We start from the raw sequence: 55558 nt of genomic DNA on the forward strand, positions 1-55558 counted from the left end.
CGGATCGCGGCCGATTCCGCCGGTCGTCGTGCGCAAGCCCGTCGGTGAGACCGAGGACACGGGCCCGGCCGAGGGCCCTCCCGCGCGGGAGGCCGTCGCCCCACCGTGGCCCCGATCACGTCGGGCCCCACCCCTGGACGCCATACCGACCGGTCGGCATCATGGTCTGGTCCTGTCAACGCGTCCCCAGGAGCGACGATGAGCCCCGACCACCCGCCTGGCCTCGACCCCGACCGGCTGCGCGGCCTGCTCGACCGTGAGCGGCCCGGCCTGGTGCGCGGCCCCCTGACCGGACGGCTGATCGAGGGCGGGCGGTCGAACCTCACCTACGACGTCACCGACGGCACCGGCCGCTGGGTCGTGCGGCGCCCGCCGCTCGGCCATGTGCTGGCCACCGCGCACGACATGAAGCGCGAGCACCGCGTGATCAGCGCCCTGCACCCCACCGACGTACCGGTGCCCCGCCCGGTGCTGCTCTGCGAGGACGAGGAGGTGCTCGGAGCGCCGTTCTACGTCATGGAGTTCGTCGCGGGCACCCCCTACCGCACCGCCGACCAGCTCGCCCCGCTGGGCCCGGAGCGCACCCGCGCGGTGGCGCTGTCGCTGGTGGACACCCTGGTCGACCTGCACGCCGTGGACCCCGCCGCGGTGGGCCTCGCGGACTTCGGCCGTCCGGAGGGCTTCCTGGACCGCCAGCTGCGCCGCTGGGGCAAGCAGCTCGACGCCTCCCGCAACCGCGACCTGCCCGGCATCGACGAACTGCACGCCACCCTCGGCCGCGAGCTGCCCGACTCCCCCGCGCCGACCGTCGTGCACGGCGACTACCGCCTCGACAACGTGCTCATCGACGGCGAGGACCGCATCACGGCGATCCTCGACTGGGAGATGTCCACCCTCGGCGACCCGCTGACCGACCTGGGCCTGCTGGTGATGTACAGCACGCTGCTCGGGCTGCCCCGCTCCCCCGTCTCCACCACCGCCGAGGCGCCCGGCCACCCCAGCCCCGCCGAGCTGGTCGAGCGGTACGCCGCGCGCTCGGGGCGCGACGTCTCCGCCGTCTCCTGGTACACGGCGTTCGCCTGGTTCAAGCTCGCCGTGATCCTGGAGGGCATCCACTACCGCTACACCCTGGGCCAGACCGTCGGCCGCGGCTTCGACCGCATCGGTGAGCTGGTCCCGGTCTTCATCGAGCACGGCCTGACGACTCTGACCCGCACCCAGGAAGGCTGACCGCCATGGACTTCGCGTTCGACGCGCGCACCGAGGAGCTGCGCACCAAGCTGCTCGCCTTCATGGACGAGTACGTCTACCCGGCCGAGCCGGTCGCACACGAGCAGCGCGCCCGGCTGGCGTCGCCGTGGGAGACCCCGCGGATCGTGGAGGACCTCAAGGCCGAGGCCCGCCGCCAGGGCCTGTGGAACCTCTTCCTGCCGGACACCGAGTACGGCGCCGGGCTGACCAACCTCCAGTACGCGCCGCTCGCCGAGATCACCGGCCGGTCCCCGCAGCTGGCGCCGACCGCGACCAACTGCGCGGCGCCGGACACCGGGAACATGGAGGTGCTCGCCCAGTTCGGCGACGACGAGCAGAAGAAGCGCTGGCTGGAGCCGCTGCTCGCCGGTGAGATCCGCTCGGCGTTCGCGATGACCGAGCCCGAGGTCGCCTCCTCCGACGCCACCAACATCACCACGCACATCCGGCGGGACGGCGACGACTACGTCATCACCGGCCGCAAGTGGTACATCTCCGGCGCGATGGACCCGCGCTGCGAGATCTTCATCGTGATGGGCAAGACGGAGCCCGACGGGCCCGACATCCGCCGTCAGCAGTCCATGGTGCTGGTCCCGCGCGACACCCCGGGCGTCCGGGTGGAGCGGGCCATGCAGGTGTTCGGCTACGAGGACCACTACCACGGCGGCCACGCCGAGGTGTTCTTCGACGAGGCGCGCGTGCCGGTGTCGAACCTCATCGGGGAGGAGGGCGGCGGCTTCGCCATCGCGCAGGCCCGGCTCGGCCCCGGCCGCATCCACCACTGCATGAGGCTCATCGGCATGGCCGAGCGGGCGATCGAGCTGATGTGCCGACGGGCGGTGTCACGGACCGCGTTCGGCAAGGCGCTGGCCCAGCAGGGCGTGGTGCAGAACTGGATCGCGGACGCCCGGGTGGCCGTGGAGCAGCTGCGGCTGCTGGTGCTGAAGACGGCGTGGATGATGGACACGGTCGGCAACCGCGGCGCCCACACCGAGATCCAGGCCATCAAGATCGCCACCCCGCGCACGGTCGTCGGGATCCTCGACCGCGCGATCCAGCTGCACGGCGCGGGCGGCGTCAGCCAGGACTTCCCGCTGGCCGAGCTGTACGCGGGCGCGCGCACCCTGATGCTGGCGGACGGCCCCGACGAGGTGCACCAGCGGTCGCTGGCGCGCCGGGAGCTGAAGAAGTACGTGTGACGCGGTAAGGGGCGGTCGCCCAGGACGACCGCCCCTTGCACAGATCCGTCGGCGCTACGGCCGCAGCGCCCGCAGCAGCAGGTCGGCCAGGTGGTCGGCGACCTGCTTCGGGGTGAGCGGGCCGTTGGGCCGGTACCAGGTCGACAGGTGGTGCACGGACCCGAAGTGGTAGTCCACCACCAGGTCGGCCGGGGTCTCCTTGCTGAAGACGCCCGCCTCCTGGCCCTCCTCGATCAGCGCCCGGAACCTCTCGTGGTAGCGCCGCCGCTCGGCGCGGACCTGCTTGTTCTTCTCCGGGCTGAGGTGGTGCATGGAGCGGAAGAAGATCGACGCGTCGTCGAGGTTGTCGATGGTGGTGACCACGACGTCGGCGGCGGCGTCCCGCACCCGCTTGTCGATCGGCTCGTCGGCGTCGGCGTAGGCGTCCAGGCGCTCCTGCTGGAGGCGCAGCACGCGCGCGTACACCTCGTGCAGCAGGTCGTCCTTGGACCCGAAGTAGTGGTAGAGCGCGCCCTTGGTGACGCCCGCCGCCTCGACGATCTCCTGCACCGAGGTGCGGTCGTAGCCCTGCTCGGCGAAGAGCCGGGTGGCGGCGGCCAGGAGCCGCTGCGGGACCGGGGCTCCCTCTCCGGTTGTCCTGGGCACTGCCGCCACCTGCCTTTCCATGAGGTCCTACTCGCTTTCGCGGGAACGCGAACGCAGCTCCCGACGGAGGATCTTCCCACTGGCCGTCTTCGGCAAGTCGGGCAGGATCTCCACCTGCCGCGGGTACTTGTAGGCGGCCAGCCTCTCCTCGCAGTACGCGGCCAGCTCGCCGGGGTCGGCGGTGGCCCCCGGGCGGAGGCTGACGTAGGCCTTCACGGTCTCGCCGCGGTAGCCGTCGGGCACCCCGACGACGGCCGCCTCACGCACCGCCGGGTGGGTGTAGAGCACGTCCTCGACCTCGCGCGGCCACACCTTGAAGCCGGAGGCGTTGATCATGTCCTTCTTGCGGTCGACGACGTAGAGCCAGCCCCGCGCGTCCATGAAGCCGATGTCGCCGGTGCGCAGCTCCCCCTCGGGGAAGGTCTCGGCGGTGGCGTCGGGGCGCCGCCAGTAGCCGGGCACGACCTGCGGCCCGCGCACCACGATCTCGCCCTGCTCCCCGAAGGGCACGTCGGCGCCCCGCTCGTCGACGATCCGGACGACGGTGTCCGGCCCCGGCACGCCCACCGCGAGCGTCCCCGACACCGGGTCGACGGGCGCCTCGCGCTGCGGCGGTACGGCGGCGCAGGGGGCGGTGCACTCGGTCAGGCCGTACCCGTTGCGGATGTACGGCCCGAACCCGGCGCGGAACTTCTCCACCAGGGCGGGCGGCAGCGGGGCGCCGCCGGAGGAGATGACCTCGAAGGAGGCGAAGTGGTCGCGGGTGACGCCGGGGTGCGCGGCCAGCGCCATGAAGGCGGTGGAGGGGCCGACGGTGTAGTGCGGCCGGTGCGCGGCGAACGCGTCGAGGACGACGCCCGCCTCGAACCGGTACGCCAGCACCAGCGTGCCCGCGCTGTTCAGGCAGGCGCCGAGCTGGCAGACCAGGCCGGTGATGTGGAACAGCGGCGCCATCGCGAAGTACACGGGCGGCGCGGGCAGGTCGAGCCCGGCCCGCTGCCGCTCGGCGTTGTGCATGATGTTGCCGTGCGTGTTGGTGGCGCCCTTGGGGGCGCCGCTGGTACCGGAGGTGTAGCTGATCAGCGCGATGTCGCCGGGCTCCAGGTCGCGCCCGGCCGGCGCCGGGTGCCCGGCCCGAGCGACCTCGGTGAGGTCGTCGGCGTCGGACGCCCGCGGCAGCCGCTCGAAGCCCAGCACGCGCGGGTCGTCGGTGCTCTGGAAGTCCAGCTCGCAGGCGGTGAGGACGGTCCGCACCGGGGAGTCGGCGGCCGTGTCGCGCAGATACGACTCCCAGGCCCGGTCGGAGCAGACCAGCGCGGCCACCTCGCCGTCCCGCAGGACGTGCGCGACCTCGCCCGCCTTGTACATCGGGTTGACCGGCACGACGATCGCGCCCGCCTTCCAGGCGCCGAGCACGGCGAGCACGAACTGCGGCGAGTTCTGCAGCAGTACGGCGACCCGGTCCCCGCGTGCCACCCCACGCCCGGCGAGGTACCCGGCGACGGAGTCGCTCAGGTCGTCCACCGCGCGGTAGTCGAGCCGCCCGTCGAAGTAGGCGAGGGCGGTCCGCTCGGGCGCCTCCCAGACGACCCGGCGCAGGGCGTGCACCAGGGAGTCGTCGGGGTGGACGGGGGCGCGCTGGGCGTCGCTGAGCAGGGCCAGCCAGGGCCGGTCGGCGTACCGCAGCCCGTCCGCCGGGACGGTCACCGGGTGGCCTCCCACTTCTGCTGGATGTGGTTCATGGTGGTCAGCCAGCGCTCGGGGTCGGCGGCCCGGTGCCGGTAGTACCCGGCGACCTCGGGGTGCGGCAGGATCAGGAAGCGGTCCTCCTCGATGCCCGCGAACAGCGCGTCCGCGACCGCCTCCGGCTCGATCGCCGTGGGCGTCAGCACGAGGTCGCCCGCGCTGCCGGTCCCGGCGAGCATGTCGGTGCGCACGCCCTGCGGGCAGATCGCGTGCACCTTGATCCCGCGGTGCCGGTAGGTCAGCGACAGCCACTCGGCGAAGGCGTGGGCGCCGTGCTTGGTGACGCTGTAGGGCGCGGCGCCGATCATGGTGAGCAGTCCGGCGGCGGACACGGTGGACACGAACCGTCCGGAGCCCCGCTCCAGCCACTCCGGCAGCAGCGCCTGCGCGGCCCTGACGTGCGCCATCACGTTCACGTCCCAGGCGAGCGCCCACACCGCCTCCTCGGCGGCCTCACTCCCCCCGGCGGCGACCCCGGCGTTGGCGCAGTACACGTCGACGACCCCGCCGAGCGCGTCGCGGGCCGCGTCGACGATGCCGGAGGCGTCCCCCGGCACGGCGGTCCCCCCGATCTCGTCGGCGACCGCCTTGGCCTTCCCCGCGTCCAGGTCGTTGACGACCACCCGGGCCCCGGCGGCGGCGAACCGCCGCGCGAGCGCGGCCCCGATCCCGCCTCCCGCCCCGGTGACGACGACCCCGGCGCCCTGCACGGCTTCCACCATTCGTTCTCCTCCAACGCATCCGATCCCGACCCGGAGACGGCCAGACTAACCAGTCGGTATGTTCCAGAGGAAGGGTTGGGCATCGCCGGAAAGAGGGGCGCGGGGCTGTGACACGTGCGGGTCGGCCGCGTGGGCGCGAGCAACCCCCACACCCCGCACCCTCCCCCCAGCCTGCGGAAGCGCCTACCGTGTCCCCCCATGCGCCTGTCCAGACGAACGCTGCTCGCAGCAGCCACAGCGACCGCGTCCCTGTCCGCCCCCACCGCAGCCGCCGCGCCCGACAGCCACCGCCCCCGGCGGACCGGCTTCGAGAACCTCGCCGCCCAGGACTACGCCCAGCTCAGCGGCGAACGCATCGGCATCGTCACCAACCCCACCGGCGTCACCCGAGACGTCCGCCACATCGTCGACGTCATGCACGACAACGAGCACGTGGATCTCAGGGCCGTCTTCGGCCCGGAGCACGGCTTCCGCGGCACCGCCCAGGCAGGCGGCTCCGAGGGCCGCTACGACGACCCCGCGACCGGCCTGCCGGTCTACGACACGTACCTGAAGAACGGCCAGGCCCTCGCCGACGTCTTCACCGCGTCCGGCGTGGACACCGTCGTGTTCGACATCCAGGACGTCGGCGCCCGCTTCTACACGTACATCTGGACCCTGTACGACTGCATGGAGGCCGCCGCCCTCGCGGGCAAGCGCTTCGTCGTCCTGGACCGGCCGAACCCGATCGGCGGCCGGTCCGCCGAGGGCCCGGTGCTGCACCCGGAGTTCGCCACCTTCGTCGGCCGCAAGCCGGTCGCGCAGGCGCACGGCATGACGGTGGCCGAGCTGGCGCTGCTGTTCAACGGGGAGTTCCTGGAGACCCCCGTACCGCTGGAGACGGTCCGGATGACCGGCTGGCGCCGCTCGGACCTCTACGACGCCTCGGGGCTGCCCTGGGTGCCGCCGAGCCCCAACATGCCCACGCCGGACACCGCCCTGGTCTACTCCGGCACCTGTCTGTTCGAGGGGACCAACCTCTCCGAGGGCCGCGGCACGACCAGGCCGTTCGAGCTGCTGGGCGCGGAGGGCGTCGACGGCCGCTGGGCCGCCGCCGCCAACGAACTGGGCCTTCCGGGGGTGCGTTTCAGGGAGGCGTACTTCGCGCCGACGTTCTCCAAGTTCCAGGGCAGGACGGTCGGCGGGGTGCAGCTCCACGTGCACGACCGCGCCGCGTTCGACCCGGTGCGCACCGGGATCGGTCTGCTGGTCACCGCCAAGCGGGCGTGGGGCGGCTTCGCCTGGCGGTCGGACAACTGGATCGACAAGCTCACCGGCTCCACGCTGGTGCGCACGATGATCGACGCGGGCGCGGACACCGACGAGGTGGTGGCGGGCTGGCAGGAGGAGCTGGCGGCGTTCCGGCGCACGCGCGTGAAGTACCTCCTCTACCGCTGATCCCGCACTGACCGCGCCCGCGCGTATGGCCAACGCCCTCCTCCCGCAGGACGATGCACCGCACCCGGCCTGTGGTACGAGGAGGTGCCGTCATGGCGGAACCGGCGATGAGCGTGACGCCGTACTGGGAGCTGACCTTCGACGCGGACGGGGACCCGGACGGCCGCCGCAGGGACCGGCTGCTGTCCGGGGTCACCGCGCGCGGGGTGCGGGACCTGGTGGTCTTCGCGCACGGCTGGAACAACGACCGCTCGACGGCCACCCGGCTCTACAGCGGCTTCTTCGCGCCGATGCCGTCCCTCGCGCCGACGGCCCGGCTCGGGTACGCCGGGGTGGTGTGGCCGTCGATGCGGTTCCCGGACGAGCCGATCCCCGACTTCCCGCGGTCCGTCGCCGCCGGGGAGCCGGGGCGCCCGACGCTCGACAAGGCGACCCGCAGGGCGCTGCTTGAGACGTTCCCCGGGCGGGCCACGGTGGTGGACCGGCTGGCGGAGCTGCTGGACCAGCGGCCCGGCGACGAGGCGGCGCTGACGGAGTTCGCGGGGCTGGCACGGCTGCTGGCGGACCCGGGCACGGGCGCGGTGTCCGCCCTCGACACCGAAGACGCTGAGGACGCCGAGGACGCCGAAAACACCGAGGACACCGAAGGCGCCGGGAACGCGGGGGACGCCGAGACGGCGGCGGAGCCGTCCCCGCCCGGCCTGTTCACCGCCCCGGCCGCCGAGGTGTGCGAGGAGTTCGCCGCGGCGCTCGCGCACCTCGAAGGGCGGCTCGGGCCGGGCCCCGCCTTCTCCCTGCCCAACCCCTGGGACGGCGCCCAGGAACTGCTCCGGCAGCTGACGTACCACGCGATGAAGCGGCGGGCGGGCACCGTCGGCGAGCGCGGCCTCGGACGGCTGCTCGGTCACCTGGCGCAAGCGGCGCCGCACGTGCGCGTGCACCTCGTCGGACACAGCTTCGGGGCGCGGCTGGTGTCGTTCGCGCTGCGCGGGCTGCCCCCCGGGGTGGCCACGGTGAAGTCGGTGACGCTGCTCCAGGGCGCCTTCTCGCACTACGCGTTCGCGGACCGGCTGCCGCACGACACGCGTGCGAAGGGCGCGCTCGCGGGCCGTCAGCGGCGGGTCGACGGTCCGGTGGTGTGCTGCCACTCCCGGCACGACTCGGCGCTCGGCACGTTCTACCCGCTGGCGTCCCGCACGGCGGGCGACGACCGCGGCCTCGCCCCGTTCGACCTCGGGCGGGTGCTCGGCGACCGGTGGGGCGCGCTCGGCTACGAGGGGATCAGGGCGGTGCCGGGCACGCGCGCGTGGTCGCTCGCCGAGGCGCTGGACCGGCGGCTGCCCGCGTCGGGCTGCGTGAACGTGGACGCGGCGGCCGTGGTGCGGCGGGGCGGGCCGCCCGCGGGCGCGCACAGTGACATCGTGCACCGGGACCTGGCCCGGCTGGTGCTGGCGGCGGGCCGCGTCGGATGACGGCCCGCCGCCAGGTTCACCTCAGGTCACCGTGGGTCTCAGCGGTGTGAGGTGAACTCCACGACCTGCTGGTAGGTCGGCCGGTTCTGCCAGCTGATCGGGGCCTGGGTGATGCCGCCGAGCGCCCGGTGGATGATCGCGTCGGCGCACCACTGGTCACCGGCCGAGCAGTGCTCGTCGCCCGGGTAGACCTGGGCGGCGGTACGGCCCGCCGCCTGTTTCAGGGTGCTGGTGAGGACGTCCCGGCAGCCGCCGAGGGTGCCGCCGCCGCAGTACGTCCGCGCGAGCGGGCCGCTCACCTGCTCGCCGAGGACGGCCCGGATGTCCTTGTCGACATAGCTCCACCAGCCGTACTGGAAGGAGCTTCCGGCGTGCGCGCCGGTCGGGCCGTGCGCGGCGGACGGGGACTCGTCGACGGGCAGGTTGGCGGTGACGGCGCCGAACAGGTCGCTGCCGAGGCCGGGTTCGAACTCGGCCTTCACCAGCAGCGGCCACCAGGCGTCCAGGACGCGGATGGCGTCCGCGTGGGCGTACTTCTTCGACCCGGCGGCCGTCTCGGTGCGCTTGGCGCCGGAGGAGACCCACGCGGTGAGCTTCTGCACGGCGTCCGCGACGGCCGGGTCGGTCACCGGGGCGCTGTCGAGCACCCGCAGCAGCTTCGGCAGCACGTCCTCGGCGCGCAGGTCGGTGAGCCCGGCCTCCGCCATCGCCTTCACCAGCGCGGGGCGGGTCACGCCGCCCTGGGCGACCAGCCGCTTCACCCGGTCGTCGAGGAGGTTGCCGCGGTGCACGGAGCCGTCGCCCCAGGGCGCGACCGCGTACTCCTTCGCCTGCGCGTTGTTCCAGGAGATGTAGTAGTCCTGGTCGGTGCTGCTGGGGTGGGCGGACGGCGGGGTGTAGGAGGCGGTGTTGGTCTCCGGGGTCCAGTCCCGCCACTCGTGGGCGGGCCGCGCCCACACCGGGAACTCGCCGTCGACCCCGGCCGCGCGCACCGGGTTGTCGCCGCTGTTGTAGTACGCGGTGTGCTCGGCGTCGGCGTAGAACCAGTTGAAGGTGTAGTTGATGTGCTGGGTGGCCCGCTGGAAGTCGGCGGGGCCCTTGACGTAGTCGGGGTCGTTCAGCATCTGGAAGCCGATGATCGAGTCGGCCTCGTGCAGGAACGACGAGCGCAGGGAGGTGTAGGCGACCTTCTTGCCGCCGACGGTGGCGCGGTACTCGACGGGGCCGTACTTGGTCCGCCAGACCCGCATGGTGTACGAACCGGCGGCCGTGGAGTCGGCGACGGTGGGCTTCCAGGCGTTCTTCCGCTCGACCTTCTCCATCGGCGTGCAGGCGCCGCGGTAGAGGTAGTGGTAGTCGTCCTGGCACAGTTCGACGGCGTAGGTGTCGATGATGTCCTGGCCCGACGTCGTCGCGCTCCACGCGTAGTCCTGGCCGCGGCCGAGTTCCACGTAGAAGCTCAGACCCGCGAAGGAGGCGCCGCGGGCGCTGATGCCGGGGCCCTGGATCTCCTGGAGCATCAGCAGCTGCGGCGCGAAGTAGCCGGTCTGCGGCCCGAACACGGCGACGGGGTGCCCGCTGGCGGTGTGCTTCCCGCTGACGACGAGGGCGTTGGACATGCCGCGCCGGGCGGAGCTGACGGCCTGCGCGGCGGCCGAGGCGGAGGTACTGGCGGCGGTGGCCGAAGCGGCGGCGCCGGTACGGTCGTACACCAGCGGTTCGCGCTGGAGCGAGCCCGGGTCGGGCAGGGCGGCGCCCTGCGGGTCGGCGGGCTTGGCGCCGTAGGGGAAGCTGCCGTCGTGGACGGTGAGGACGGCCTCCGGGTCGTTGCGCATCCGGAAGGACTCCCACACCCGGGTGCCCTCCTCGACGCCGTACCGGTTCTGGGCGGCGAGCAGGGAGAGCGCGTTGTTGACCTCGCCGCCGCCCCCGGAGCCGAACAGGGCGCCGATGACGGAGGCCAGCGCGACCAGGTCGCTGGTCTTGAAGTGCTCGATGGTCCCGGCGTTGGTGATGGAGTCCTTGTGGCCGGTGAGGACGTACTCGCCGGGGAAGTAGCGGCCGGAGTCGGAGGCGTCTATGTAGGCGTTGACGCCGTCGACGTACGCCTTGACGTCGGCGAGGGCCTGCTGTCCGCGCTCGCCGTTGCGGGCGGCGGCGCCCTCGATCTGCGCCTGGAGGTCCGCCTCCGTGTACGGGGCGTTGCGCCAGAACTCCTGCTCCAGGCCCTGGTTGGCGGGGGCGCCCCCGGCGAAGCCGGTGAGCTGGCCGCGGCCGACGTGGCGGAAGACGTCCATCAGCCAGAGCCGGTCCTGCGCGGCGGCGTACCCGGCGCCGAACTCGGTGCCGTACCGGGTGGTGCCCGTGATGTGCGGTATGCCGGTCTTCTTGTCCCGGACGATGGTCACGTCCGTGCGTCCGGCGGGGCGGACGGTGGAGCCGACCTGGTCGGCGGGGACGCCGAACGAGGCGTTGTTGAAGAAGGAGTTGATCGTGGCACCGGTCAGGTTGGGATAGCCGGTGGCCAGGTTGGCGTAGGGGCCGAGCTGGTCCGCCGCGTGCGCGGGCCGGCTGCCGAAGACCTGGTGGAGCAGGATCTGGGCGAGGGTGGCGTTGCCGTTCTGGCCGGGCGGCAGGATGTCGGAGCACTGGTTGCCGCAGTGGTCGGCGACGGCCGTGACCTGCGGGGCCGCGGGTTCGGCCGCCGCCGCTCGGGAGAGTGGCGACAAGAGACCGGTCATGAGGACGCATACGGATGCCGTCTTCAGGAACCCGTGGAATGCGCGGGGAGTTCTCAGTCTGTCGAGCGCGTTGCGTGGGGTGCGCCGAGGCATGGCACCTCCTGACGGACGTGGGTGGGGCCGGATGTTACCCGCGGTTATCCCCGCGTTGGAAGATGAACATGCGTCACGTTCCGGCGGTGACGGTCGCCGCTCACGGCGGCCGTCGGACATCGGAGGGATCGGAGGGGAGCCGAATCGGTTGTCGATACGTCTATTCGGCGACGTCCGTACGACGACGCCGAAGTAGCCGAAGTAGCCGGAGTAACCGAAGTGCAGGTGCAGGTGTGACGGAGGTGCAGGGCGATGGCCGGTTTCCGGAGTCTGGCAAGACAGGTACGCGACCCACGGTGTGATCTGGCGCTACGGCGCTACTCGCTGCGCAAGTGCCTTGAGCGGTTCGCCCCTTACGGCCACAGGGCGACCTGGGACCATCTCTGCTCGCGGGCCGGATTCGGCCCCGAGGACCGCTCTCCCGACCCGGTGCGGCTCGTGGCCGCGCTGGAGGAGTTGGAGGAGGCGCGCGCGGTGTGGCTGGCCTACGAGGTCGAGTTCGCCGAGCGTCGCAGGAAGGAGAAGCACGACGGGCTGCGCCGTCCGGGCAGCGTGGACGACTGGCACCGGATGACGTGGGGCGGCTTCGGTGTCGCCTGGTGCGACGACCCGCGGCTGCACCCCCGTGAGCCGCTGGCCGAGGTGCTGCGCCGGATCATCGCCGCGCTGGAGCGCGAGCCCGGCTGGTCCTGCCCGGTGTGCGGCGGGGCCCGTCTGGTGTGGAAGTACGACCTGGACCACGAACCGTCCTCGGGCCCCGTCTGCGCGGACTGCGGGATTCTCGTCCCACGCCCCGTGCTCACCCCGGAGGCCCTCGCCCACGCCCGGCGCGGACACCGCCTGCTGGTGTCTGCGTAGCGGCCGTGGCGGCCGACCCGTAGCGGGGGCGGGGGTGCGCGGGAGCACGCCGCACCCCCACGGGTGGGCCCGTGCCGAGGGCCGCGCGGGGGCCGCGGGGGTGAAAAGTCCAGCAGGGTGGGTGCATTCACGCCAGATTGCCGAGCAGCGGTCTCCGGCCGGAAACCGCTGAGTACGCCCCGTGAACCACTCCCCCAAGCCTCATGTGCCCTCGCCACCCCGACGGCCCGCCGGAGGCGCTGGCCAGGATCTCCCCGCCGACGGCGGGTGGGACCCCGTCCGTCCGGTTGCGGGGTGAGGTTCCGCAACTTTCGGCCGGAGTGGGTGTCTTCGCCGTTTTCCCACTGACCCGCCGCCGGTGCGCCGCCCGTCCGGGGCGGTCAGAACGGCGGATTGGCTGCGGTGGGCCCCCGGTGTGCGTGAGCCCGGTGTTCCGGATGGGCGGATGAGGGCACATGGCCGGTGGCGCGGGGAGCGTGAGCGGCTGTCTCCGGGTGACGGCCGCCGGACATGGTGGGGTGAGCATGGTTCGTGTTCTCGTGGTGCACGACGAGGGGTTACTGCGGTCCGCGCTCGTGCAACTGCTCGGATCCGACGAGGGTCTGGAGGTCATGTCGCTGTCTCCCCGCGCGGACGTACCCGATCACGACACCTCGTCGACGGATGTGTGTGTGGTCGACGGCGACTGTCTGGAGGGCTCGGAGGCGGCGCCCGGCGCGCCGTTCCGGGCCCGGTGGGGTGACCGGCTGGTCGTGTTGACCACGCCGGAACGGCCCGGGGTGCTGCGCCGGGCGTTCGACGGCGGCGCGCTCGGCCTCGTCGACAAGGACGCCTCCGCGGAGCGGCTGATCACGGCGGTGTACCGGGTCGCCAAGGGCGAGCGGTACCTCGACGAGCCGCTGACCGTGGCCCTGTTGGAGGGCGCTGAGATGCCGCTGACGACCCGTGAGCTGGGCGTCCTGTCCCTGGCCGCGCGGGGCGCCCCGGTCGCCGAGATAGCGGCCCGCCTCCACCTCTCCCGCGGTACCGTCCGCAACTACCTGGCCACCGCGATCCGCAAGGTGGGCGCCCGCAACCGGGTCGACGCGATCCGCATCGTCCAGGACGCGGGCTGGACCTGAGGGGGAGGACGGGGCGGACGCCGGGCGGGCCGGAGACAGCGGAGGTCCTCCCCCGGCGGCGCCCCGGGGTCACCGCCCCGCCGCCGTCCCCTCGTTCCAGTGGCCCGTCAGGTCGCGGTAGAGCGGGGAGCGGGTGAGGAGTTCGTGGTGGGGGCCGCAGTCGGCTCGTACGCCGTCCAGGACCAGGACGCGGTCGGCGCGGGCGGCGGTGGACAGCCGGTGGGCCACCAGGAGCAGCGTGCCCGGACGGCGGGCGAGGGCGGCCTCCGCGCGGGCCTCCGTCGCGGGGTCGAGGTGGCAGGTGGCCTCGTCGAGGAGGAGCAGCGGCGCGGGCGACAGGTACGCGCGGGCCAGCGCGACGAGCTGCCGCTCACCCGGTGAGAGGCCGTCCGGGCGCACCGTCGCGTCAAGGCCGCCCAGCCGCTCCACGAGCGGCTCCAGGCCGAGGGCGTGGACGGCGGCGGCCACGGCGGGCGGCGGCGCGTCCGGGCGGAGGTAGGTGAGGTTCTCCCGCACGGTGCCGGTGAAGACGTACGCCTCCTGCGGCACCAGTACCCGCGCCCCGGCCCGTTCGGCGCCGGACAGCCCGGCGACCGGCCGCCCCGCCACCCGCACCTCACCGGCGCTCGGCGCCAGTGTGCCCGCGACCAGCCGGGTCAGCGTCGACTTGCCGATGCCGCTCGGCCCGACCACGGCGAGCCGCTCCCCTGGCTCGACGCTCAGGTCCAGCGCGTCGAGGACGGGTTCCGCGCGGGCCCCGTACGCGAACGTCACGCCCCGCAGCTCCACGGCGGCGGAACCGACGGGGCGGGCGCGACGCGGTACCGGCGTGACCGGCGCGGCTGCCGTCGCCTCCTCGGGCGGCTCGGCCGCGATCCGGTCCAGGACCACCAGCAGCCGTGCCCCCGCCGTGCCGAGCGCCGTCATCAGCGTGTGCAGCGCGGGCAGCAGCGACTGGGCGAGGTAGGTGAACGCGCCGAGCAGCGCCCCCGTCGTCACCCCACGGGCGCGGAGCCAGGGCACGCACAACAGCAGGACGAGGACCGGAAGTTGCCCGGAGACGCCGAGCGCCGTCGTCCGTACGGCCGTCCAGCGCGCCAGGGCGCGGGCGGTCGCGGCGGCCACGGCGACCCGCTCCCCGCCCTCCCGGGCCGCCCGGGGCCCGGTGCCGCAGGCGGTGAGGTCCCGCAGGGCCGCGCGGGTGCGGGCGGCGTGGTCGCCGAGCGCCTCGTCGGCGGCCAGGGCACGCCGCTGGGCCGCCGCCATCGGCCGCAGGGTGGCGAGGAACAGCGCCAGACCGGCCACCAGCGGCGGCAGGACGACGACCAGCAGCGCCGGGTGCAGCGACAGCAGCCCCAGCAGCGCCCCGGCCGCGGTGAAGACGAACGACCGCAGCGTGAGCACCAGCCCGGCGAAGCTGTCGCGGGCGATCTCCACCTGGTTCGTCAGCCGGGACACCGCCGCCCGGTCGGTGCCGCCGGGGCCGGTCAGCGCGCGGGCCAGCGAGCGGTCGACGGCCCGCCGTACGAGGCCGTCCCGCAACGGTTCCGTCAGCCCCGCGAGCCCGGCGAACACGCCCCGCGCCACCGGCGCGCCGAGCAGCACGCCCACCGCCGCGAGGCCGAGCCAGAGCAGCCCCCCGCGGGTGTCCCCGGCGAGGAACCCCTCGTCGACGGCGCGCGCGACGCCGTACCCGACCACGAACGCCTGGGCCGCCTCCGCCAGCGACCAGACGGCGAGCCGCGCCAGCACCGCCTTGCGGCGGGCGAGGAAGCGGCGGGCGGGGGGCGCGATCCGGCGCAGCGCCCCGTCCCCGGCGGCGGCGTCCGGCCGCGGGGCGCGGCGCTGGCTCATGTCCGTGCCTCCGCCTGCGGGCCGTCCGCGTGGGGCGCGGCCTCCTCGTCCGCGAACACCGCCCGGTACGCCGCCCGCCGCCACAGCTCGTGGTGCGGCGCGACGGCCCGCACCCGGCCGTCCGCCAGCCAGACGACGAGGTCCGCGCGGGCGGCGGCGGAGGGGCGGTGCGCCACGACGAGGCGGGTCCCGGGCCGTACCGCGCGGCGCAGCGCGGTGTCGACGGCGTGTTCGGTGGCGGTGTCCAGGCTGGAGGTCGCGTCGTCCAGCACCAGCAGCCGTCCGGCGTGCGCGAACGCGCGCGCGAGCCCGAGGCGCTGGTACTCGCCCCCGGACAGCGGGGCGGACGGCAGCGGGGTGTCGTAGCCGTACGGCAGTCGGCGTACGAAGGTGTCGGCGCCCGCGGCGCGTACGGCGTCCCGGACCTGCCCGGCGGTGAGCGTCCGGGGCCCGGCGGCGACGACCCCGGCGACCGTGCCCTCGCCGAGCACGGGGCGTTCGAAGGCGTAGCCGACCTCGCGGCGCAGCGCCTCGCGCGTCAGCTCGGCGAGGGGCACGCCGTCGAGCAGCACCTGCCCGTCGTCGGGGTCGACGAGCCGCCCCGCGACGGCGGCGAGGACGGACTTGCCCGCGCCGCTGCGGCCGACCACGGCGACGGTGCTGCCGCCGGGGACCCGTAGGACGTCGGCGCGCAGGACGGTCCGTCCGTCGCGCCGTACCCGCACGCCGCGCAGTTCGAGGTCGCCGGGGCCGTCGGGGGGCAGGTCGCGGGTGCCGTACGGCAGGGCGGGCAGGTCCTCCAGCGCGCGGGTGCGGTCGCGGGCCCGGCGACCGCGGACGACGGCGCCGAGCGGGGTGGCCGCGCCGCCGATCCCGGCGGCGAGCTGGGCGTAGCGGCAGGCGGCGAGCAGCCCGCCGACGCTGAGGGCGCCCGCGGCGAGGCGCAGTCCGCCGACGGCGGTGGCGGCGGTGGTCAGCAGCGGCACCAGGACGCCGCCGCGGGCCAGCGCCCGCCCGTGCAGGGTCCACATCCGGGCGCCGAGGGCGGCGAGTTCGGGCAGCGGCGCGAGCACGCGCGCGCGTTCGCGCGGGGCGGTCCCCGCGGCGGCGATGGTGGCGGAGCCGTCGAGGGCCTCCAGGAGCCGGGCGGCGATCCGCGCCTGCACCCGCTGGTACGCGGCCACCGAGGCGCCGGTGTCCCGGGCGAAGGCGCGCAGCACCAGCGCCAGCGCGGGCAGCCCGGCGAGCACGCTCCCGGCCACCCACGGGTCGACGAGGGCGAGCGCGCCGAGCGCGCCCACCGGGGTGACGAGCGAGGCCGCCAGCGTGGCCCGGGCCGCCGGGGCGCCGCCCGCGTCGCCGGCGTTGAGGGTGAGCCGGGTGGCGACGTCACCGGGCGGGTGGGGCCGGGCCCGCTCCGGTACGGCGGCCAGCAGACCGGCGTACGCGCGCGAGCGCACGGTGGCGGTCCAGGCGGCGGTGCAGTGGCCGGTGCACAGCGCGGTGAGGCTGTCGAGGAGCAGTTCGCCGAGGAGCAGGGCGGCGCTGAGGACGAGCCAGGGTCCGGCGGCGCCGTCGCGGAGCAGCAGGTCCAGGGTGCGGCCGAGGACGAACGGCTGGGCCACGGTGGTGAGGGCCGCCGCCGTGGCGCAGAGCAGCACCAGCAGTTCGGGGGCGCGTCCCGGTCCCGGGTCGCGGGTGGTCACCTTGGGCGTCGTCCCTTCCTTCCCTCGCGGGCGCACACGGGACGGCGCCCCGGGCCGGAGCCCGGGACGCCGTGGGCCGAGTGGTACGGCCGGGTGCGGGTGGGCCGCTGGACGTCAGTTGCAGGTCGTGATGGACAGGCTGCTGTCGCCGCAGAGGAGCAGGCTCGCCCGGCTGCCGGACTCGACGTCGCCCATGGCCTCTTCCTTCGGGGTCTCCATCGACTGCAGTTCGAGCAGGTTCATGACATTTCCCTTCGTTGACCTACGGGTTCTTTCTCCTCACGGTCCCCGAGGGGACCGCGGCTCGTGGGGCCGCCGTCTTCGGACAGCGGCGGGAGGAACGGCAGGGCGGCGGGCGGGTCGCCGTACACGGAGGCGACAGCCAGCAGGCATCCGGCCGTACCGGTGGACAGGTCCATCGACAGACGCATCATCTGCTCGCCGGGGAAGGCGAGATGGCCCTGGTAGGACATGGCGTGCCAGGAGAGCGCGGCGAGCTGGCGGCGGACGTCGGCGGGTTCCGTGCCCGGTCCGGTGGCCCGGGTGCGGGCGAGGAACAGCACCATCCCGGCCACGCCCCGGTACAGGCCCGGCTGCGCGTAGAACATCGCCTGCGCGGCGGCCACGATCTCGTCGCGCGCCCGCGCGAGGTCGTCGTCGGCGCGGTGCGTGAGGTAGTCGTCGAGCACCATGCCGATGCCGACGCTGCCCGCGCCCAGGTAGGGCATCGTGCGCCAGCCCTCGTCGACCTGGAGCGCGCCGCCCGCGCCGCGTACGCAGCGGGCGAGGTCCTGGCGCAGCGCGTCGCCCGCGAGGTCCAGCAGACCGGTGTCGCCGGTGCGTTCGTACAGCCGCAGGAACAGCAGCGCGCGTCCGGCCGCGCCGTACAGCAGCCCCGCGCGGGGCGGCCGGGCCGGGGCCTTCCCCGACGTGGCGCGGGCGGTCAGCTCGGCGCAGCGCAGGGCGGCCGAGGCGAGCGCGGCGTCCCCGGTGGCGGCGCCCAGCGCGTCCAGGGCGAGGCCGAGGCCCGCGGTGCCGCCGTGCAGATCGGCGGCGAGGGTGTCGAAGGGCTGGTCGAGCAGGAGTCCCACGAGGTCCAGGGCCCGGTCGCGCTGGCCGAGGTACTCCAGCGTCCAGGCGATCCCGGCGAGCCCGTCGTGGAACCCGAGCGGGACGCCGGACGGCAGCCGCTCCGTGCGCTCCAGCAGCCAGCCCAGTTCGTCCTCCTCGTACCCGGCCCCGCTCGCGGCCAGCGCGTACAGCACACCCGCGGCGCCGTGGCCGAACGCCAGCCCGCCGCCCGCCGTGGCGAACTGCGCGATGTCGCCGGGGAAGAGCCGGTCCGTACGGTCCAGGTCCGCCGCGGCGTGCACGGCCGCCGCCATCGACGCCCGGCTGCGCGGCCAGTCCCCCGGCTCGACCGGCACCACCGGGGGTGCGGTCGCCGCCGCGCCGCCCGCCGTCCCGTCGGTGATCTCCTTCACCGCCGCGTCCAGCAGCGCCCGGTCCACCGGGAACTGCCGTGCCACCACGTCGGCGAGGTGCGCCGCCTTGCGCCGGTCCACGGCGAGCAGGCTGGTCAGTGGCAGGAACAGGGCGATCCGCAGACAGGCGAGCGCGTAGCGGTCGACGGCGGGCCCGCGACGGCCGGGCGGCGCCACGAACCCGGGGTTCGCGACGGTCTGGCGGCCCGGTTCACCGATCGCGTGGGCGGCCTCGAAGTCCAGCAGGGCGACGCTGTCGTCCTCGCGGACCATGATGTTGAACAGGTGCAGGTCGTTGAAGACGATCCCGCGCGCGTGCACCTGGGCGACGGCGCGCTCCACCCGCGCGTGGATGTCGAGCGCCCACTCGGTGTACTCGGCCAGCCGCTCCTTCCCCGGGTCCGCCTCGATGAGCGGGTGGCGGCGGGCGAAGAAGGTGTTGAGGGGCTTGCCGTCGAGGTGCTCCAGGACCAGGAAGTGGTGGTCGCCGACGCGGAAGTGGTCGAGCACCTCGGGCGTGCAGTCCAGACCCGACAGCCGCTCCAGCGCCCGGCGTTCCCGCTCCAGGCGGGTCACCGCGTCGGCCCCGTCGGCGGCCAGACCGGCGTGCGGGCGGGCCTCCTTGAGCACCACGCGCTCGCCGGTGCGGGTGTCGCGGCCGAGGTAGACGCCCCCGCCGTTGGAGAAGTGCAGCGCCGACTCGACGGTGTACGGCAGGTCGGCCAGGGTCGCCGCGGCGCGGGCTTCGAGGTGCGGGCGCAGGAAGGCGGGCGGGTCCACCCACTCCGGCGTGCGGAAGACGGGGCCGCGCAGGTCGGGCACGAGGGTGCCGTCGGGGGCGGCCACGGCGGGCCGCAGCTCGCCGGAGTCGTCGTAGCACTCGCGGCGGGTGAAGCCGCCGTAGCGGACGTGCACGGGGCCGTCGCCGATGCGCAGGTCGCTGAGGATCCGCGGGCCGGGCTCACCGGCCAGCAGCTCCGCGAGGTCGCCGACGACGCGTTCGAACCGTGCCTCGTCCGCCGGGTAGACGGTGAGGAACTTGCCGCTGCCCGCCCGGTCCGCGTACTTGGCGTTGCGCTGGTGCAGCAGGTAGCGGCTGGGCACGAACTTGAACGCCGTGCCGCTGTCCAGGCAGTACCGCCGCACCCGCTCCAGCACGGACTCGGCGTTGTCGAGGCAGGCCGAGACGTGGATCTTCCAGCCCTGGGCGGGGAGTTCGGCGTCCACCGGGCGCAGCGCGAGCCAGTCGCCGCTCTCGTGCCGCTGCCAGCCCTCGGGGACGGGCAGCGAGGCCGCGGCGTACCGGGCGCGCCCGGCGCCGGGAGCGGGTGCCGTGCGGTGCGGCGCGTCGTAGAAGTACGGGTCCGCGTCGCAGTACACGGCATAGCCCTTGTCCACGCCCGCTCCCTCCGTCCAGTGGGTGACGACGAAGACGCTGTCACGGGACGCGGGCCCCTCAACAGTCACCGCTGTCATCACTCCGGTGTGCGGAACGCACGGGTAACTTGGCGGCGCCCTACCGCCGCCGTCGCGGCGTCTGCTGCTCCCGGTGCTCCCGGCGCTCCACGAGGAGCCGGGAGCCCGCGCCCCGCTGTTCGCCGTAGACGTCGTCCGGGTTGGACAGCACACAGGTGTTCAGGGAGAGGCAGCCGCACCCGATGCAGTCGGTGAGGTGGTCGCGCAACCGGTTGAGCTGCTGGATCCGCTCGTCGAGTTCGGAGCGCCAGGCTTCGGAGAGCCGCGCCCAGTCCTCCCGGGTGGGCGTGCGGCCCTCGGGGAGTTCGGCGAGCGCCTCGCCGATGGTGGCGAGCGGGATGCCGACGCGTTGCGCGGCCCGGATGAACGCGACGCGGCGCAGCGCGTCCCTGCTGTAGCGGCGCTGGTTGCCCGCGGTGCGGCGGCTGCTGATCAGGCCCTTGGACTCGTAGAAGTGCAGGGCGGAGACGGCGGCGCCGCTGCGCGCGGCGAGCTGTCCGACGGTCAGCTCATGGACCTTCTCTGGGATCTGGGGCACTCATCCGACCCTACCGGTCCGTTGACAGGCGCTCCGATCCCGACCATGCTAAGCAGTCGCTTAGGCATAGGTGAGAGTTTCTGGAGGCCGGGACATGGCACAGCCGAGGATCTTCGCGTCGACCGACGAGCTGAAGGCGGCGGTGGGCGAGCAGCTGGGGTACACCGACTGGCTGGAGGTCGACCAGAAGCGGATCGACCTGTTCGCGGAGGCGACCGGCGACCACCAGTGGATCCACGTGGACCCGGAGAAGGCCGCGCGGGGGCCCTTCGGGACGACGATCGCGCACGGCTACCTGACGCTGTCCCTGCTGCCCCTCTTCGGCCCGCAGCTGCTCACCGTCGAGGGCGTGAAGATGGGCGTCAACTACGGGACCAACAAGGTCCGCTTCCCCGCGCCGGTCCCGGTCGGCTCCCGGCTGCGCGCCACCGCGACGATCACCGGCGTCGACGACGTCGCGGGCGGCGTCCAGGTGACCGTCGCCTTCACCGTGGAACGCGAGGGCGGCGACAAGCCGGTGTGCGTGGCGGAGTCGGTGGCCCGCTACTACCTCTGAACCTCCGGTGCGCCGGGCACCCGCTTGGCCCCCACCATCCGCAGCACGAGGTCGGCGTAGAGCGCGCCGACCTCGTCCGGTGTCCGGGGGCCGTCCAGGCTGAACCAGCGGGCGACGTCGATGCAGAGCGAGAGCACCGCCAGCGTGGTGCCCCTGACGTCGAGCACGTCGAACTCGCCCGACCGCACGCCTTCCTCGATGATCCCGCGCACCTCCGCGTCCACCTGTCGGCGCAGGCCCAGGATCTCGGCGCGGGCGTCGGGGCCGAGCGAGTCGAGTTCGTACTGCACGACCCGCGCGGTGGTACGCCCCCCGGCATGCCAGCGGACGAAGGAGCTGACCGCGTCGGCGAGCCGCTCGGTGGGCCCGCCCTCGCCGCGCGCCGCCGTCCGCAGGATGTCCACGGCCTTCTCGTGGCCGATCCTGCTGATCCGGTGGAGCAGCTCTTCCTTGGTCTTGTAGTGGATGTAGAGCGCGGCCGGGCTCATCCCGGCGCGGCCAGCGATGTCCCGCGTGGTCGTCGCGTGGTAGCCGCGCTCGGCGAAGGCCTCCACGGCGGCGATCAGCAGCCGCCGGGCCGCGTCCGGGGTGACCTCGCCCCACGGCTGCGCCTCGCCACCGGCCGTCTCCTCCGCCGTACTCATCGCCCACTCGCCCCTCTCGTTCCGGGCCCCCACCATACCGCCGCTGGTGAGCGGGCGCTTAGTGGGCCCGTACGACGATGGCTCAGAGCTTCTCGAAGGGGTCGTGCTCGGCGAGGAGCTTCTCCAGCCGCGCCTGGTCCACCCGGCTCACGATCTGCCCGGCCTCCTGCCGGTCCCGGATGACCTTGGCGAGGGTGAAGGCGGAGGTGACGAGGTAGAGGACGGCGATACCGAGGAAGCCGCGCACCCAGGCGTCGGCGTTCAGGTTGTAGATCCCGACGGCGGTGGCCGCGATGGCCACCCCGAAGGACACGACGGCCTGCCCGTAGAAGGCGGCCGTGCTCTGCTGCTTGACCGGTGTCTCACTCATGGGGAACAGCATCGGCGGACCCGGCGGGCACCACATCCGCCGAGGTACTCAGACGGGGTACTCAGAACGCCGATACGCCGGTCAGCGCGCGGCCGATCAGTAGCTTCTGGATCTGGCTGGTGCCCTCGTAGAGGGTCATCACGCGGGCGTCGCGCAGGAGTTTGCCCGCCGGGTACTCGTCGATGTAGCCGTAGCCGCCGAAGACCTGGAGGGCGTTGTTGGCGGCACGGACGGCGGCCTCGGAGGCGAACAGCTTGGCCTTGGACGCCTCGGTGGTGAAGGGCTGGCCGCGGTCGACGAGGTCGGCGACCCGCCAGGTGAGCAGCCGGGCCGCGTCCACGTCCACGGCGATGTCGCTGATCAGCTCCTGGACGAGCTGGTGGTGGGCGATGGTCCTCCCGAACTGCTCGCGCTCGCCCGCGTACCTCACGGCCGCGTCCAGCGCGGCCTGCGCGATGCCGACGCAGCCCGCGGCGACCGACATCCGCCCCTTGGCGAGCGCCGACATGGCGACGGAGAAGCCCTTGCCCTCCGGCGCCAGCATCGCGTCGGCCGGGACCCGGACGCCCTCCAGGACCAGCTCGGCGGTGGCCTGCCCGCGCAGCCCCAGCTTGCCGTGGATGGTGCGCCGGGTCAGGCCGGCGGTGTCCGTCGGGACCAGGAACGCGGAGACGCCCTGGTGACCGGGGGCGTCGGTGGAGCGCGCGAACAGCAGCACCACGTCGGCCCAGGTGCCGTTGGTGATGAACATCTTGGTGCCGTTGATCACATAGTGGTCGCCGTCGCGGACCGCGCGGGTGGCGAGGTTCCCGGCGTCGGACCCGGTGCCGGGCTCGGTGAGGCCGAAGCAGCCGACGTACGCGCCGGAGGTGAGGCCGGGCAGCCAGCGCCGCTTCTGCTCCTCGCTCCCCCAGGCGGCGACCGTCTTGGCGACCAGCCCGAGGGAGACGGAGACGATGCCGCGCACCGAGGAGTCACCGCGCCCCAGCTCCTCCGTCACCAGGCAGTACGCGAGGTGGTCGCCGCCGGAGCCGCCGTACTCCTCGTCGACGGTCAGCCCCAGGAAGCCGACCTCGCCGAGCTTCTTCACCACGGAGCGGTCGACCTCCTCGGCGCGGTCCCAGGCGACGACATGGGGGGCGATCTCACGCTCCACGAAGTCCCGGGCCAGCTGCCGGACGGCGGTCTGCTCCTCGCTCAGCTCCAGGTCCATGCCGAGTCACCTCACATCACAGGGGTACAGCGCACGAGAACGTCAGCGGTGAACAGTAAATTAGCGCTGCTAGTTTACTTGCGCAGCCCTACTATGTGCGCCATGGCCCGACCGCGCAAGCCCCTTCTCAGCACCGACCGGATCGTCGCGACGGCCCGGGAACTCGTGGACGCCGAGGGCCTCGCGGCCGTCTCCACCCGCCGTCTCGCCGCCGAGCTGGGGGTCAGCGGACCCTCCCTCTACAACCACTTCCGCACCAAGGACGAGATCCTGGAGGCGGTCGCCGACTCGGTGAGCGCGCTGGTCGACCTGTCGATGTTCGACGACGGCCGGGACTGGCGGACCGCGCTGCACGACTGGGCCCTGTCCTACCGGACCGCCCTGCGCGACCATCCCAACATCGTCCCCGTCCTCGCCCGCGGCCCCGGCCGCCGCCCCGCCGCGCTGCGGCTCGCGGACGCCGTCTACGGCGCGATGGTCGCGGCGGGCTGGCCCCCGGCGCAGGCCACCTCCATCGGCGCGCTGATGCGGTACTTCATCATGGGCTCCGCCCTCGGCTCCTTCGCCGGGGGCTTCGTCGACGACGCCAGCGCCTACGACCCCGCCGACTACCCGCACCTCGGCCAGGCCCACCGGCTCGCCGAGCGGCAGGAGAAGGTCGACGAGCGGGCCTTCGAGACGGGTCTGACGGCGCTCCTGGACGGGCTGGCACAGCAGTACGCCCAGCTCCCCGAGCCCGCGTAGCACCCTTCGGCGCTCACCGAACCGTCCCTGCCCCATGCTGGGAGCCATGACCACCAGGGACGCCCGCGCACCGGGCCTCGCCGCGCTCGCCGCGCTCCTCGCCGACGAGACCCGCGCCGCCTGTCTGCTCGCCCTGCTCGACGGGCGGGCCTGGACCGCCGGTGAACTGGCCCGGCACGCGGGCGTGGCCGCCTCCACCCTCAGCGAGCACCTGGGCAAGCTGGTCGCGGGCGGCCTGCTCACCGAGGAACGGCAGGGACGGCACCGGTACGTCCGCCTCGCCGACGCCCGCGCGGCCCAGCTGGTCGAGGAACTCGCCGCGCGGGTCCCCCCGGACGCGGTGCCGCCGCCGCGCACCCTGCGGCAGTCCGGCGCCGGGTCCGCCATGGCCCGCGCCCGCACCTGCTACGACCACCTCGCCGGACGGCTCGGCATCGCCGTCACCGACGCGCTCACCGACCGCGGCCTGCTGACCCAGGACACCGGCTTCGCGCTCACGGCGGCTGGCCTGGCCTGGTTCGACGCCACCGGCATCGCCCTGGACCGCCGGGGCCGCCGCCCGCTGGCCCGCGGCTGCCTCGACTGGACCGAACGGCGCCCGCACCTCGCGGGCACGGCGGGCGCGGCCCTGTGCGGGCACGCCCTCTCCGCCGGGTGGTGCGTACGGATCGGCTCCGAACGCGCGGTCCAGCTCACGGCGACCGGCGAACGGGCGCTCGGCGACCTGCTGGGCCTGGACGCGACGGCCCTGCGCTGAGCCCGCCGCCGGCGCCCCCGTACCGGTCCGAAAACCGCGAGCCCCCTGATCCGTCCGTCCCTACCCTCTGGAGCATGATGAACAGCACCCTGTCCCGGCCGCCCCGCGACCGGCTCCTCGCCGCGGGGGCCGCCGTGGTCACCGTCGTCCTGTGGGCCTCCGCCTTCGTCTCCATCCGCAGCGCGGGCGAGGTGTACTCGCCGGGCGCGCTGGCGCTGGGGCGGCTGCTGGCCGGGGCGCTGGTGCTCGGGGCGCTCTGCCTGGTCCGCCGGGAGGGCCTGCCGCCGCGCGCCGCCTGGCGCGGCATCGCGATATCCGGCGTCCTGTGGTTCGGCTTCTACAGCGTGGCCCTCAACTGGGGCGAGCAGCAGGTCGACGCGGGCACCGCCGCCCTGGTGGTGAACATCGGCCCCCTGCTCATCGCGCTGCTCGGCGCCCGGCTCCTCGGCGACCCGATGCCGCCGCGCCTCCTCGCGGGCATGGCCGTGTCCTTCGCGGGCGCGGTGGCGGTGGGTCTGTCGATGTCCGGCGAGGGCGGCGCCTCGGTGCTCGGCGTGGTCCTGTGCCTGCTCGCCGCGGTCGCCTACGCGGGCGGCGTGGTCGCCCAGAAGCCCACCCTCGGCCAGGCCAGCGCGCTCCAGGTGACGACGTACGGCTGCCTGGTGGGCGCGGTGTGCTGCCTGCCGTTCGCCGGGCACCTGGTCACCGAGGCGGCCGACGCCCCGCTCACGGCCACGCTGAACATGGCCTACCTGGGCGTCTTCCCCCTCGCCCTGGCCTTCACGACCTGGGCGTACGCCCTCGCCCGCACGACGGCCAGCCGCATGGGCGCGACGACGTACGCGGTACCGGCCCTGGTGGTCCTGATGTCCTGGCTGGCGCTCGGGGAGGTACCGGGCGCGTTGACGCTGCTGGGCGGCGCGCTGTGCCTGGCTGGAGTGGCGGTATCACGATCCCGACGGCGGATCGGCGTACCCGGCGGTGCGGGGCTGTACCGATCCGCGGCGCCGCCGCGGGGCGCGACCAGCCACGACGCGCCCCCAGCCGGAGAACCCACCGCCCCCACCCCTTCCTCCTGAGAGGTCAGAACGACACCAACGCCCGCCCGCCCTTCCCGGCCACCATGTTCTCGAACGCCGCCGGAATCCCGTCCAGAGCGATCCGCTCCGTCACCAGCGCGCTCAGGTCGAACCGCCCCGCCCGGATGTGCTCCCCGATCACCGGCAGGTCCCGCGCCGGATCGGAGTCACCGTAGACACACCCGGTCAGCGTCCGCCCCCAGTGGAAGATCTCCAGCGCGTTGAAGGTGACCTGCTGGTCCTTGCCGCCGATCCCGACGACCACCGCGCGCCCGCCCCGCCGGGTGGACTCCCACGCGGCCCGGATGGTGACCGCGCGGCCCACGCACTCCACGGCGACGTCCACGCCCTGCTTCCCGGTGAGCGCGCGGATCTCGCGGGGCGTGGTGTCGGAGGCGAGGACGTAGTCCGTGGCGCCCGCGGCGCGGGCCAGTTCCTCCTTCTCCGGGGAGACGTCGACAGCGATGATCCTCGACGCCTCCGCGATCCGCGCGGCCTGGAGTGCGGCGAGCCCGACGCCCCCGACCCCGAACACGGCGACGGTCTCCCCGGCCCGCACCTTCGCCGAGTTGTGGACGGCGCCGTAGCCGGTGAGGACGGCGCAGCCGAGCAGGGCCGCGTCGGTCAGCGGGACCCCGGCCGGGACGGGCAGCGCGCACCTGACGGGGATGACCGTCTCCTCGGCGAACGCGGCGACGTTCAGCCCGGGGTGCAGTGCGGCGCCGTCGGAGGCGCGCCGGGCGTGCACGTTGGCCGCGCCGCTCAGCGCGTCGGCGCACAGCCAGACCTCGCCGCGGGCGCACGCCGGGCACTCGCCGCAGGACGGGGCCCAGTTGAGGACGACGGTGTCGCCGGGGGCGTACGCGGTGACGCCCTCGCCGACGGCGGTCACCGTGCCCGCGCCCTCGTGGCCGAGGACGGCCGGGACGGGCACGCGCAGGGTGCCGTTGGACAGGGACAGGTCGGAGTGGCAGACCCCGGCGGCGGCGAGCCGCACCCGCAGCTGCCCGGGGCCCGGGTCGGGCAGCTCGATCTCGGTGATCTCCAGTGGGGCTCCGACAGCGGACACGACGGCGGCGCGGACAACCATGGTTACGCAACTCTCCTGGGGACGGCGTACGGCAACGGGTCAGGGGCCTGTCGCGAAGGTCCCGCCCGCCGCCCGACGCCTGGCACGCCCTCTCGCCGTACCGGACGCCGCTCGGCCCGCCCCGCGGGCGGACGACGCGACTTTCGCCACACGCGCTAGAACTGGAGGGACTTGGTCTGGAGGTACTCGGTGAGTCCGTGCACGCCGAGTTCGCGGCCGACGCCGGACTGCTTGTAACCACCGAACGGCGCGAGCGGGTTGAAGCGTCCGCCGTTGATGTCGACCTGCCCGGTGTCCATCCGCACCGCGAAGGCCACCGCCTCCGCCTCGTCGCCCGCCCAGACGGCGCCCGCGAGGCCGTAGACCGTGCCGTTGGCGATGCGCAGGGCGTCGTCCTCGTCGTCGTAGCGCAGGACCGACAGGACGGGGCCGAAGATCTCCTCCTGGGCGATGGTCATGTCGGGCGTGACGTCGGCGAAGACGGTCGGGCTGACGTAGTAGCCCCGCTCGCGCGGTGCGTCGGCGCCGCCCGCGACCAGCCGGGCGCCCTCGGCGACGCCCTTCTCGATGTAGCCGCGGACCCGGTCCCGCTGCCTGGCGTTGACGACGGGGCCGATGCGGTCGCCGTACTTGGCGGCGGCCTGCGCGGCCAGCTCCACCGCCTCGTCGTACTGGTCGCGGTGGACGAGCATCCGGGTCCAGGCGCTGCACGTCTGGCCGGAGTTGGACATGACGTTGGCGACGCCGACGTTGACGGCCTTGGCGAGGTCGGCGCTGGGCAGGATGACGTTGGCGGACTTGCCGCCCAGCTCCAGCGCGACCCGCTTCAGGGCGCCGGAGGCGAGCGCGCCGATGCGGCGGCCGACGGCGGTGGACCCGGTGAACGAGACCATGTCGGTGCCGGGGTGCTCGGCGAGCGCCTGGCCCGTGACCGGGCCGAGCCCGGTGACGAGGTTGAACACCCCGGCCGGGAAGCCCGCCTCGTGCACGGCCTCGGCGAAGAGCTGGGCGACCAGCGGGGTGTCCTCGGCGGGCTTGAGGACGACCGTGCAGCCCGCCGCGAGCGCCGGGGCGACCTTGGCGACGATCTGGTGCAGGGGGTAGTTCCAGGGCGTGATCGCGGCGACCACGCCGACCGGCTCCTGGCGGACGGTGGAGTTGCCGACCTTCTCCTCGAAGGAGTACGTCGCCGCGAGTTCGGCGTAGGAGCCCGCGACGGCGATGGGGGCGCCCGCGTGGACGCCCTGCGAGAACCTCAGCGGCGCGCCGAGTTCCGCGGTCACCGTCTCGGCGATCTCGTCCTTGCGGGCGGCCAGCACGTCCCGCAGGGCGGTGAGCCGGGCGGCGCGCTCGGCGGGCGGGGTGGCGGCCCAGCCGGGGAAGGCGGCGCGGGCGGCGCGTACGGCGGTGTCGACGTCCAGGGCGGTGCCCGCGGGGACCTGGCCGATCACCTGCTCGTCGGCCGGGTTCACGACGTCGATGGTGTCCCGTCCCTCGGCGGGGCGCCAGGCGCCGTCGATGTACATGCCGTCGTGTGCCTTCATCGTCTTCCCTCCGGGCGGGCCTCGTCGTCCGGACCCCAAACTAGCGCCGTTAGTTTTACGGCACCAGGGGTTCCCGCCATGGCACGGCTCACCCTGCCCGGAGGGCGCGGGTCTCACTCCTCCAGGACGGGCAGCCGCGCCGGGGCGGGGCAGACGCGTTCACCGTGCTGGTCGAAGACGTACAGGTGGGCGAGGTCGACGAGGAGGGGGACCTGCATCCCGTGCCGCAGCCCGATGTCGGGGGTGGTGCGGACGATGAGGTCGCCGGGCGGCCGGGGCTCGGCGGCCGAGGACGCGTGGCCGGGCTCCGGCCGGTCCAGCACGTCCACGGACCCGCCGCCCCGCAGGGCGCCCGCGCGCTCGCGCAGCCGCTCCAGCACGGAGCCGTGCTCGCGGCGGCGGCGCCGGTCCTGGCGGACCGCGGGCCGCGCGGCCTCCAGGTCGGGGACGACGGCGGGGCTGGAGCCGGTGTTGAAGTGCACCAGCGCCTCGTGGCCCTGGAACTCCACGTGCTCCACCAGGCCGTGCAGCGGCACCTCGCCGGGGCGGGCGGAGGAGGGCTTGGCGATGCGCACCGCCTCCGAGCGCAGCCCGACGATGATCTCCCGGCCCTGCTGGACGCGCAGCATCTGGTGGTCGAGGGAGAGCGGTTCGGGCAGCCGCAGGTACTGCTTGCCCAGGCTGATGGTCATGGCGCCGCCGAGCGGGGCGCGGACCATGGCCCGCAGCAGGTTGATCCGCGGGGTGCCGATGAAGGCGGCGACGAAGACGTTGCGGGGCAGCGCGTACACCTCGCGGGGGGTGCCCACCTGCTGGAGGACGCCGCCGCGCAGCACGGCGACCCGGTCGCCGAGCGACATCGCCTCGGACTGGTCGTGGGTGACGTACACCGTGGTGACGCCGAGGTCCCGGGTGAGCCGGAAGATCTCGGCGCGCAGGTGGTTGCGGAGCTTGGCGTCCAGGTTGGACAGCGGCTCGTCCATCAGGAAGGCGGACGGGCGGCGGGCGATCGCCCGGCCCATCGCGACCCGCTGGCGTTCGCCGCCGGAGAGCTGGCCGGGCAGCCGTTCGAGCAGGTCCTCGATGCCGAGCATCCGGGCGGTGGCGTCGACCTGGGGCCGGTGGTCGGTGCCGGGGTCCTCGATGCGCAGCGGGAAGCCGATGTTGTTGCGGCTGGTCATGTTCGGGTAGAGGGCGAAGTTCTGGAAGACCATCGCCATGTTCCGCCCGGCCGGGGGCAGATCGTTGGCCCACTCCCCGTCGAGCAGCAGCTCGCCCTCGTCGATCTCCTCCAGCCCGGCGACCATGCGCAGGACGGTGGACTTGCCGCAGCCCGAGGGCCCCAGCAGGACGAGGAACTCGCCGGGCGTGATGTCCAGGGTGAGCCGGTCCACCACGCGGACGCCTCGCGTGTAGGACTTGCTCACATCGTGCAGGGAGATGGCGCGTGTCATGAGGGTGCCCCCGGGGGCTCACTGGTGTGTTGGTACGGGTGGGTCACGGAAGCTAACGGAATGTCCGCACCGGTGGGAAGACGCCGGTCAGGATCAGTCGCCACAGTTCGCGGAATGAGAGACACCCGTCCGCTTAGTGAGAAAGCGGAGGCCCAGATTCAGCGCCACCGCGCCCCTGTCCGGGGCTCGCGGACGTCCGTCAGGTGCGCGAAGACGACCACGTTGCCGCTGTAGCCGGTGCGCGGCCGGTAGCTGCCGCCGCAGGTGATCAGCCGCAGCTCGGGACGGCCCCGGGCGCCGTACACCTCGTCGTTCGGGAACCCCTCCTTCTCGTACGACTCCACGGCGTCGACGGTGTAGACCGCCGTACGTCCGTCCGCGCGCCGGAACGCGACGCGCTTGCCGCGCTTCAACTCGCCGAGCCCGGCGAAGACGGCCGGGCCGGACACGGTGTCCAGGTGCCCCACGACCACCGCCGTGCCCTGCTCCCCCGGCGAAGGGCCAGCCTCGTACCAGCCCACCAGCTTCGGCTTGTCGTCCGGGGGCGCGGTGAGCCGCCCCTTCCGGTCCAGCCGCAGGCCCATGACCGGGGCGTCGACCCCGATGTACGGGATGAGCAGCCGGGTGGCACGGGAGCGGGACAGGGGGCGGAGGGGGGTGGGGCTCGGGGCGGAGGGGCGAGCCGACTCGGCGGGGCGAGCCGACCTGCTGGGGCGCGCGGGGGCGGCGGGGCGCACGGAGCCACCGGGGCGCGCGGGGCCGGAGGAACCCGCCGCGCGCCGCGGACTCGCGGACGGCTTCGGCGGTACGGCGCCACCCCGCGCCCCGGAACTCCCGGACGGCGTCGGCCTGGTGGCGGCGCCACCCCGCGCCGTGGGGCTCGCGGACCCGCCCTCCCCCGCACCGGCCGACGCCCCGGCCCCGGCGTGGGGGCCGGAGGCCGGGGCGGGGGGCCCGGAGGGTTGCTCCTCGGCCTGGTTCCACCAGACGGCGCCCACCACCAGCGAGACGGTCACGACGCACGTCCGCGTCAGGCGGTAGGCGCGGGTCCGGTGCCAGGGCCGCGGGCGGGGCCCGGGCCTGAGCGTGCGCCGGGGCACGGGCGTGCGCCGGGGCGTGGGGCGCTGGCTAGTGGGAGCCATGCGGACGGCGGCGGAGCCGGAACCAGACCACCCCGGACACCGCGGCCAGCCCCACGGCGGCGGCCCCGGCGACCGGCGCGAACGCGGCGTCCCGCGCGAGTCCGCCGCCCCCGGCGGGCGGGCCGCCGTGCGGACCGGGGGTGCTCGCCATCGGCTTGGGCGAGGCGCAGTCGACCCGGAACACCTTGAACTTGCCCGCGCCGTGCCCGAGGTCGGTCTTCCAGGTCAGCTTGTACGTCCCGTTGGGCAGCCCGAGGGGCAGGCTCTGGGCCGTGCCGTCGGACTCGACCGTGATGTCGCCCTCCAACTCCGGCTCGGGGTCCGGCTTGGGCTGCTTGTCGATCTCCCAGTGGACCGCCTCCCCCGCGTCGAAGTTGAAGGCGGCGAGGTAGAAGTCGCAGACCTTGGGCTCGTTGCGCTGGTCGGCGAAGGGCGTCCCCATCTCGTGGATCTTGACGTCCCCGTTGTCGCCGGGCGGCTGGGCGACGGCGGCGGGCGCGCCGAGCGCGGTGGTGCCCGCGACGGCGAGGGCCGCGAGGACGGTGGTGCGGACGCCTGCACGGCGGCGTGGACGGGGCAAGGTGGACATGCGCGTTTCCTCCGAGTCGTGCGATTTTCATATGAATCGCTTGGCTCGACTCTCTGCCACTCCCACACCCGGATGCCGGGAGCAACGCCTCACGCCCCGTCAGATTCCACTCTTTCGCCGCAGAGCCGCCCGGCGGGGACGGGACCCCGCCCCCGCCGCCGAGGGATCACCGCCCGCCGACCGCGGGGCGGCCCCCGACGACAGCGGCAGCGGCCCGCCGAGCAGCACGAAGGGCGCCGCGACCCCCGCCCCGACCGGCGCGGCCTGGACGCCGTACCGCCGTGCTCGATCCGCCACAGCGAGGTGACGGACGTGCGAGCGGTGAGCGCGAAGGTTCAGGTCACGGGCGTGCGATCAGTTCGACGGGGACGCCGTTCAGCACCGCGTTGCCGGACAGCGGATCGAGCAGGCTGCCGTCGAGGAGCTGGTTGACGTTGGCTCCGGGGTCGGTGGCGGCGTGGCTGAGCCGGGTGCCGGGGCGGTCGTGTCCCCAGCCGTGCGGGAGGCTGACGACGCCCTGCCGGATGTCGGCGGTGACCTCGGCGGGCGCGGTGACCTCGCCCCCGGCGCCCTTGATCCGGACGGGCTGCCCGTCGCGCACCCCGAGCCGGTCGGCGTCGTCGGGGTGGAGGTGCAGGGTGCAGCGGTTGGAGCCGCCGGTGAGGGCGGGGACGTTGTGCATCCAGCTGTTGTTGGAGCGCAGATGGCGGCGGCCGACGAGGACGAACCCGGCGGGCCGCTCGGCGAGTGCCCGCCGGAGCCGCGGCAGGTCGTCCGCGATCGGCCCCGGCAGCAGCTCCACCTTCCCGCTGCGGGTCCTCAGCGGCTGCGGCAGCCGGGCGGCGAGCGGCCCGAGGTCGATGCCGTGCGGGTGCGCCAGCAGCCGCTCCAGGGTCAGCCCGTCGGGCCGTACGCCGAACCCGTCGCCGTAGGGGCCGAGGCGCAGCATCAGGTCGAGCCGCCGCTCGGGGCCGTTGTCACCGGTGAGCCGCGCGGCCAGTTCGCGTGGGTCGCGGCCGTACGCCGGGGAGTGCGGCTCCTTGACGGCCTTGCCGAGGGTCTGGTCGACGACCATGGCGTCCACGGCGGCCGGGTCGGTGCCGTGGGCGCCCGTCACCGCGAGGATCAGACGGGCGTGGATCTCCGTCTCCGCCATCCGGCCGGGCTCCAAGGGGACGGCGGGGCGGGTGTAGCGGACCTGGTTGCGGACGGCGAGGGTGTTGAAGGCGAAGTCGTGGTGCGCGCTCTGCGCGGGCGGGGGCGGCGGCAGGACGACGTCGGCGTGGCGGGTGGTCTCGTTGAGGTAGGGGTCGACGCTGACCATGAAGTCCAGCGCGCCGAGCGCCTTGTCGAGGCGGTCGCCGTCGGGGGTGGACAGCACCGGGTTGGCGGCGATGGAGAGCACGGCACGGATCGGTACGCCCTCGTCGGTGGCGGTGTCGATCTCCTCCGCCAAGGCGGCGATGGGCAGTTCGCTCTTGGCCTCGGGGTGCCCGCTGACCCGGGACCGCCAGCGGCCGAGCGCGAAGCCGCGGCCGGGCCCCGCGGGGCGGGGCGTCCGGTCGGTGGCGGCCTGCGGGAAGAGGGCGCCGCCGGGCCGGTCGAGGTTGCCGGTGAGGATGTTGAGGACGTCCACGAGCCAGCTGGCGAGGGTGCCGTGCGGGACGGTGCAGCTGCCGATGCGGCCGTAGACGGCGGCGGTGGGGGCGGCGGCGAGTTCGCGGGCCAGGGCGCGGATGAGGGGCGCCTCGACGTCGCAGGCCGGGGCGACCGCGTCCGGGGTGAAGTCGGCCAGGGCGGCGCGGAGTCCGTCGGCGCCGTCGACGTGCGGGGCGAGGTCGCCCAGGCTGACGAGGCCCTCGTCGAACAGCACGTTCGCCATCGCCGCGAGCAGCAGCGCGTCGGTGCCGGGGCGGACAGCCACGTGCCGGTCGGCGAGCTTGGCGGTGCGGGTGCGGCGCGGGTCGACGACGGTGAGGGTGCCGCCGCGCGCCCTGAGCGCCTTCAGCTTGCCGGGGAAGTCGGCGGCGGTGCACAGACTGCCGTTGGACTCCAGCGGGTTGGCGCCGATGAGCAGCAGGTGGTCGGTGTGGTCGAGGTCGGGCACGGGGATGGCGTTGGCGTCGCCGTAGAGCAGGCCGCTGGAGACGTGCTTGGGCATCTGGTCGACGGTGGAGGCGCTGAACACGCTGCGGGTGCCGAGGGCGCCGAGCAGCACCGGCGGGTAGAGGCCCCCGGCCATGGTGTGCACGTTGGGGTTGCCGAGGACGACGCCGACGGCGTTGGGGCCGTACCGCTCCACGACCGGGCGGATCCCGGCGGCGACCGCGTCGAAGGCCTCCTCCCAGGTGGCCTCGCGCAGTTCCCCGTCCCGGCGGACCAACGGGGCGCGCAGCCGGTCGGGGTCGCCGTCCACGGCGCCGAAGGAGGCGCCCTTGGGGCAGATGAACCCGCGGCTGAAGACGTCGTCGCGGTCGCCCCGGGCGCCGGTGACGCGGGTGCCGTCGATGGTCAGCGTCAGGCCGCAGGTGGCCTCGCACAGGGGGCAGATTCGCAGGGCGGTGCGGGACACGGGTCCTCCCGGGACGTGCGGCGGCGGTGGCGCGGACGGGGCCGAGCATACCGACCGGTACGCATGTCGGGGAGGGGTCGGGCCTGGGGCGTGTGGCGAGAGTCCCGTCGTCCGCCCGCAGGGCGGGCCGAGAGGCGTCACGGGGGTCCCCCGCGCGAAGAGCTTGGGGGAGTGCCAGGCGCCGGGCGGCAGGCGGGGCCTTCGCGGCCCGCCCTGCCCCTCCCCGCGGGCCGTGCCGGACTTCCCCCGCGGGCCGTGCCGGACTTCTCCCGCGGGCCGGGTCAGTCCAGCACCCGCCCCAGGTACGCCCGCAGCAGCTCCCGCATCTCCGCGATGACCCGCTCGTCCCCCTCCGGGTCCACCCGGAACGCGAGCTGCACCAGGGTGTCGGCGGTCTCCACGGCGACGAGGAAGGTGCGGCGCAGGTCGTCGTCGGGGTCGCGGGGCAGCAGGCCGGAGAGCAGGGCGGCCAGCCGGTCGGCGACGCGGTGGTTGGGTTCGGTGTGCCGGGCGCCGACCGGGATCTGGTTGCCGAAGTCGACCAGCGAGAAGCCGGGCGCGGTGCGCTTCATGGCGAGGTACTCGTCGAGTACGGCGTCCAGGGCCGCCCGCCAGCCGCCCGCCGCGCCGCCCTTCAGCCGCTTCGTGACGCGTTCGGTGTAGCGCTCCAGGTTGCGCTGGGCGAGGGCGTCGGCCAGCTCCCGCTTGTTGCCGAAGAAGCGGTAGACCGAGCCGATGGGGACCCCGGCGCGCACGGCCACCGCCCGGGTGCTCAGCTCGTCGTACCCGACCTCGTCGAGGAGGTCCGCGCAGGCGTCGAGGATCCGGGTCAGCCGCTCCGCGCTGCGCCGTTGCACGGGCGCGCGGCGCAGCGGCACGGCGGCGGGCGGCGTGCCGGGCGGCGGGGACGGGGGCTGGGCAGGGGGCACGGGCACGGGCTTCATGATGCCTCTCCACCCGGGTCCGGGTGAACCGGGACCTACGGTACGGACGCCGACGCGCTCGCCGACGCCGTGGCGGTCGCCGTCGCCGTGCCCTCCGCCCCCGACACCGTGATGTCGGCCGTGCGCTCCACCGGCTCCCCGTCGGCCGCCCACACCGTGCCGTCGTCGGCGTACAGCCGCGCGGTGACGTGGTGGGTGCCGCGCGGGACGAGCCGGGCGGCGAGGCGGTACTCCGGGGTGCGCAGCTCGGCGATGAACCGGCCGTCGAGGAAGAGCCGGGCGACGCCCCGTCCGGCCACCGCCTCGGCCGCCGCGCCCCGCGGGGAGAGGCGGAAGCGCTCGAAGGTCAGGGTGAGGTCCCAGCCGTCGCCCGAGCTGCCGGGCTGCACCTCGATGTCGACCTCGGGCGCCTCGTCCTCGTCGACCTCACGGAAAGCGCGCCCGCCGTCGTCCGTGTCGTCCAGCAGTCTGCCCACCGGTGAGGGCGACATCTCGCGCTCACCCGCGTCACCCGTGCCACAGCCCACGGCTCCCGCCACCAACAGGACGCACACCGCCAGCGCGGCGAAGAGTCCCCGTATCCACGACATGTCGGGAGCGTAGAACACCGGTACGACAGCCCGGATCCCCCTGGAGTCGGGTTCCGGTCATCCCTCCAGAGGAGGTCATCGAAGCCCTTGCGTCCGGGAAACCGCAATCCTACGGTGATCCATAGGAATCAGTGTGCGCAAGGGAGCGATGCGATCATGAGCGGGGACCCGCGGAAGACCGCCGAAGGACTGGCCTACCTCTCCGGCTTCGGCAACGAGCACAGCTCGGAGGCCGTCCCGGGCGCCCTGCCCGAGGGCCGCAACTCACCCCAGCGGGCCCCCCTCGGCCTGTACGCGGAGCAGCTGAGCGGTACGGCGTTCACCGAGCCCAGGGCGCACAACCGCCGCTCGTGGCTGTACCGCATCCGCCCCTCCGCCGCGCACCCGGCGTTCACCCGCGCGGACAACGGCGCGCTCCGCACGGCCCCGTTCACCGAGACCGTCCCGGACCCCAACCGGCTGCGCTGGGACCCGCTCCCGGCGCCCGCCGACGGCACCGACTTCCTCGCGGGCCTGTGGACCCTCGGCGGCAACGGCGACGTGACCCAGCGCTCCGGCATGGCGGTGCACCTCTACCACGCCGACGCCGCCATGGACCGCGTCTTCAGCGACGCGGACGGCGAGCTGCTGATCGTCCCCGAGCACGGCGGGCTGCTGCTGCGCACCGAGTTCGGGCTGCTGAGCGCCGAGCCGGGCGAGGTGGCGCTCGTCCCGCGCGGGGTGCGCTTCCGCGTCGACCTGCTGGACGACACCGCGCGCGGGTACGTCTGCGAGAACTACGGCGCCCCGTTCCGCCTCCCCGACCTCGGTCCGATCGGCGCCAACGGACTGGCCAACCCGCGGGACTTCCGCGCCCCGGTCGCCGCGTACGAGGACTTCGAGGGCGAGGTGGAGGTGGTCAACAAGTTCTGCGGCAACCTCTGGACGGCCGTGTACGACCACTCCCCGCTGGACGTCGTCGCCTGGCACGGCAACCACGTGCCGTACGTGTACGACCTGCGCCGCTTCAACGTCATCGGGACGATCTCGTACGACCACCCGGACCCGTCGATCTTCACGGTGCTGACCTCGCCGTCCGACACCCCGGGCCTCGCGGGCATCGACTTCGTGGCGTTCGCGCCGCGCTGGCTGGTGGGCGAGGACACCTTCCGGCCGCCGTACTTCCACCGGAACGTGATGAGCGAGTACATGGGCCTGATCGAGGGCGCCTACGACGCGAAGACGGCCGGAAAGGGGGGCTTCGTGCCCGGCGGCGGCTCGCTGCACAACATGATGTCGGCGCACGGCCCGGACCGGGAGACCTTCGACCGCGCCAGCGCCGCCGAGCTGGTGCCGCAGAAGGTCGACGACGGGCTGGCGTTCATGTTCGAGACCCGCTGGCCGGTGACGCTCACCGACCGGGCGGCCCGCGCGGACCACCTCCAACCGCGCTACGACGACGTGTGGCACGGCATGGAGCGCCACTACCGCGCGCGTCCCTGACCCGTGTCCGCCGGGTTGCACTGATCATTCCCCTGCCGGTACGGATGGCCCCGTGACCTCCTTCGCCCCGGACTCGATCGTCCTGAACCGCAAGCTGCCGCTCTGGTACCAGGTGTCGCAGTCCCTGCGCGCCTCGATACTCGGCCGCTCCCCGCGGGACCCGCTGCGCCTGCCCACCGAGGAACAGCTGGCCGCGCACTACGGCGTGAGCGTGCTGACCATGCGGCAGGCGCTGAAGGAGCTGGAGGACGAGGGGCTGATCACCCGGCACCGCAGGCGCGGCACGTTCATCGAGCCGGACGTCCGCCGGGGCACCCCGGTGCGGCTGCTCGGCTCGGTGGACGCGATCGTGGCCCAGCAGTCCGGCATGACGACCGAGCTGCTGGACCACGGTCCCGCTCCCGTGCCCGCCGAACTCGCCGAGTACTTCCCGGACCTGGCCGAGGTGGCGACGTACCACCGGCTGCGCAGCGACGAGAAGACCGGCGAGCCGACCAACCACGCCCGCAACCACGTCCGTCCCGAACTGGCCGCGCGCATCGACCTGGACGACCTGGTGCGCTGGCCGATGACGAAGGTGCTGCGCGACGTCGTCGGCGCGGACATCAGCCGCATCACGGACACGGTGGAGGCCCGCCTCGCCGACCCGGAGACCGCCGAGCTCCTCCAGGTCCCGCTGCTCAGCCCGATCCTGCACTACACGGGCATCACCTACGACACCTCGGGACGCCCCTTGGACGTCGCCGTCATCCAGTACCGCGGCGACCGGTTCTCCTTCACGGTGACGCTCGACGCCACCTGACCCGGCCTGCCGGGGACCGTCGTACGATGCCGGGCGTGACGCCCGACGACGACGCTCCGCCGCTCGCGGACCTCATGCCGTGGTCCGTCGCACCGCCGCGCCTGGGCCGGGGCTGGCCGGTGGCGCCCGACGCGGCCTGTCTCCGGGCCCGTTGGGACGCCCTGGTGAAGGCGGACGGCCCGGAGCGCGAGGCCCTGTTCGAGCCGACACGCTCGCGCACCCTGCACTCGGCGGTCGGGCAGTTGCCGGGCCGGTCCGGCGGCACGGGGAAGCTGCTGCGCGCCGCCGGCCCCTGCCCGGAGCCGGTCCGGGTGCTCGCGGCGCCCTTCGACGAGCAGTGGCTGATCCCGGACCACCGGCTGATCGACGCGGCCCGCCCGGAGCTGTGGCGGGTCGCGGACGACCAGCAGGTGTTCGTCGTCGAGACGCCGGAACGGCTGCTGGCGACGCCGTACCCGCCCCTGCTTCGTCCGGGCCGGGTCCGCCCGCTGTACCGCCGTCCCGGCGGCGGCGAGCCCAATCTGGCGCCCGGCCTGCTCGCGTACCTGAACGCCCGTCTCGGCGTGGACTGCGGGCCGCTGGACGTCCTGGCGTGGACGCTCGCCGTCGCCCGCCCGGACCTCACCGTCCCGCTCACCGCGGACCGGGCGCTGTGGGCGCACGGCACCGAGCTGGGCCATCGCCTGCTCTGGCTGCTGCGCCGCGACGGCGACCGCCCCAAGCTGCCCGGCGGCCGTCGCCCCTACGTCCGCGCCCCGCTGCCGTCCCGCCCGCTCACCCTCGCCTACGACCGGGACGGGGAGGCCCTCCACCTCGACGACGGCCGGATCTCCCCGGTGCCCCCGCAGGCGTGGGACTTCGAGGTGGACGGCGCCCGGGTGCTGGAGCGGTGGTTCGCCGCGCGCACCGCGGACCCCGCCGAACCGGGCACGCTGGCGGCGATCCGCCCGGCGACCTGGCGGCAGGGCTGGACGTCGGAGCTGCTGGAGCTGGTCACCGTACTGACGCTGCTGGCGGAGCTGGGCCCGCGGCGGGACGAGCTGACGGTCACCGATCCCGTCACCGCGGCCGACCTGCGCGCGGCGGGCGTGCTGCCGGTCCCGGCGTCCGCGCGCCGCCCCGCGTCGGTCCTGGACCACCACGAGGAGGGCCCGGAGGGCCAGTTCGCCCTGCTGTGAAGCGGCGGTCATGACAAAGGAGCCGGGCGCGGGTCATGATCCCCGGCATGGAACCGCAGCCACCGCCCCTGGAGGGCATCACCGTCGTCGCCGTCGAGCAGGCCGTCGCCGCGCCCTTCGCCACCCGGCAGCTCGCCGACCTCGGCGCCCGGGTGATCAAGGTCGAGCGCGTCGACGGCGGGGACTTCGCCCGCGGCTACGACACCGCCGCGGGCGGCCTCGCCTCGCACTTCGTGTGGTGCAACCGCGGCAAGGAGTCGGTCGCCCTGGACCTGAAGGACCCGCGCGGGCTCGACGTCGTACGGCGGCTGGTGGCGGACGCGGACGTGTTCGTGCAGAACCTCGCGCACGGGGCGGCGGCCCGGCTCGGCCTGGACGCGGCCACGCTGTGCGCCGCGCACCCGCGGCTGGTCGCCGTGGACATCTCGGGCTACGGCTCCACCGGCCCCTACGCCGACCAGCGGGCCTACGACATGCTCGTGCAGTGCGAGGCGGGGCTGGTGTCGGTGACCGGGACGCCGGAGCTGCCGGTGAAGGCGGGGATCCCGGCCGCCGACATCGCGGCGGCGATGTACGCCTTCTCCGGGGTCCTCGCGGCGCTGCTGCGGCGCGGCACGACGGGCCGGGGCGGGCCGGTGGAGGTGTCGATGCTGGAGGCGCTGGTGGAGTGGATGGGACATCCGCTGCACCACGCGATGCACGGAGGCACACCCCCGGCGCGCACGGGGCTCGCGCACGCCGTCATCGCGCCGTACGACGCCTACGCGACGGCGGACGGCGGGCGGGTGCTGCTGTCGGTGCAGAACGACCGGGAGTGGCGGCGGCTGGCCGAGCGGATCGTCGGGCGGCCGGAGCTGGGCACGGACCCGGCGTTCGCGACGAACGCCGCGCGGGTGGCGAACCGGGAGCGGACCGACGGGCTGGTGGCCGGGGCGCTGGGCGCGCTCACGGCGGACGAGGCGCTGGACCGGCTGACGGGCGCGGGCATCGCCTGCGCCCGTCTGCGGGACGTACGGGAGGTGGCCGGGCATCCGCAGTTGGCGGCCCGGCAGCGGTGGCGGGAGGTGGGGACGCCGGTGGGCCCGCTGCGGGCGCCGCTGCCGCCGATCACGCTGCCGGGCGGGGACGCGGCACGGATGGGCGACGTGCCCGCGCTCGGGCAGCACACCGGGTCCGTGCTGCGCGCCGCGGGGATGACGGACGACGAGATCGCAGCACTGCGCCGGGACGGCGTGGTGGCCTGAGCGCGGTCAGCGGTCGGTGGGGGTCAGTGACCTCCGAACAGCGAACGGCGCAGTCGGCGCAGCGGCGCGAAGAGCGAGACACGGCGTACGCGCGCACCCCGGTCACTGCGTCGCTGAGTAGCGTCACGCGCGGTGATCTCCCGCATCAGCGAGGTCGCCTCGGCCGCCTCCTGCTGCGGTATGGCGGGACCCGCCAGCACCGAGAGATGACGGTCGAGGCGCGAACTGGTCGCGCTGCTCCCGCAGGTGATCGCAGGGACCCTGGCCCTGCTGCGCACTGTTATCTGTTCCATGTCACTCCCCACCCGTACGAGTCCACCCGGCCCCGGGCAGGGTAACCCTATCGCCCCACCCGGGCACTCGTGTATCGCGGTCACAGGATTCACCTTCCCCGCAAGGGGGTTGACGATGCCGCGTCGACTACTCTCCGAATCCGACCGATTTCAGGGCGACTTGGACAACCGGCTGACTGGTGGGCCGCCGTGAGCCCCCGTCGGGTTCGACGGTCACGGCGAGTGATGTCGCGGATCGTTCCAGGCCGGAGGCGATCAGGGGCGTGTCGCCGTCGAAGAGCCCGAGGGAGCGCGGTCGCGCACCGGGGCGCATGAGCCACAGTTGATGCACGCGGTCGCCCGGCGGATCGCCGTATCCGCTCAGGGTCACCACCGCGCGCCCCTCCGACGCGGAGGCGACCACCCCGATGAGTCGGCCCCGCGCGTCCCGGCCGGTGTCGGCACGGGCGTCCGGGGCGGTGAGGACGTGGGCGATCTCACGTGCCCGGGCCCGCTCGGCGGACAGCGCGTCCTGGGCGCGACCGGCCTGCACGGCGAAGAGCCCGGCGACGACGAGCGCCGCCGCGGCGGTCGCGGTGGCGAACGGGCATTTCGGCCCGGAAGGTCCGTCTCGTCACCCAAGCGTGAGGGCTTCGGCTTGAGTACGGTCTCTCGTTTCTGCCTGCCGCTGGTGCGGCGGGGTTGCGCCACCTGCCCGCCCCGCCTCCGCCTTGCGGCGGGGGCGGGTGGCGCGGGTCTTCTGGTCGGCTCCACGAGGCTTCGACACCACCGCGGCGGTGTCCCGGTCTCCGGCCACTGCGGCACCAAGAACGAGAAGACGTTCCTTGGGCGTGGTCGCGCTCGGCCTGCTCGTCACGGCGGGCTCGGCGGCGACGCCGTCGGTGCTCGCCTGGCTGGGCCTCGCGAGCGGCGCCCTGGTGACGGCGGCGGGCGCCACCCTCGTACGCCGGGCCCTCCGCGACCGCCACGGGCACAGCCACGACCACGACCATGAGCACGGGCACGAACACCCGCACACGCGCGGCGGGCACCCGCATACCCACCCCACCCTCCGCGGCGCCGTCCTCCTCGGCTTCGCGGGCGGGCTCGTGCCCAGTCCCTCCGCCGTCGTCGTGCTCGTCGGCGCGGCCGCGCTCGGGCGGGCGTGGTTCGGGCTGCTGCTGGTCGTGGCCTACGGCGTCGGGCTCGCGCTCACCCTGACCGCCGCCGGGTTCGCCGTGGTCAGGGTCGGCGGGGGCGTGACGCGGTTGCTCGACCGGCGTCCGCGCTGGTCCGCCGGTCCGCTGGCCGCCGTCGTACGCCGGGCGGCACCGCTGGGGTCCGCGTGCGTCGTCGTCGCCCTGGGGGCTGGATTGGTGCTCAGGGGGGCGGCATCCGCATTCGGCTGAGCTACTTTGTGAGGAAAGGGAGATTCGCGCCATGCGGCCTGTGCGAAGGGGGGTGCCCGTGACCGAGACCCCGGGCGGCGCACGTGTGATCGCGGGACGCTACCGCCTGTTGTCCCCGCTCGGTGAGGGCGGGATGGGGACCGTGTGGCGCGCCCGGGACGAGGTGCTGGCCCGCGAGGTCGCCGTCAAGGAGGTGCGGGCCCCGCACGGGCTGCCCGCCGCCGACGTCGAGCGGCTGTACGCCCGCCTGGAGCGGGAGGCGTGGGCCGCGGCCCGGGTCGCCCACCGCAACGTGGTGACGGTGTACGACGTGGCCACCGACGAGGGCCGCCCCTGGATCGTGATGGAGCTGGTCCGGGGGATCTCACTGGCGGAACTCCTGGAGGCGGAGGGCCCGTTGGAGCCGCGGCGGGCGGCGCACATCGGCGCCGAGGTGCTGGCCGCGCTGCGCGCCGCGCACGAGGCCGGGGTGCTGCACCGGGACGTGAAACCCGCCAACGTGCTGCTGTCGAACGACGGCCGGGTGGTGCTGACGGACTTCGGGATCGCCACGGTGGAGGGCACCTCGGCGCTGACGATGACCGGCGAGGTGATCGGCTCGCCGGAGTTCCTCGCCCCGGAGCGCGCGCTCGGGCGCAAGCCGGGTCCGGAGTCGGACCTGTGGTCGCTCGGGGTGCTGCTGTACGCGGCCGTCGAGGGGGACTCGCCGTTCCGGCAGAGCACCCCGCTGAACACCCTGCGCGCCATCGTGGACGAGGAGTTGCCGCCGCCGCGCCGGGCGGGACCGCTCGCCGGGGTGATCGCGGGGCTGCTGCGCAAGGACCCGGCGCGGCGGCTCTCCGCCGACCGGGCCGAGCGGGACCTGCGCCTGGTCGGCGCCGGGGGCACCCCCCGGGCGGACAGCGCGGACGCGGCGCCGTACGCGCCGACCGTCGTCGCGCACCGCCAGCCGCCCGCGCCGACGCGTCCCGTCCCGCCCCCGCCGCCGACGACGCCCGTCGGCACGGCCTCGACCTCCAGCACACCGCCCGGCCGGGACCGCCGTACCGCCGCCGTCCTGATCGCGGGGCTCGTCGCCCTGGCGCTGGCGATCGGCGGGCTGACGTACGCGCTGCTGAACAGCGGTGCGGACGACGACGGGGGGCACGCGGAGGGGTCCAGTGCGGGCACCGGGCGGCCGGAGTCGTCGCCGACGACGGATGACGGGGCGGGCGGTGGGGCGTCGAGCGCGGAGCCGACGCCGTCCCCGACGCCGAGTCGGAGCGGGAGCGAGGAGGAGCCGACGACGGCCGCGCCGCAGTCGGTGCGCGTCAGTGTCGCCGGGGCCCGCACGGAGTACGCGGGTCCGTGTCCGCCGTCGAGGGAGGAGGCGCCCTCGTTCACGGCGACGTTCACGGTGGGGCGGGTGCCCGCGGAGGTCGACTACCGCTGGGTCACGCGGCACGGCGAACTGTCCGACTCGGGCTGGAAGACGCTGTCGTTCCCGGCGGACGGGGCGCGGATCCGGCAGGACCAGGTGGTCGTGACGACGTACGCCGCGGGCGGCACGTACGAGGACGAGGTCAGGGTCGAGGTGCGCGACCCGGTGCGCGCGACGTCGAACGCGGTCGCCTTCTCGGTGACCTGTGTGACGGAGACCCCGACGGACGGGGCCTCCGCGTCATACAGTCCCTGAACACGCCCCCGGGAAGGCGTGTTCGAACAGCCGGGGGGTCAGGCGGCGTTGCGGAAGACGGGCAGGTAACCACCCGACTGGCCGTTGGCGGTCGGGTGGTACGACTCGCCGATGTTCAGCCAGTTGACGCTGTGCAGCCAGGCGCTGCCGGAGCAGAGTTCGTGGCCGGTGAAGGTGGTGCGGACGTCGCCGAAGGTGAAGCCGTACGCGGCGGCACGCTGGGCGATGACGCTGTTCAGCAGGTCGGATGCCTGGTTGATGGCGCTGCGCTTGGTCTGCGACAGGCCCAGGCACGTGGTGCCGAGCTTGTAGAAGCGGGGGTAGCCGAGGACGACGACGTGGGCGGACGGGGCCCGGTTGCGGATCGCCGTGTACACGTTGTTGAGCTTGCCGGGCAGGGTGTTGCTGACGTACGAGCGGGCGGTGTTGACGCGGTCCAGGCAGCCGCTGTCGGACGAGAGCACACAGGTCGTCATGACGTCGGCGAACCCGGCGTCGTTGCCGCCGATGCTGATGGAGACCAGGCCGGTGCCGGAGCCGAGCCCGCCGAGCTGTCCGGCGAGAACTTCATCCGTTCGGGCGCCCGAGCAGGCGGCGAAGTTGAACGACGAGGGTGAGTTCGCGGCGGCCCACAGGTAGGGGTACGCCTTCGTGCTGCGCTTGCAGTCGCCGCTGGAGCTGATGTAGCTGCCCGCGCCGACACCGGAGGAGTAGGAGTCACCCAGCGCCACATAGCCGGTAGCGGCGCTTTCCGCGGCCTGCGCGGCCGTGGCTCCGGTGAGAGCCGCGGTGACCGCGAAGAGCGCCGAAGTCAGGAACACGAAAAATCGGGAACGTCTCATGGAACCTCCCTTTAGCAGGATCGCTGCGTTGACCTTGGTACCAGCTACGCGTGTTGACTGGAAGTGTCCATGCCAAAACTTCTGCCGCCGACCCCCACCCGATGCCCCCTTATTCATGACTTGTTCGATTACTTCGACCAGGTCGATTACGTGTTCATGACAGCTTTGCTGACAGCGGCTCACGTCTGTCGTCCCCAGCGGGAGTCGGCTCCACGCTTGATCCCGACAGGGTGACGGCAGAGGCTCCGGACGGACACCGGACACTTTCCGCGCACCGCGGAAACCGGGTGCGGGCGGCGCCCCGTTGCCCGATCATGGCGACATGTCTGCGAACCCTCACGACGCGCTGCCGATCCGGCTCAACGTCGACGACAGCGACTCGCCCGCCGATGTCGTCGACGCGCTGTTCCTCGGCCGCTTCGCCACGGGCGAGCAGCCGTACTCCCACTCCTCCAACATCGACCGGGTGCGCTCCGGCGCGACACTGCTGCCGCAGAACGCGCGCGTGCTGCGCATGGCCCGCGACGACGACCGCAGCGCCACCCTCGCCGAGGGCGACGGCTGGACCCTGCTGGTCTCCCGCTGGAACCGCGGTGCCGACGTCACGGTGACGGCGACCACCGCCGAACTGGCAGCGAAGGTGCTGGACGAGGCCACCGAAGGCGCGGCCGACGAGCCCGAACCGCAGCCGGAGAACGTGACGATGGGCTTCTGGTACGTCTCCCCGCGCCGCGGCCCGCACCGCACCACCCGGCAGATCTCCGCGGGCACCTGGGAGGAGGTCCGCCCCAACTACACCGCGCCGGTCGCGGACGCCATGGACCGGCTGATGAAGACCACGCCCGAGGACATCGCGGGCCGCCTGCTCCTGCTGCACGGCCCGCCCGGCACCGGCAAGACGTCGGCACTGCGCACCCTGGCCCGGTCCTGGCGGGACTGGTGCCAGGTCGACTGCGTCCTCGACCCCGAGCGGCTCTTCTCCGACGTCGGCTACCTGATGGACATCGCGATCGGCGAGGACGACTCCACCGGCAAGGGCCGCTGGCGGCTGCTGCTCCTGGAGGACTGCGACGAACTGATCCGCGGCGAGGCCAAGCACACCGCGGGCCAGGCCCTGTCCCGGCTGCTGAACCTCACCGACGGCCTGCTCGGCCAGGGCCGCAACGTCCTGGTCGGCGTCACCACCAACGAGGACCTGGAACGCCTGCACCCCGCCGTCGTCCGCCCCGGCCGCTGCCTCGCCCGCATCGAGGTCGGCCCGCTCACCCGCGCCGAGTCGGTGGCCTGGCTCGGCACCGAGGAGGGCGTCGGCCGCGAGGGCGCCACCCTGGCAGAGCTGTACGCCCTACGCCGCGGCACCTCCCCGACGTCCCTACCGGAACCACGCGGCGAGGCGGACGCGGGCCTGTACCTGTGAACCACCGCGTGCCTGGAGCCACGCGGGCGCGACCAGCGGACCAACGGCACGCCCCCACCCGACGCCCACACGCACTCCCCAGCGGCGCGGGGCCGTATCACTTCGCGGCTGCCGCCGCGCGGGCGCGACAGGTCACCACGCATCCGCACCCGGCACCACGCCGAACCCCCGGCCCCCTCACCCGTAAGCGGCTCGCAGCGCGTCCCGCACCGCGGCCACCGCGTCCCCCTCCGAAACCCCCAACCGCCGGGCCCGCAGGGCGTACGCCTCCGCCGCCACGGCGACCTCACGCTCCGCCGCCGACCCCGCCGCGGCGACGAACGTGCCGTTGCGCCCCCGCGTCTCCACCACCCCGTCCGTCTCCAGCGCCCGGTACGCCTTGGCGACGGTGTTCGCCGCCAGCCCCAGCGACTCGGCCAGCCCCCGCACGGTCGGCAGCCGGTATCCCACCGGCAGCGCACCCGACCGCGCCTGCGCGGAGATCTGCGCCCGCACCTGCTCGTAGGGCGGCCCGGCCGCGGCACTCTCATCGATCTGGATCCTCAACGTCACGCGCCGATTGTCCCGCACCCCCGGAAAATGAGAGGCACCCCGGCAGGCCGCCCCGTAGCGTGCCGCCATATGACAGTGATCGTGCGCGCCCTGCGCCCCGAGGTCACCGCCGACGCCGAGGGGTTCGCCCATGTCCGGCACGTCGCGGTGCCGTACATGATGTCCACCCCGGCCTCGGTGGTGCACAGCGTGACCCACGCCCACCCGGACGCCCGCCACCTCGCCCTCGTCGCGGAGCGGCACGGCGAGATCGTCGGCACCGCCCAGGTCGGCCTGGTCCCGGAGAGCCCCGAGCCGGGTCAGGGCTACCTCAACGTGTACGTGCACCCGGAGCACACCCGGCACGGCGCGGGCTCGCTGCTGGTGCGCACCGCGGAGGAGCACCTGGCGGCGCACGGCGCGACGCGACTGCTCAGCTGGGTGCTGGACGCCCCCGGCAACCGCGCCTTCGCCGAGGCCCACGGCTACCGCCCCAGCCGCTCGGCGCACCTGCTCCGCCTCGACCTGGCGCACGGCACCCTGCCCCCGCGTCAGACCCCGCCCCCCGGCGTCGAGCTGCGCACCGCCACCGACTACGCCGCCGACCCGCGCCCGGTGTTCGAGCTGGACGCGGAGGCCAGCTCCGACGAACCCGGTGACGTGGACGTCACGATGACCGACTACGAGGCGTGGCTGACGGAGACCTGGCGCCACCCGCTCCTCGACCTGGAGCTGACCTCGGTCGCCGTGGTCGACGGCCGCCCGGCCGCGTTCAGCGCCGCGTACACGGACGGCGGCACCCGCTACGCCACCGCGATGACCGGCACGGGCCGCGCCTACCGGGGCCGCGGCCTCGCCAAGCTCGCCAAGAACGACTCCCTGCACCGGGCCCGCGCCGCCGGGTACACGGAGGCGTTCACCGGCAACGACGCGGGCAACGGCCCGATGCTGGCGATCAACAAGTGGTTCGGCTACGACATCTGCGCGACGGAGGTGCGCCATGTCCGCGAACTCGGCTGACCGGCCACGGCAGGTGGACGTCGTCCTGGTCAAGGCGGGCCGTACGAAGATCCGTTACCCGGCGGAGCTGCTGGCCGACGACGGTACGCGCGTCACCGTCCGGGCGCCCTGGGCGGGCTCCGGCACCCGCGACTTCGGCTTCGTCCGCTTCGAGCCGGGCGACGTCTTCACGGAGCACTACTGGCGGGACCGCTGGTACTCCGTGAAGGAGGTCAGGACCGCGACCGGCACGCTGAAGGGCTGGTACTGCGACATCACCCGCCCCGCCGCGCTGACCGGCGCCGAACTGGTCGTGGAGGACCTCGACCTGGACCTGTGGCGCTCCGCGGACGGCACGGACGTACGCCGCCTCGACGAGGACGAGTTCGCCGACAGCGGGCTGGGCGAGCGCGACCCGGAGGCCGCGTCCGCCGCGCTGGCGGCCCTGGACGAACTGGAGTCCAGGGCCCACGGCGGCGACTTCGAGACACTCCTCACCTAGTGCCGCGGCGGGCGACGTCCGCCCCGCCGCGACGCCCGGCACTCCCCCAAGCTCCGCGAGCAGGGGACCCCCACTCGCCGCACCGGCCGAAAGCCCGAGTACACCCAGGACGGGGGCTTCCGGCCGGCACGAGGAGAGCACGCACCGGACGCCGCTCCTTCACGGGCAGACATCGCCTGCCGCGGCACTGGCCACGACGGCGTACCGCTCGTCCTCGACCTCCCGCCCCCACAGCAGCGGGTCGTCGGAGAGCCGCTCCAGGTGGACGCGCTCGGCGAGCGGGGCGAGGAGGGCGGTGAGCCGGTCGGCCGGGATGCCGACCGGGCTGACCGTGCCCCACACGCCCTCCACCAGCACCAGCCGCCCGCCCGGCCGCAGCAGCCCGCGCCAGTGCCGCAGCGCGCGGCCGGGGTCGGGCAGGGCCCACAGCACGTGCCGGACGAGGACGGTGTCGTAGCGCTGCTCGCCCACGGGCGGCGCCGCCGCGTCACCGACCAGGAACGCGGCGTCACGCCCGGCGAGCTTGGCGCGCGCCCGGGCCACCATCGCCGGGGAGAGGTCGACGCCGGTGACCCGGTGTCCCCGCTCGGCGGCGAGGAGTGCCAGGCTGCCGGTGCCGCAGCCGAGGTCGAGCAGGTCACAGGGGTGCTCGGGCAGCCAGGCCCGCAGCCGCTCCGCCCAGGCGCCGCGCACGGCGGGGTCGCGCAGCCCGTGGTCGGGCTCGTCGTCGAAGGCGGCGGCCCGCGCGTCCCAGTCCACGCCCGTGGTGTCCCGGTGGCCCGGGTGGTCCGTGTGTTCCGTCATGCCCCAAGAGTGACACCCGCCACTGACAGAGCGGTGGCGATGAGGAACCCTCCCCGAAAGGGTCTACCTCCGTGACGACACGGAACACGGTAGGCACTGAAGGAGGCAGCCATGCGCCGAGTGACCGTGCACAAGCCCCCGAGGAAGACGGACGCCCGCAGGCTCCGCGAGGAGGCCGACGACTCCCCGGCGGAACGACCCGAGGTGCGCGGGGACGTCGCGCGCACCTGGTGGCCGGACGGCGGACGACCGTAGCCCCCGCCCCCGACACGCCTCACCGGCCGTCCGGCTCCAGCCGCTTGCGGTAGTGGAGCCGGTCGTACGGCCCGTCCACACGCCGCTCCACGACCTCGTACCCGTACTTCGGGTAGATCTCCTGGTTCTCCCACATCATCGCGTTGGTGTAGAGCCTGATCTCGGGCAGCCCGAGCGCACGCGCGCGTGCGTCCACGAACCGCAGCAGCCGCCGTCCCACCCCCGTGCCGTGCGCGTCGGGGTGGACGGCGACGCTGTCCAGGAACAGGTGGTCCGGGTACGCCCGTAGCACCACCAGGCCCACCACCGGGGTCCCGGTGACGAACACCCGCCCCGCGGCCACGTCCGCCGCGTGGTCCGCCCGCACGGGCCGCGGCACCACCCCGATGCGCGCCAGGTAGGGGTGGTAGGCGGCGTCCGTCACGGCCCGCACGGCCGGGACGTCGGCGGCCACGGCCGGTCGGACGTCGTCATCTGCCATACCCGCACGGTAACTACCTCAGCCCAGCCTGAGCACTCCCTTAAAGCGACCATAAGGATCTCCTCCCGCGGCCTCCGGCGGGCGATTCGGCGGCGTCCCGGGGCTAACTTCTGATCACCCCCACGGGATCCACCAGCCCCCCATGTCGCCGTTCCGTCTCAGGAGTCCCCATGCCCGCACGCCGCAAGGCCGCCGCAGCCGCCGTCCTCGGGATCGCCCCGCTCGCCCTCACCGCGCTCGGCGCGGCGCCCGCCACCGCGCACGGCTCGATGGGCGACCCGGTCAGCCGGGTCGCGCAGTGCTACGCGGAGGGACCGGAGAGCCCCCGGTCCGACGCGTGCGGGGCGGCGGTGGCGGCGGGCGGCACCCAGGCGCTCTACGACTGGAACGGTATCCGCATCGGCGACGCGGCCGGACGGCACCAGACGCTCATCCCCGACGGCAAGCTGTGCAGCGCGAACAACGAGGAGTTCAAGGGCCTCGACCTGGCCCGCGCCGACTGGCCCGCGACCAGCGTCAGCAGCGGCGCGTACACCTTCAAGTACCGGGTGACGGCGCCGCACAAGGGCACCTTCAAGGTGTACCTCACCAAGCCCGGCTACGACCCGTCCCAGCCGCTCGCCTGGGACGACCTCGACCTGGCCGACCCGGTGGCGACCGTCACCGACCCGGCCGCGGCGGGCGGCTTCTACACGTTCTCCGGCACCCTGCCCGAGCGCTCCGGCCAGCACCTGCTGTACGCGGTGTGGCAGCGCTCGGACAGCCCGGAGGCGTTCTACTCCTGCTCCGACGTCACCTTCGGCGGCAGCACGGCCGGCGGCGGTACGGCCGACGGCGGCGACCCGGCGGACGAGGGCACCGGCACGGACGCCGACGGCGGCGCCGCCGCCTCCGCGCCCGCCACCTCCGCGCCCGCCGCCTCCGCCCCCTCCGACGAGCAGGTGGAGGCAGCCGCCGAGCACTCGACCGTCGAGAACCACGGCCACGGCGACGACGACCCGGAGACGACCACGGCCCCCGGGGCGGGCACGGACACGGCCACGTCCGAAGGGACGACCGCCAACGAGCCGAAGGCGGCGGGCAGTACGGCCAACCTCGCCGAGACCGGCGGCGACGGCACCACCCCGTACCTCGCGGTGGGCGGCGCCGCGGCGCTGGCGGTCGGCGCGGCGGCCCTGTTCGCGTCGGTGCGGCGGCGCGCGGTGGTCGGCGGACGGCACGGCCGCTGACCCGGGGGAAAGGCACGGGGCCCGACGGGCGGCTCAGGCCGGTCGGACCCCGGCGGTACGGCGGGGTCCGTCAGCTGAACACCGACGCGCAGGTGGTGGGCTGGGCGTGCGCCGGGTCGAGCGCGTTGGCCACCTCGTGGAAGGCGATCCGGTCGACCAGCGCGATCGCCAGGTGCTCGGAGAGGTCGACGGGACAGAGGTCCTGGAGCAGGACGTTGCGGACGCCGGGCCCGTCCAGGAACTGGCTGCGGTACGGGGTGGCCACCTGGTCGTACTTGGTGGCGATGACCGTGTAGCGGACGCCGGGCACGGTGTCGCCGCCCTCGTTGAGCTTGGTCAGGAAGGCGGAGCCGGGTATCTGGTCGGCCAGGCCCGGGGTGGCCGCGGAGACCAGGTCCTCGGCGCCGGGGAAGTACGGCAGCAGCTTCGTCAGGCCGCTCAGGGTCGCGCCGTGGTTGTCGGGGGCGATGCCGACCAGGGCGTTGACCTCGGCGGCGCCGCCGAGGAACTTCAGGTAGTAGCGCGGCATCATGCCGCCCTGCGAGTGGCCGACGAGGTCGGCCTCGGCGGCGCCGGTCGCGGCGAGCACCTGGTCGACGAACGCGTCCAGCTGTTCCGCCGACTTGTCGATGGGCCCGAGGCCGTGGAAGAACGGCACGCCGGGGAGCTGGCCGTAGTCGAGGGAGAAGACGCAGTACCCGCGGTGCGTCAGGTACGGCGCGAGGCCCAGCCAGTTGTCGACGGAGTTGCCGAGGGTGCCGTGCACCAGGACGACGGGGCGGGGGTGGGCGGCGGAGGGCTTGCAGGAGTAGTTGTTCCATCCGCTGCTGGGCGCGTCGGTGGCCTGCGCGGTGGCGGGGACGAGGGCGGCGGTGGCGGCTAGCAGGAGTGCGGCGATGGGTCTCATCGCCCGCTTCCAGGGCAGCATCGAGTGATCTCCTTGCGGCTCAAAGGGGAGTGGGGACTGCCGTACGCCCTGTGATCCGGATCACGGGATGCTCTTGTTCACCCGTTAAGTTACGGCCCAGTAGTGAACGTTGAGAAGTTACGCGTCAGTAAAAACTTCCACCGCTCACCAGACGGGCCTCAGCGGCCCACCCGGCGCCACCCGTCCCAGCCGCCCCGCCAGCGCCCGCACTTCGCCCTCGCCCAGCACCGCGCCCCACTCCGCGACGACCTCCGCCGCCGCCTCCTCCGCGGCCCGCGTGCAGGCCCACCCGCGTTCGGTCAGCACGACCAGCCGGGCCCGCGCGTCCCGCGGGTGCGCGCGCCGCTCGACGTACCCCTTGCGTACCAACTCGTCGACGAGCTGGCTCGCCGCCTGCTTGGTCACACCGAGGTGCGCGGCCAGATCGGTCACCGTCGCCCCGTGCGGGGCGAGCCGGGTGAAGGCGAACCCGTAGGCGGGCCGCCCCTCGAAGCCACGGGCGACGACCCCCTCGTTGATGCGCCGCGTCAGCTCCCCCGCGGCGGCGAGCAGGGCGGCGGTCAGGGACAGGGCGTCGGCGGAGTTCTGCACCAGGGCATTGAAACACCCTTGACGAAATGGTCAAGCAGCTTGACCATAAGCCCGTCACGCGAAGTCAAGCTCCTTGACTACCCACTCCCAGAGAGGCCACCCGCCCATGCCCGTCGTCCGCTCCTCCGAAGCCGTCACCCACGAACTGCACGGCGCCCGCTTCGTCTCGTACGCCGCCCCCCGCACCGGCGGCCGGGAGCTGTGCGCCTGGCGCGGCGAGGTCCCCGCCGGCACCAGGGCGCCCGCGCACTCCGTCAGCCGGGAGGAGGTCCTGCACCTGCTCGACGGCGAGCTGCTGGTCACCCTCGACGGCCGTACCGAGCGCGTCACCGCGGGTGACACGGTGATCGTCAACGCCGGTTCCGTCCTCACCGTGGAGAACCCCACCGACCGGCCCGCCGTCACCTGGGTCACCACCTCCCTCGGCATGACGGCGGAACTGGCGGACGGCACCCGCGTCGCCCCGCCGTGGACCCACTGACCGCCGGGGCGCCTACGCCGCCAGCCGCCCCGCCATCACCGCCCGCGGCCCGAACCTCGCCCGCGCGCGGTCCGCGACCTCCTCGATGCGGCGGACCTTCTCGTCCACGGGGTCGAAGGTGAGCTGGTGGGCGGCCCGTTCGGCGGCACCGAGGCCCTCGGCGCGCAGGGCGACCGCCCGGACCCGGGCGCGCTGGAGGCCGAGCGCCTCGTACATGTCGTAGGCCGCGCGGGTCAGGGCGGGTGAGTGGGCGGTCGGCTCGGGCAGGGTGCGGGAGCGGGTGGTGGCGGACCGGTCGGCGTAGCGCACGGTCAGGGTCACGGTACGGCAGACCTTCTCCACGGCGCGCAGCCGGGCGCCCAGTTCCCCGGCGGCGGAGAGCAGGGCGCGGCGGTGGCGTTCGGGGTCCAGCTCGTCGCGGTCGAAGCGGCGCTCCTCCACCAGGGACCGGGAGACGCCGTTCGGCACCACCCGCCCGCGGTCGACGCCGTTGGCCTTCTCGCGCAGCTCGCGGCCCGCCCTGGCGCCGACCAGCCGCTGGAGCGTGGACAGCGGCGCGGTGGCGACCCGGCCGAGGGTGTCGAGGCCGTACTCGCACAGGGTGCGCGCGGTCGCGGCGCCGACGCCGGGGAGCGCGGTGACGGGCAGGTCGGCGATGCCGTCCGGGCCCGCGGGCAGCACCCCGGTGACGCCGGGGCGGGCGTCGCGCAGCGCCATCCGGGCCAGCATCGTTCCGGGTCCGGCGCCGATCGCGCAGTCCACGCCGTACCGGGCGAGCGCGCGGACGCGGATCACGGCGGCCAGCTCCACCGCCGTACGCCCGAAGTACCGTTCGGCGCCGCTCAGGTCGGCCAGCGCGCCGTCGGGCGGCAGCGCCTCGACGACGGGGGTGAACTCCTCCAGCAGCCCGAGCAGCCCCGGCAGGGCGGCCTCCTGCGTGGGCGGCAGCTGGAAACGTACGCAGAGGATCGTCATCCCGCACTCCCCGGACTCTGGTGCCACAACTTCCTTCCCACCGCGGGTCCTTCGCCCGCGGGGCGCAGATCGGCCCAGGGGTGCATCTCGTACCCCGTGGACATGCGGACGCGCCGCTGTTCCCTCGCGTCCTGGGCGGCGGAGCCCGCCGGTGCGGGGGCGCCCTCGGACCCGGCGAGGCGCCGTCGCGCGGGCCCTTCGCCGTCGTCGTCGGGCGCGGCAACGGCGCCGGACCCCGCGGCCAGCCGTGCCGCGACCCCCTCCAGGCCCTCCTCCCGCCGTACCTCCAGCAGGTCGGCGAGGTTCCAGGCCGCCGCGCCCACCACGCTGAAGCTGCGCGGGCCGCGGCGCTGCACGACCCCGCGGACCAGCAGCAGCCAGGAGTGGAAGACGGTGTGGGCGCAGGCGTCGTGGGAGTCGTCGAAGAAGGCGAGGTCGACCAGTCCGGTGCCGTCGTCCAGGGTGGAGAAGATGACCCGCTTGCCGGACCGGACGGGCGGCGTCTGGGTGGCCGCCTTGGCGCCGGCGACCAGCACCGTCTCCCCGTGCCGCGCCTCGCGCAGCCGTCGGGCGGAGAGGACGCCCAGCTCGTCGAGGAACGCCCGGTGGTCGTCCATCAGGTGCCGGGAGGCGTCCATGGAGAGCACGCCCAGCTCGGCGCTGAGCTTCTCCGCCTCGGACAGGTCGGGCAGTCCGGCGGAGGCGGTACGGCGGCCCCCGGCGAGGGGGAGCTGGTCGCCGCGTCCGCCGCGGGCGCCGCGGTGCAGTTCGGTCAGGTGCAGCTGGAGGTCGCGCCGGTTGGCGCCGAACGCGTCCAGCGCGCCGACCTGGGCGAGCCGCTGGGCGATGGGGCGGCTGGGGCGGGCGCGTTCCCAGAAGTCGAGCAGGGAGGCGTACGGCTGGCCGTCCGCGATCCGCGCCGCCTCGGTCTCGCTGATGCCGTGCACGTCGGAGAGGGCGAGCCGCAGCCCCCACTTACCGGACACCAGTTCGATACGGTGAGCGACCCCTGACTTGTTCACGTCCAGCGGCAGCACCGGCACGCCCCGCCGCCGCGCGTCCGCCAGCAGCAGCCGCTTCGGGTACATCCCGGGGTCGTGCGTGAGCAGCCCCGCGTAGAAGGCGGCCGGGTGGTGGGCCTTCAGCCACGCGGACTGGTACGTCGGGACGGCGAACGCGACCGCGTGCGCCTTGCAGAAGCCGTAGGAGCCGAACGCCTCGACGGTCTCCCAGGTTCGCTGAATCGTTTCTGCGTCGTAGCCCCGGGCCGCCGCGTGCTGCGCGAACCAGACCCGGATCCGCCCCTGCGACTCCGGGTCGGACAGCCCGCGCCGCACCCGGTCCGCCTCGTCGCGCCCGCAGCCGGTCAGCACGTCGACGATGTGGATGACCTGCTCGTGGAAGACGACGACCCCGTACGTCTCCTTCAGCGGCCCCTCCAGGTCCGGGTGCGGGTAGCGCGCGGGCGCCCGCCCGTGCCGGGCCTCGACGAACGGCCGCACCATGTCGGCGGCGACCGGCCCCGGCCGGAACAGCGAGATGTCCACCACCAGGTCGTGGAAGGTCGCGGGCTGGAGCCGCCCGACCAGGTCGCGCTGGCCCGGCGACTCGATCTGGAAGCACCCCAGCGTCTCGGCCGACCGGATCAGCCGGTACGTCGCCGGGTCGCCGTCCGGCACCGCGTCCAGGTCGACCCGCTCCCCCGAGGCGCGCTCCACCTCGGCGACCGCGTGCGCCATCGCCGACTGCATCCGCACCCCGAGGACGTCCAGCTTGAGCAGCCCGAGGTCCTCCACGTCGTCCTTGTCGAACTGGGACATGGGGAACCCC

The 55558-nt window shown here is 74.3% G+C and carries 50 protein-coding genes and 2 pseudogenes (1 of these 52 cut by a window edge); 22 read left to right on the forward strand and 30 right to left on the reverse strand.

All coding sequences use genetic code 11. The features are described from left to right. Window positions 1-198: 198 nt before the first annotated feature. Window positions 199-1230 (forward strand): phosphotransferase family protein, encoded by a 1032-nt coding sequence (locus ABZ659_RS31120; protein WP_360226604.1) that lies wholly within the window; start codon window positions 199-201, stop codon window positions 1228-1230. A gap of 5 nt (window positions 1231-1235) precedes the next feature. After that, window positions 1236-2450 carry an acyl-CoA dehydrogenase family protein gene (locus tag ABZ659_RS31125; protein WP_360226607.1) on the forward strand — a complete coding sequence of 405 codons (1215 nt, stop codon included), beginning with the start codon at window positions 1236-1238 and terminating at the stop codon, window positions 2448-2450. A gap of 54 nt (window positions 2451-2504) precedes the next feature. Here ABZ659_RS31125 and ABZ659_RS31130 read toward each other — a convergent pair whose 3' ends face one another. Genes ABZ659_RS31130 through ABZ659_RS31140 form a run of 3 tightly spaced genes read right to left on the reverse strand, consistent with a single transcriptional unit; the run spans window position 2505 to window position 5563 of the window. After that, on the reverse strand, window positions 2505-3095 hold the full coding sequence (locus ABZ659_RS31130; RefSeq protein ID WP_360226610.1) for a TetR/AcrR family transcriptional regulator: 591 nt from the start codon (window positions 3093-3095) through the stop codon (window positions 2505-2507). A gap of 27 nt (window positions 3096-3122) precedes the next feature. Next, complete coding sequence (locus ABZ659_RS31135; protein WP_360226613.1) at window positions 3123-4802, reverse strand: AMP-binding protein; 1680 nt, start codon at window positions 4800-4802, stop codon at window positions 3123-3125. Beyond that, window positions 4799-5563, reverse strand: a complete 765-nt coding sequence (locus ABZ659_RS31140; RefSeq protein WP_360226616.1) for an SDR family oxidoreductase — start codon at window positions 5561-5563, stop codon at window positions 4799-4801. The genes ABZ659_RS31135 and ABZ659_RS31140 overlap by 4 nt, the downstream gene beginning before the upstream one ends. A gap of 198 nt (window positions 5564-5761) precedes the next feature. On the opposite strand from ABZ659_RS31140, the gene ABZ659_RS31145 reads away from it, so the two are divergent. Both ABZ659_RS31145 and ABZ659_RS31150 read left to right on the forward strand, forming a co-directional pair. Next, on the forward strand, window positions 5762-7000 hold the full coding sequence (locus ABZ659_RS31145) for a DUF1343 domain-containing protein (RefSeq protein ID WP_360226619.1): 1239 nt from the start codon (window positions 5762-5764) through the stop codon (window positions 6998-7000). A gap of 92 nt (window positions 7001-7092) precedes the next feature. Then, window positions 7093-8472 carry a serine-threonine protein kinase gene (locus ABZ659_RS31150; RefSeq protein WP_360226622.1) on the forward strand — a complete coding sequence of 460 codons (1380 nt, stop codon included), beginning with the start codon at window positions 7093-7095 and terminating at the stop codon, window positions 8470-8472. Window positions 8473-8510: 38 nt separating this feature from the next. On the opposite strand, the gene ABZ659_RS31155 is transcribed toward ABZ659_RS31150, so the two are convergent. After that, on the reverse strand, window positions 8511-11306 hold the full coding sequence (locus tag ABZ659_RS31155; RefSeq protein WP_360226625.1) for a penicillin acylase family protein: 2796 nt from the start codon (window positions 11304-11306) through the stop codon (window positions 8511-8513). A gap of 252 nt (window positions 11307-11558) precedes the next feature. Between ABZ659_RS31155 and ABZ659_RS31160 the strand changes: the two genes are divergently transcribed. Beyond that, complete coding sequence (locus ABZ659_RS31160; protein WP_360226628.1) at window positions 11559-12164, forward strand: hypothetical protein; 606 nt, start codon at window positions 11559-11561, stop codon at window positions 12162-12164. A 524-nt stretch (window positions 12165-12688) separates the two neighbouring features. After that, window positions 12689-13285 (forward strand): response regulator transcription factor, encoded by a 597-nt coding sequence (locus ABZ659_RS31165; protein ID WP_360226631.1) that lies wholly within the window; start codon window positions 12689-12691, stop codon window positions 13283-13285. A gap of 69 nt (window positions 13286-13354) precedes the next feature. Here ABZ659_RS31165 and ABZ659_RS31170 read toward each other — a convergent pair whose 3' ends face one another. From ABZ659_RS31170 to soxR, 5 genes are all read right to left on the reverse strand, one after another. Continuing rightward, window positions 13355-15139 carry an ATP-binding cassette domain-containing protein gene (locus ABZ659_RS31170; protein ID WP_360226634.1) on the reverse strand — a complete coding sequence of 595 codons (1785 nt, stop codon included), beginning with the start codon at window positions 15137-15139 and terminating at the stop codon, window positions 13355-13357. After that, entirely contained in the window at window positions 15136-16845 is a 1710-nt protein-coding gene (locus tag ABZ659_RS31175; RefSeq protein ID WP_360226637.1) for an ABC transporter ATP-binding protein, read from the reverse strand. Before ABZ659_RS31175 ends, ABZ659_RS31170 begins: the two co-directional genes overlap by 4 nt. 114 nt (window positions 16846-16959) lie before the next feature. Continuing rightward, window positions 16960-17088, reverse strand: coding sequence for a SapB/AmfS family lanthipeptide (locus ABZ659_RS31180; protein ID WP_360226640.1), 129 nt, complete (start codon window positions 17086-17088; stop codon window positions 16960-16962). Further along, entirely contained in the window at window positions 17085-19727 is a 2643-nt protein-coding gene (lanKC, locus tag ABZ659_RS31185) for a class III lanthionine synthetase LanKC (protein ID WP_360226746.1), read from the reverse strand. Before lanKC ends, ABZ659_RS31180 begins: the two co-directional genes overlap by 4 nt. A gap of 118 nt (window positions 19728-19845) precedes the next feature. Then, window positions 19846-20343, reverse strand: coding sequence for a redox-sensitive transcriptional activator SoxR (soxR, locus tag ABZ659_RS31190; protein WP_360226643.1), 498 nt, complete (start codon window positions 20341-20343; stop codon window positions 19846-19848). A gap of 94 nt (window positions 20344-20437) precedes the next feature. On the opposite strand from soxR, the gene ABZ659_RS31195 reads away from it, so the two are divergent. After that, complete coding sequence (locus ABZ659_RS31195) at window positions 20438-20899, forward strand: MaoC family dehydratase (RefSeq protein ID WP_360226646.1); 462 nt, start codon at window positions 20438-20440, stop codon at window positions 20897-20899. On the opposite strand, the gene ABZ659_RS31200 is transcribed toward ABZ659_RS31195, so the two are convergent. The 3 genes from ABZ659_RS31200 to ABZ659_RS31210 all read right to left on the reverse strand — a co-directional run bounded on the left by ABZ659_RS31200 (window position 20890) and on the right by ABZ659_RS31210 (window position 23126). Next, complete coding sequence (locus tag ABZ659_RS31200; RefSeq protein ID WP_360226649.1) at window positions 20890-21543, reverse strand: TetR/AcrR family transcriptional regulator; 654 nt, start codon at window positions 21541-21543, stop codon at window positions 20890-20892. The two genes, ABZ659_RS31195 and ABZ659_RS31200, sit on opposite strands and share 10 nt — an antisense overlap. A gap of 82 nt (window positions 21544-21625) precedes the next feature. Continuing rightward, window positions 21626-21913, reverse strand: coding sequence for a YiaA/YiaB family inner membrane protein (locus ABZ659_RS31205; protein WP_360226652.1), 288 nt, complete (start codon window positions 21911-21913; stop codon window positions 21626-21628). Window positions 21914-21974: 61 nt separating this feature from the next. After that, on the reverse strand, window positions 21975-23126 hold the full coding sequence (locus ABZ659_RS31210) for an acyl-CoA dehydrogenase family protein (RefSeq protein WP_360226655.1): 1152 nt from the start codon (window positions 23124-23126) through the stop codon (window positions 21975-21977). A 93-nt stretch (window positions 23127-23219) separates the two neighbouring features. On the opposite strand from ABZ659_RS31210, the gene ABZ659_RS31215 reads away from it, so the two are divergent. The 3 genes from ABZ659_RS31215 to ABZ659_RS31225 all read left to right on the forward strand — a co-directional run bounded on the left by ABZ659_RS31215 (window position 23220) and on the right by ABZ659_RS31225 (window position 25706). Beyond that, window positions 23220-23870: a TetR/AcrR family transcriptional regulator gene (locus tag ABZ659_RS31215; RefSeq protein WP_360226749.1), complete on the forward strand. Its 651-nt coding sequence runs from the start codon at window positions 23220-23222 to the stop codon at window positions 23868-23870. Window positions 23871-23916: 46 nt separating this feature from the next. Next, a complete protein-coding gene (locus ABZ659_RS31220) occupies window positions 23917-24627 on the forward strand; it encodes a winged helix-turn-helix domain-containing protein (RefSeq protein WP_360226658.1) in 711 nt (236 codons plus the stop codon). Window positions 24628-24704: 77 nt separating this feature from the next. Then, entirely contained in the window at window positions 24705-25706 is a 1002-nt protein-coding gene (locus tag ABZ659_RS31225; RefSeq protein ID WP_360226752.1) for a DMT family transporter, read from the forward strand. Window positions 25707-25710: 4 nt separating this feature from the next. Here ABZ659_RS31225 and ABZ659_RS31230 read toward each other — a convergent pair whose 3' ends face one another. The 8 genes from ABZ659_RS31230 to ABZ659_RS31265 all read right to left on the reverse strand — a co-directional run bounded on the left by ABZ659_RS31230 (window position 25711) and on the right by ABZ659_RS31265 (window position 35631). After that, a complete protein-coding gene (locus ABZ659_RS31230; RefSeq protein ID WP_360226661.1) occupies window positions 25711-26796 on the reverse strand; it encodes a zinc-binding dehydrogenase in 1086 nt (361 codons plus the stop codon). Window positions 26797-26951: 155 nt separating this feature from the next. Next, entirely contained in the window at window positions 26952-28340 is a 1389-nt protein-coding gene (locus ABZ659_RS31235) for an aldehyde dehydrogenase family protein (RefSeq protein WP_360226664.1), read from the reverse strand. Between the two features lie 113 nt (window positions 28341-28453). Continuing rightward, window positions 28454-29794, reverse strand: a complete 1341-nt coding sequence (locus ABZ659_RS31240) for an ABC transporter ATP-binding protein (protein ID WP_360226667.1) — start codon at window positions 29792-29794, stop codon at window positions 28454-28456. Window positions 29795-29952: 158 nt separating this feature from the next. Next, complete coding sequence (locus tag ABZ659_RS31245) at window positions 29953-30810, reverse strand: class F sortase (RefSeq protein ID WP_360226670.1); 858 nt, start codon at window positions 30808-30810, stop codon at window positions 29953-29955. A gap of 112 nt (window positions 30811-30922) precedes the next feature. Next, window positions 30923-31525 (reverse strand): hypothetical protein, encoded by a 603-nt coding sequence (locus tag ABZ659_RS31250; RefSeq protein WP_360226673.1) that lies wholly within the window; start codon window positions 31523-31525, stop codon window positions 30923-30925. Window positions 31526-31865: 340 nt separating this feature from the next. Further along, entirely contained in the window at window positions 31866-34097 is a 2232-nt protein-coding gene (locus ABZ659_RS31255) for a molybdopterin oxidoreductase family protein (RefSeq protein ID WP_360226676.1), read from the reverse strand. 281 nt (window positions 34098-34378) lie between these two features. Continuing rightward, window positions 34379-35041 carry a TetR/AcrR family transcriptional regulator gene (locus ABZ659_RS31260; RefSeq protein WP_360226679.1) on the reverse strand — a complete coding sequence of 221 codons (663 nt, stop codon included), beginning with the start codon at window positions 35039-35041 and terminating at the stop codon, window positions 34379-34381. A gap of 35 nt (window positions 35042-35076) precedes the next feature. Continuing rightward, entirely contained in the window at window positions 35077-35631 is a 555-nt protein-coding gene (locus ABZ659_RS31265) for a hypothetical protein (RefSeq protein WP_360226682.1), read from the reverse strand. Between the two features lie 156 nt (window positions 35632-35787). Here ABZ659_RS31265 and hmgA point away from each other — a divergent pair, with 156 nt between their 5' ends. From hmgA to ABZ659_RS31285, 4 genes are read left to right on the forward strand one after another with little or no spacing between them, the layout of a single operon-like run. Further along, window positions 35788-37113 (forward strand): homogentisate 1,2-dioxygenase, encoded by a 1326-nt coding sequence (gene hmgA / locus ABZ659_RS31270; protein ID WP_360226685.1) that lies wholly within the window; start codon window positions 35788-35790, stop codon window positions 37111-37113. A 52-nt stretch (window positions 37114-37165) separates the two neighbouring features. After that, entirely contained in the window at window positions 37166-37915 is a 750-nt protein-coding gene (locus tag ABZ659_RS31275; protein ID WP_360226687.1) for a GntR family transcriptional regulator, read from the forward strand. A gap of 26 nt (window positions 37916-37941) precedes the next feature. Beyond that, window positions 37942-39093 (forward strand): type ISP restriction/modification enzyme, encoded by a 1152-nt coding sequence (locus ABZ659_RS31280; RefSeq protein WP_360226689.1) that lies wholly within the window; start codon window positions 37942-37944, stop codon window positions 39091-39093. A 35-nt stretch (window positions 39094-39128) separates the two neighbouring features. Further along, the gene (locus tag ABZ659_RS31285) at window positions 39129-40337 is read left to right on the forward strand and encodes a CaiB/BaiF CoA-transferase family protein (protein ID WP_360226692.1); all 1209 of its coding nucleotides are present in this window, start codon (window positions 39129-39131) and stop codon (window positions 40335-40337) included. A gap of 23 nt (window positions 40338-40360) precedes the next feature. Here the strand turns inward: ABZ659_RS31285 and ABZ659_RS31290 are convergent, their stop codons facing one another. Beyond that, on the reverse strand, window positions 40361-40630 hold the full coding sequence (locus tag ABZ659_RS31290) for a hypothetical protein (protein WP_360226695.1): 270 nt from the start codon (window positions 40628-40630) through the stop codon (window positions 40361-40363). A 127-nt stretch (window positions 40631-40757) separates the two neighbouring features. Next, window positions 40758-41216: pseudogene (locus ABZ659_RS31295) on the reverse strand (anti-sigma factor); the annotation flags it as partial. A 235-nt stretch (window positions 41217-41451) separates the two neighbouring features. On the opposite strand from ABZ659_RS31295, the pseudogene ABZ659_RS31300 reads away from it, so the two are divergent. After that, window positions 41452-42018: pseudogene (locus ABZ659_RS31300) on the forward strand (sulfite exporter TauE/SafE family protein); the annotation flags it as partial. A gap of 31 nt (window positions 42019-42049) precedes the next feature. Further along, complete coding sequence (locus tag ABZ659_RS31305; protein WP_360226698.1) at window positions 42050-43693, forward strand: serine/threonine-protein kinase; 1644 nt, start codon at window positions 42050-42052, stop codon at window positions 43691-43693. Between the two features lie 38 nt (window positions 43694-43731). Here ABZ659_RS31305 and ABZ659_RS31310 read toward each other — a convergent pair whose 3' ends face one another. Beyond that, window positions 43732-44535, reverse strand: coding sequence for an SGNH/GDSL hydrolase family protein (locus ABZ659_RS31310; RefSeq protein WP_360226701.1), 804 nt, complete (start codon window positions 44533-44535; stop codon window positions 43732-43734). Between the two features lie 322 nt (window positions 44536-44857). Between ABZ659_RS31310 and ABZ659_RS31315 the strand changes: the two genes are divergently transcribed. Next, window positions 44858-45952, forward strand: a complete 1095-nt coding sequence (locus tag ABZ659_RS31315) for a DUF5925 domain-containing protein (protein ID WP_360226704.1) — start codon at window positions 44858-44860, stop codon at window positions 45950-45952. Window positions 45953-46129: 177 nt separating this feature from the next. Here ABZ659_RS31315 and ABZ659_RS31320 read toward each other — a convergent pair whose 3' ends face one another. Then, on the reverse strand, window positions 46130-46504 hold the full coding sequence (locus ABZ659_RS31320) for a GntR family transcriptional regulator (protein WP_360226707.1): 375 nt from the start codon (window positions 46502-46504) through the stop codon (window positions 46130-46132). Between the two features lie 69 nt (window positions 46505-46573). Between ABZ659_RS31320 and ABZ659_RS31325 the strand changes: the two genes are divergently transcribed. Beyond that, window positions 46574-47503: a GNAT family N-acetyltransferase gene (locus tag ABZ659_RS31325; RefSeq protein WP_360226710.1), complete on the forward strand. Its 930-nt coding sequence runs from the start codon at window positions 46574-46576 to the stop codon at window positions 47501-47503. Further along, window positions 47484-47984: a DUF402 domain-containing protein gene (locus tag ABZ659_RS31330; protein WP_360226713.1), complete on the forward strand. Its 501-nt coding sequence runs from the start codon at window positions 47484-47486 to the stop codon at window positions 47982-47984. Before ABZ659_RS31325 ends, ABZ659_RS31330 begins: the two co-directional genes overlap by 20 nt. Window positions 47985-48143: 159 nt before the next feature. Here ABZ659_RS31330 and ABZ659_RS31335 read toward each other — a convergent pair whose 3' ends face one another. Continuing rightward, a complete protein-coding gene (locus tag ABZ659_RS31335) occupies window positions 48144-48788 on the reverse strand; it encodes a class I SAM-dependent methyltransferase (protein WP_360226716.1) in 645 nt (214 codons plus the stop codon). Window positions 48789-48899: 111 nt separating this feature from the next. On the opposite strand from ABZ659_RS31335, the gene ABZ659_RS31340 reads away from it, so the two are divergent. Then, a complete protein-coding gene (locus ABZ659_RS31340; RefSeq protein ID WP_360226719.1) occupies window positions 48900-49043 on the forward strand; it encodes a hypothetical protein in 144 nt (47 codons plus the stop codon). Window positions 49044-49062: 19 nt separating this feature from the next. Here ABZ659_RS31340 and ABZ659_RS31345 read toward each other — a convergent pair whose 3' ends face one another. After that, on the reverse strand, window positions 49063-49524 hold the full coding sequence (locus ABZ659_RS31345) for a GNAT family N-acetyltransferase (protein ID WP_360226722.1): 462 nt from the start codon (window positions 49522-49524) through the stop codon (window positions 49063-49065). Between the two features lie 170 nt (window positions 49525-49694). Between ABZ659_RS31345 and ABZ659_RS31350 the strand changes: the two genes are divergently transcribed. After that, window positions 49695-50753, forward strand: a complete 1059-nt coding sequence (locus tag ABZ659_RS31350; RefSeq protein WP_360226725.1) for a lytic polysaccharide monooxygenase — start codon at window positions 49695-49697, stop codon at window positions 50751-50753. A 70-nt stretch (window positions 50754-50823) separates the two neighbouring features. On the opposite strand, the gene ABZ659_RS31355 is transcribed toward ABZ659_RS31350, so the two are convergent. Beyond that, on the reverse strand, window positions 50824-51681 hold the full coding sequence (locus tag ABZ659_RS31355; RefSeq protein ID WP_360226728.1) for an alpha/beta fold hydrolase: 858 nt from the start codon (window positions 51679-51681) through the stop codon (window positions 50824-50826). 144 nt (window positions 51682-51825) lie between these two features. Next, window positions 51826-52272 (reverse strand): MarR family winged helix-turn-helix transcriptional regulator, encoded by a 447-nt coding sequence (locus ABZ659_RS31360; protein ID WP_360226731.1) that lies wholly within the window; start codon window positions 52270-52272, stop codon window positions 51826-51828. A gap of 106 nt (window positions 52273-52378) precedes the next feature. Here ABZ659_RS31360 and ABZ659_RS31365 point away from each other — a divergent pair, with 106 nt between their 5' ends. Next, window positions 52379-52753 (forward strand): cupin domain-containing protein, encoded by a 375-nt coding sequence (locus tag ABZ659_RS31365; RefSeq protein WP_360226734.1) that lies wholly within the window; start codon window positions 52379-52381, stop codon window positions 52751-52753. A 12-nt stretch (window positions 52754-52765) separates the two neighbouring features. On the opposite strand, the gene ABZ659_RS31370 is transcribed toward ABZ659_RS31365, so the two are convergent. Both ABZ659_RS31370 and ABZ659_RS31375 read right to left on the reverse strand, forming a co-directional pair. Next, complete coding sequence (locus ABZ659_RS31370) at window positions 52766-53728, reverse strand: hypothetical protein (RefSeq protein ID WP_360226737.1); 963 nt, start codon at window positions 53726-53728, stop codon at window positions 52766-52768. Next, window positions 53725-55558, reverse strand: the 3' portion of a protein-coding gene (locus ABZ659_RS31375; protein WP_360226740.1) for a DNA polymerase III subunit alpha. The gene runs 1664 nt beyond the window's last position; the window shows 1834 of its 3498 coding nt (coding positions 1665-3498); its start codon lies beyond the right edge, outside the window — the gene reads right to left on this strand; it ends in the stop codon at window positions 53725-53727. The genes ABZ659_RS31370 and ABZ659_RS31375 overlap by 4 nt, the downstream gene beginning before the upstream one ends.

Origin of the sequence: Streptomyces sp. NPDC006997 (assembly GCF_040635175.1) — a bacterium.
Lineage (GTDB): Bacteria > Actinomycetota > Actinomycetes > Streptomycetales > Streptomycetaceae > Streptomyces.

Excerpts from the sequence above, each read along its gene's own strand:
- ABZ659_RS31215 (WP_360226749.1), top strand. The coding sequence starts at position 23,220 with ATGTGCGCCATGGCCCGACCGCGCAAGCCCCTTCTCAGCACCGACCGG.
- ABZ659_RS31230 (WP_360226661.1), bottom strand. The coding sequence starts at position 26,796 with ATGGTTGTCCGCGCCGCCGTCGTGTCCGCTGTCGGAGCCCCACTGGAG.
- ABZ659_RS31325 (WP_360226710.1), top strand. The coding sequence starts at position 46,574 with ATGACAGTGATCGTGCGCGCCCTGCGCCCCGAGGTCACCGCCGACGCC.
- ABZ659_RS31310 (WP_360226701.1), bottom strand. The coding sequence starts at position 44,535 with ATGAGACGTTCCCGATTTTTCGTGTTCCTGACTTCGGCGCTCTTCGCG.
- ABZ659_RS31315 (WP_360226704.1), top strand. The coding sequence starts at position 44,858 with ATGTCTGCGAACCCTCACGACGCGCTGCCGATCCGGCTCAACGTCGAC.
- ABZ659_RS31120 (WP_360226604.1), top strand. The coding sequence starts at position 199 with ATGAGCCCCGACCACCCGCCTGGCCTCGACCCCGACCGGCTGCGCGGC.
- ABZ659_RS31370 (WP_360226737.1), bottom strand. The coding sequence starts at position 53,728 with ATGACGATCCTCTGCGTACGTTTCCAGCTGCCGCCCACGCAGGAGGCC.
- ABZ659_RS31145 (WP_360226619.1), top strand. The coding sequence starts at position 5,762 with ATGCGCCTGTCCAGACGAACGCTGCTCGCAGCAGCCACAGCGACCGCG.
- hmgA (WP_360226685.1), top strand. The coding sequence starts at position 35,788 with ATGAGCGGGGACCCGCGGAAGACCGCCGAAGGACTGGCCTACCTCTCC.
- ABZ659_RS31180 (WP_360226640.1), bottom strand. The coding sequence starts at position 17,088 with ATGAACCTGCTCGAACTGCAGTCGATGGAGACCCCGAAGGAAGAGGCC.
- ABZ659_RS31160 (WP_360226628.1), top strand. The coding sequence starts at position 11,559 with ATGGCCGGTTTCCGGAGTCTGGCAAGACAGGTACGCGACCCACGGTGT.
- ABZ659_RS31265 (WP_360226682.1), bottom strand. The coding sequence starts at position 35,631 with ATGTCGTGGATACGGGGACTCTTCGCCGCGCTGGCGGTGTGCGTCCTG.
- ABZ659_RS31155 (WP_360226625.1), bottom strand. The coding sequence starts at position 11,306 with ATGCCTCGGCGCACCCCACGCAACGCGCTCGACAGACTGAGAACTCCC.
- ABZ659_RS31220 (WP_360226658.1), top strand. The coding sequence starts at position 23,917 with ATGACCACCAGGGACGCCCGCGCACCGGGCCTCGCCGCGCTCGCCGCG.
- ABZ659_RS31210 (WP_360226655.1), bottom strand. The coding sequence starts at position 23,126 with ATGGACCTGGAGCTGAGCGAGGAGCAGACCGCCGTCCGGCAGCTGGCC.
- ABZ659_RS31260 (WP_360226679.1), bottom strand. The coding sequence starts at position 35,041 with ATGAAGCCCGTGCCCGTGCCCCCTGCCCAGCCCCCGTCCCCGCCGCCC.
- ABZ659_RS31200 (WP_360226649.1), bottom strand. The coding sequence starts at position 21,543 with ATGAGTACGGCGGAGGAGACGGCCGGTGGCGAGGCGCAGCCGTGGGGC.
- ABZ659_RS31335 (WP_360226716.1), bottom strand. The coding sequence starts at position 48,788 with ATGACGGAACACACGGACCACCCGGGCCACCGGGACACCACGGGCGTG.
- ABZ659_RS31150 (WP_360226622.1), top strand. The coding sequence starts at position 7,093 with ATGGCGGAACCGGCGATGAGCGTGACGCCGTACTGGGAGCTGACCTTC.
- ABZ659_RS31170 (WP_360226634.1), bottom strand. The coding sequence starts at position 15,139 with ATGAGCCAGCGCCGCGCCCCGCGGCCGGACGCCGCCGCCGGGGACGGG.
- ABZ659_RS31140 (WP_360226616.1), bottom strand. The coding sequence starts at position 5,563 with ATGGTGGAAGCCGTGCAGGGCGCCGGGGTCGTCGTCACCGGGGCGGGA.
- ABZ659_RS31240 (WP_360226667.1), bottom strand. The coding sequence starts at position 29,794 with ATGACACGCGCCATCTCCCTGCACGATGTGAGCAAGTCCTACACGCGA.
- ABZ659_RS31205 (WP_360226652.1), bottom strand. The coding sequence starts at position 21,913 with ATGAGTGAGACACCGGTCAAGCAGCAGAGCACGGCCGCCTTCTACGGG.
- ABZ659_RS31345 (WP_360226722.1), bottom strand. The coding sequence starts at position 49,524 with ATGGCAGATGACGACGTCCGACCGGCCGTGGCCGCCGACGTCCCGGCC.
- ABZ659_RS31330 (WP_360226713.1), top strand. The coding sequence starts at position 47,484 with ATGTCCGCGAACTCGGCTGACCGGCCACGGCAGGTGGACGTCGTCCTG.
- ABZ659_RS31340 (WP_360226719.1), top strand. The coding sequence starts at position 48,900 with ATGCGCCGAGTGACCGTGCACAAGCCCCCGAGGAAGACGGACGCCCGC.
- ABZ659_RS31235 (WP_360226664.1), bottom strand. The coding sequence starts at position 28,340 with ATGAAGGCACACGACGGCATGTACATCGACGGCGCCTGGCGCCCCGCC.
- ABZ659_RS31225 (WP_360226752.1), top strand. The coding sequence starts at position 24,705 with ATGAACAGCACCCTGTCCCGGCCGCCCCGCGACCGGCTCCTCGCCGCG.
- ABZ659_RS31290 (WP_360226695.1), bottom strand. The coding sequence starts at position 40,630 with ATGGAACAGATAACAGTGCGCAGCAGGGCCAGGGTCCCTGCGATCACC.
- ABZ659_RS31165 (WP_360226631.1), top strand. The coding sequence starts at position 12,689 with ATGGTTCGTGTTCTCGTGGTGCACGACGAGGGGTTACTGCGGTCCGCG.
- ABZ659_RS31305 (WP_360226698.1), top strand. The coding sequence starts at position 42,050 with ATGCGGCCTGTGCGAAGGGGGGTGCCCGTGACCGAGACCCCGGGCGGC.
- ABZ659_RS31350 (WP_360226725.1), top strand. The coding sequence starts at position 49,695 with ATGCCCGCACGCCGCAAGGCCGCCGCAGCCGCCGTCCTCGGGATCGCC.
- ABZ659_RS31250 (WP_360226673.1), bottom strand. The coding sequence starts at position 31,525 with ATGTCCACCTTGCCCCGTCCACGCCGCCGTGCAGGCGTCCGCACCACC.
- ABZ659_RS31195 (WP_360226646.1), top strand. The coding sequence starts at position 20,438 with ATGGCACAGCCGAGGATCTTCGCGTCGACCGACGAGCTGAAGGCGGCG.
- ABZ659_RS31355 (WP_360226728.1), bottom strand. The coding sequence starts at position 51,681 with ATGCTGCCCTGGAAGCGGGCGATGAGACCCATCGCCGCACTCCTGCTA.
- ABZ659_RS31125 (WP_360226607.1), top strand. The coding sequence starts at position 1,236 with ATGGACTTCGCGTTCGACGCGCGCACCGAGGAGCTGCGCACCAAGCTG.
- ABZ659_RS31365 (WP_360226734.1), top strand. The coding sequence starts at position 52,379 with ATGCCCGTCGTCCGCTCCTCCGAAGCCGTCACCCACGAACTGCACGGC.
- ABZ659_RS31280 (WP_360226689.1), top strand. The coding sequence starts at position 37,942 with ATGCCGGGCGTGACGCCCGACGACGACGCTCCGCCGCTCGCGGACCTC.
- ABZ659_RS31285 (WP_360226692.1), top strand. The coding sequence starts at position 39,129 with ATGATCCCCGGCATGGAACCGCAGCCACCGCCCCTGGAGGGCATCACC.